We start from the raw sequence: 55,555 nt of genomic DNA on the forward strand, positions 1-55,555 counted from the left end.
ACCGCGTCCTCGCCGGTGCCGGGCGCCAGGTGTACCGCGAGGAGGACTGGGCGGGTGCCCCAACGCCCTCCGTCGCTCACCGAATTCTTCCGTGAGCACGGGCGGGCCGAGCCCGCCCGGTCCCGTCCGCTCCGCCGACACCGCCCTCAGCGGAGACGACGCCATGCCCATCTCACCGAACCAGGGATCGACCGGAGGTGGCACCACGGTGACCATCACCGGCAACAACCTCGCCGGCGCCACCGCTGTGCACTTCGGCACCAAGCTCGCCACCATCACCGGCAACACGCCCACCTCGGTCACCGTGACCTCCCCCTCCGGCAGCGGCGCGGTCGACGTGACCGTGACCACCCCGGGAGGAACCAGCAACCCGCTGCCGTTCTTCTATGTGGGGGCGCCCTTCAAGTCCTCCCTGAGCGCCAGTTCGGGTCCGCTCGCGGGCGGCAACACCATCACCGTCAACGGCACCGGCCTGTCCACCGCGACCGTCGTGCACTTCGGCGCCAACACGGCGACCCCCACCGTGGTCTCCGACAGCCTGATCACCGTCCCCGTACCGGCGGGCGCCGCGGCCGGGTCGGTCGGGGTGTCCCCGGGGTCGACGCTGCCGAGCCGGTCGATGGCTCCGGCGTCGAAGAGCAGCCGCTCGGTGAGGCCGGTCTTACTAACATCGACGTGGGCGAGCACGCCGATGTTCAGGGTCCGCGGGACCCGTGGGGTAGAGCTGGGCATGGATGCTGATGTCCTCGAGAACTGTCGTCCGGGGGGGCGTTGAGAAGTTCCGAGGAATCGGCGCATCGGCCGGGCTCCTGCTCGTCGGCTGCTCGTCGGCGTACGTAGGTCGCGGCCGTCCTGGGCAGGACGGCGGGCGGAAGCAACCGAATTACGGCGGCGCGGTCTCACGACGCGAGATGGCGGACGATCCGGCGCAGCTGCTCCGCGTAGTGCTCGCGGAACTCCGGTGAGTCCGGGTCGGCGCCGAAGAACCTGCGCACGGCATGCGGCATCGCGATCGGTGCCGTGACCAGGCTGACGAACAACAACATGGCGATGGCAGGGTCGATGTCTTCGGCGATCTCCCCTTCCGCCTGGCGGCGCCGCAGATCGGAGAGGTCCTCGGGGTCCTCGTCCGGCACGGCGTCGGCGAGGCCGCACCAGGCGTTGAGGCGGGTCCCCCGGGGATCGGCGAAGGCCTCCTCGAGGTAGCGGACGACGAGCTGATCGAGGGGGAGGGCGGGGTCGTTGAAGGCCGCCTCGCGCCGCAGCCACTGGCGGCCGAGCTCCTTGTAGAGGCCCTCCTTGCCGCCGAAGTAGTAGTTGATCAGCTGCTTGTTGAGGCCCGCTCGGTCCGCGATGTCCTGGACGCGGGCGCCCGCGTACCCCTTCTCGGCGAACTCGTCCATGGCGGCGTCCAGCAGCCGCCGCCGGGAGCGCTCCGGGTCCAGCTTGCGCTCCTCGGGCGCGGGGGCGCGACGGGGCTTCTTCGGCGTCCCCTGCATCGTCAACACTCTCCTCGTACTCGGTCCGGACCAGGCTAACGGGGGTTTTCCGCCATCGCCCACCTAAGTGTTTGACAAGTTCATCCGTCTGGTTGAACCTAACGGCAATGAGCTATGCGCGACACAACCTGTTAGGGGATACGGCATGTTCGTGGTGACCGGAGCCACCGGAAACGTCGGTGGACACGTGGTGAAGGAGCTGGTCGCGGCGGGCGCGGAGGTCTGCGCGCTCACCCGTGACCCCGAAACGGCGCGGCTGCCGGAGGGCGTCCGGGTCGCACGGACCGACGACCTTCCGCTCGAGGGGGCCACGGCCCTCTTCCTCAACCCCGCCGTGGTGTGGGAGATGGGCGAGGGGAAGGTGCTGGAGCGGGCCAAGAAGGCCGGTGTGCGGCGCATCGTGATGCTCTCGTCCTCCTCGGTCCTCGACGCGGGTCCGGGCAACCTCATCGGCGCTCGCCACCGTGACCTGGAGACCGCGATCGAGGGGACGGGGCTGGAGTGGACGTTCGTCCGCCCCGGTGCCTTCGCCGCGAACGCCCTGCAGTGGGTCGACCAGTTCAAGACCGGGGACGTGGTGTACGGGCCGTACGCCGAGGCCCATACGGCGCCGATCCACGAGGCGGACATGGGCGCCGTCGCGGCCCGTGCGCTGCTCGGTGACGACCTGGTGGGGCAGGCACCGGTGCTGACCGGACCGGAGTCGCTGACCTTCGCCGATCAGGTGCGGATCATCGGCGAGGCGATCGGGCGGCCACTGCGGTACGAGGAGATCCCCCGGGAGGCCGCGCGGGAGCGAATGACGAGCGGGTTCCTCACGCCGGAGGTGGCGGACTCGCTGCTGAACATATTCGCGGAGTTCGTCGGCAAGCCCGCAGAGATCTCCCAGGAGACCGAGCGCATCACCGGGCGCCCGGCGCGCACCTTCGAGCAGTGGGCACGAGAGCACGTGCATGTCTTCCGCTGACGGAATCCTCCGCTGACGGAATCCGCTGAGGGGGCCGGGCCGGCCGGGGGAGGGGTGCGTCAGGACGCGGTCCTGGAGGCGCGCTGGCCGGCCCGCTTCTTCGCGGTGGTCTCCTTCGCGGTGGTCTTCTTCGCGGTGCTCTTCTTGGCCGCGGTCTTCTTGGCGGTGGCCTTCTCCGTGCCCGTCTTCTTCGCCGTGGTCTTGCCGGCGGTCTCCTTCGCCGCCGCGGTCTTCTTGGCCGGGCCCGTCTTCTTCGCCGCCGCGGTCTTCTTGGCCGGGGCCTTCTGCGCGGCGGATTTCTTCGCGGGGGCCTTCTTCGCCGGGGCCTTCTTGCGGCCGCGCAGCTCGTGGACCGTCGCCTCCTCGGCCTCTTCCCCGGGCGCCTCGCCCCGGGCCTGCCGGGCGCTGCGGACACTGTCCCGCAGCGCGGCCATGAGGTCGACGACCTGTGCGCCCCTGGGCTCCTCGCCGGGCTCGGCGGCCGGCGCGGCCCCGGACACCTTCGCGGCCACCAGGACCTCCAGGGCCTCCTGGTACTCATCGCGCAGATCGTCCAGATCCACTTCGCCGAGCGTCTCCATCAGGGTGTCGGCGAGGTCGAGTTCGACCGGCTTCACGGTCACCTTCTCCTTCGGCGCCACGCCCGACGGCTCGCGCACCTCGTCCGGCCACAGCAGCCGGTGCAGGGCGAGGGTGTCGCCCACGACGCGGAGCATCCCCAGCCGTTCCCGGCCGCGCTGGACGTATTTGGCGATGCCGACCTTCTCGCTGCGCTTGAGCGCCTCGCGCAGCAGCGCGTACGGCTTGGCCGCGGCGGCGCCGTTGACGCCCAGGTAGTACGCGTCGTCGACTTGCAGGGGATCGACCTCCGAGGCGGGGATGAACGCCTCGATCTCCATGGAACGGGTGGTGGGCAGCGGAAGGGCCGCCAGGTCCTCGTCGGTGACCGGGATGAGCGCGCCGTCCGCGTCCTCGTACGCCCGCCCGATCTCGTCCGAGCTGACCGGCTCGTTCTCGAGCTCGCAGACCTTGCGGTAGCGGATGCGGCCGCCGTCGGCGGTATGGATCTGCCGGAATGAGACCGAGTGGTCCTCGGTCGCCGGATACATCTTGATCGGGATGCTCACCAGCCCGAAGGAAATGTTCCCATTCCAGATAGATCGCATGCTTGATCCCTTTCGTGAGATTCTTATCGTATGTCCCCGATCGCGGAGGTGGAGGGGCGGCGGATCGCGCTCAAGAACCTCGACAAGGTCATCCATCCGGCCACCGGCACCACCAAGGGCGAGCTGCTGCACTATCTGGCGTCGACCGCCGACCCCCTTCTCGCCCACCTCCGGGACCGCCCCCTCGCCTTTCTGCGCTACCCGGACGGCCCCGACGGTCAGAAGTTCTTCACCAAGAACCCCCCGCCGGGCACCCCCGACTGGGTGGCGACCGCCGAGGTCTCCCGCCGGCAGGCGGACAGCGCGCGGCAGGTCCTGATCCAGGACCTGCCCTCGCTGATGTGGGCGGCGAATCTGGTGGTGGAGTTCCACACCCCGATGTGGCGCGTCGACCTGGGCGAGGGCATCGCCGACCGCCTCGTCCTCGACCTCGACCCCGGCCCGCCCGCGACGATCGCCGACTGCTGCGCCGTCGCCGGATGGCTGCGCGAGCGGCTGCGCGCCGACGGTCTCACCGCGTACGCCAAGACCAGTGGCTCCAAGGGGCTGCATCTGCTGGTCCCGGTGGAGCCGACCCCTTCCGGCCAGACCACCGCCTATGCCAGACAGCTCGCCGTCGAGGCCGCCGTCGCCCTGCCCGAGCTGGTGGTCCGCAAGATGACCCGCTCGCTGCGGCCCGGGAAGGTGTACGTCGACTTCAGTCAGAACGCGGCCGCCAAGACCACAGCCGCCCCCTATACGCCCCGCGCCCGCCCCGAGCCCACCGTCTCCACCCCCGTCACCTGGGAGGAGATCGCGGATTGCGGCGAGAGCGGCGACCCCGGGCGTCTGCGGTTCCGGATCGACGACATCCCCGCCCGCCTTGAGCGCCACGGCGATCTGCTCGCCCCGCTCCTCGACCCCGGCCAGGCCCGTGCGCTGCCGGAGGGCACCAGCCGATGACCCCGCCCGTGGAGCCCCCGGTCGATGTGGCGCTCGCCCGCACCGTCCCGACCCTGCCCGAGGCCCCGCCCGGGCGGGGGCTGGCGTACGAACCCAAGTTCGACGGCCATCGGCTGTTGATCTTCCGGCTGGCGGACTCCGTCCGGATGCAGGCCCGCTCCGGCCGCATCGTCACCCGCGCCTTTCCCGATCTGGAGGCCGCCGCGCGGGAGCTCCCGGCCGGTACGGTCCTGGACGGGGAGGTCGTGGTGTGGACCGGCGGCCGTACGGACTTCGCCGCCGTCCAGAAGCGCGCCGCCGCGGCGGGCGCGACCCGCGCGGCCCGGCTCGCCCGTGAACTCCCCGCCTCCTACGCCGCCTTCGACCTGCTCGCGACCGGCGAGGAGGATCTGCGGCCCCTGCCGTACGAGCAGCGCCGCGCCCGGCTGACGGAGCTCCTGGAACCGTACGGCCCGCCCCTCCAGCCCGTGCCGATGACCACCGACCGGGAGACGGCCGCCACCTGGTACGAGGCGCTGACGGACATCGGCGTCGAGGGGCTGGTCATCAAGGCCCTCGACCAGCCCTACCGGCCGGGCCGCCACTGGCGGAAGCTACGCCATTCCGAGACGCGCGACGCGGTCGTCGTCGGCGTCGTCGGCCCCCGCCTCCGGCCGCGCTCCCTCGCGCTGGTGCTGCCGGGCGACGACACGCCCGTGATCTCCACCCCGCTCGCCCCGGCGGTCCGCTCCCAGCTCGGGGCGGCCCTGAGCGGACTGCCGGAGCCGGAGCCGTCCGGTCCGGAGCACGTGGGCACCGATACCGTCGGCGCGCAGATCGCCTACCGCCCCGTCGCACCGGAGCTGACGGTCGAGGTGCGGCAGGACAGCACCGCCCGCCACGCGGCGACCACGGTCGTACGCCTGCGAGGCCCCGACTGAAGCGGAAAAAGGCCCCGACTGAACCGGAAAAAAGACCCCGACTGAACCGGCAAAAACTAGTCGCCGACGGGATCCGGCGGGCCGGTGATCACGGCGGTGACCCGGGTGCCGTGCGGCAGCGCACCGCTCCCCGCCAGCTCGTACACGCACCACAGCATCTTGGCGACATAGCGCCGCTCCACTGCCACCCCGTGCCGGGTCTCGAACGCCGTCGCGAACGCCTCCAGCTCGGCCGGCACCCGGCCGTAGCCGCCCCAGTGGTGCGCATGGTCGATCCGCCAGTTGCCGAAGGACCGCCCCCAGCCGAGCCGATGCAGCCGCGCCACCTCGTCGTCCAGATATCCGGCGCCCTTGAGCACCGCGACACCCAGCGCACGGGCGCCGTCCGGCAGCCCGGCGGCGATCCCGGCCAGCGTGCCGCCCGTACCGAGCGCGCAGCACAGGATGTCGCCCGCCCCCAGGTCGGGTATCTCCGCCACGAGCTCGGCAGCGCCGCGCGCCGCGAGGACGTTCGTACCGCCCTCCGGCAGCACCCAGCAGCGCCCCCACCGCTCCTCCAGGGCGTGCACCGTGGCCGGATCGTCCAGGGTGCGCAGCGTCTGCCGGTAGCCGGCCCGGTCCATGAAGGCCAGCTCCATGCCGTGCCGCTCGGCCCGCGCCAGCGACCAGTTGCGCGGCGCGTCCGCCAGCTCGTCGCCCCGGATCACCCCGACCGTGGCCAGCCCGTGCGCGGCGCCCGCCGCGGCGACCGCGCGTATGTGGTTCGAGTACGCGCCCCCGAAGGTCAGCAGCCGGGTGTGCCCCTGCTCGACGGCCGCCCGCAGATTGGGGGTCAGCTTGCGCCACTTGTTGCCCGGCACCAGCGGATGAATGAGATCGTCCCGCTTCAGCCGCAGCTCCACGCCCGCGCGCTCCAGCACCGGATCGGCGAGGGGCGTCAGGGGGGAGGGGAGCGCTGCGGGGACCATCACGGGGAAATTATACGGTTGCCAACCGACCAAACGTTCGGTTGAATGCGGGCCATGGCGACGAGGCGCCCTGCGATGATCATCGGTTCGGGCATCGTCGGCGCGGCGGTGGCCGCGCGGCCCGGGGCCCGGGGCACGGGGCACGGGGCACGGGGCACGGAAAGGCTGTCAGGTCACCGCACTTGACCGGGCGCCGGCCGGCCGGCGCCCCGGATCGACGGGCCGCGCTCCCGGATTCGTCGGCCGGCTCGGCGACGCGGACATCCTCACCGAGCCGGCCCCCTCGCCCCCGGCCGGTTCGCCGGCCACCCCGAAGCCGACCTCCAGCGCCGCGCGCTCGCCCTCTACCGGGACATCTACGCCACGGCACGATCCCGGCCACCTCGGCTCGACGCGTCGGAAAAAGTTGACGCGTCGGGAATCTCCGACGTAATGTGCGGTCCGTGCCCACAGACGTCTTCAGCGCACTCGCCAACCCCGTGCGCCGCAAGCTCCTCGACTGCCTCCGGGACGGACCGCGTGCGGTCAACGACCTCGCCGGGGAGTTCGAGCTGAGCCGGCCGGCGGTCTCGGAGCATCTGCAGGTGCTCCGGCAGGCCCGTCTCGTACGGGAGGAGCCCAGAGGCCGGCAGCGGTATTACCACCTGGAGCCGGATCCTCTCGCCGAGGTGCAGCAGTGGCTGCACCCCTTTGAGCACTACTGGCGCGAACGACTCAGCGCGCTGCGCGACCTACTCGACGAGGAGAACCCATGACGACCGAGCCCGCCGTCATCCACTGCGACCAGTTCCTGCCCCACCCCGCGGCCGCGGTGTGGAAGGCCCTCACCGACCCCCGGCTGCACGCCCGGTGGTGGGCGGCGGGCGACGTCCGGGCGGAGGTCGGCCACCGCTTCACCCTGGACATGGGTCCCTTCGGGCAACAGCCCTGCGAGGTGATCGCCGTCGAGCCGGATCGGCTCCTCCGCTACAGCTTCGCCGCGACCTCCCTGGACACCACCATCACCTGGCGCCTCGAACCGGAGGGCAACGGCACCCGCCTCTTCCTTGAGCACGCCGGATTCGACCTCGACTCCCCGATGGGCAAGAAGGCCTTCGACGGGATGGGGCACGGCTGGCCGTCGGTCCTCACCCGCCTGGCGACCGTCCTCGCGGATCGCTGACCCCCACCCGCTGGTGCGCGGGACGGCAAACGCCCCGGACCGGTGCTGGTCCGGGGCGTTCGTGCCCGTCGAAGCGGTGCCGTAAGCGCGCGTTCAGCTCACGCTCAGGCCACCTCCCGCGGTACGGGGCCGATCGCGCGGCCCGCCCACTCGGGGGCAGCCTCGACCAGCCCGCTCAGCCGCTCACGGACGTCGTCGGGGAAGGGCGCCGAACGGCCCTCGTTCTGGTCGATGTGGACGGCCAGCAGCTCCGTGGTGGCCACGGGGGCGCCGTTCGGCTCGCCTACATGCATCTCGTGCGAGAACCGCACCTTCTTCTCGTCCACGCCGAGCACCCGCGTACGGATGGTGAGTTCGGCGCCCTCGTCGACCTCGCGCAGATACCGGATATGCGACTCGACGGTGTAGAGCGAGCAGCCGGTCTTCTCCCGGTAGCTCGAGTCGAGCCCGGTCTCGACCATCATCTCGTCCGTGCTGTGACCGAAGACGAGGACGTAGAACGCCTCGCTCATATGGCCGTTGTAGTCGATCCACGCGGGCCGGACGGTCTGCTGGTAATCGGGGAGCGGGGTGCTCACTGATCGTCTCCCTTGGTGCTGGTCGTGCTGGTCGTGCTGGTCGTGCTGGTCGTGCTGGTCGTGCCGGTGGTGCCGGTGGTGCCGGTCGTGGTGGTCGTGCCGGTGGTGCTGGTCGTGCCGGTGGTGCTGGTCGTGCTGGTGATGTCGGTCGTGCCGGTGGTGCCCTCGGTGGGCGCGGTCCGCTGCCGCGGCAGCCGCCCGGTCGCCCGGAGGACGTCGATCACGCCCTGGTCGCGCTCCGCCACGAGCTGGGCGATGGTACGGGTTCCGGCCGCCTCGTCGCAGCCCTCGACCATGGCCGTACGGAGCGCTTCGTCCAGCTCGGGGGCCTCAAGACGGGTCCACGGCGACTTCAGCGAGGGCCCGAAGTGGTCGAGCATATGGCCCATGCCGCCCTCGCCGCCCGCGAGGGCGAACGTCAGACAGGGGCCCATGAACGCCCACCGCAGCCCGGGCCCCTCGGTGATGGAGTCGTCGATCTCCTTCACCGTCGCCTCGCCCGCCGCGACCATGTGCAGCGCCTCACGCCACAGAGCCTCCTGAAGGCGGTTGGCGATGAAACCGGGCAGCTCGCGCTCCATGGTGATGACGGACTTGCCCGCCACCTTGTAGAAGCGCGACGCCCACTCGACCGCCGCCGGCTCCGTCTTCTCACCGCCCACGACCTCGACCAGCGGGATCAGATACGGGGGGTTGAAGGGGTGGCCGACCACAAGGCGGCCCGGGTCGGCGGCCTCGGTCTGCATGTCCGTCATCGGATAGCCGGAGGTGGAGGACGCGATGACGACGCCGGCCGGGGCCGCCGCGTCCAGCTGGGCCAGCAGCCCGCGCTTGAGCTCCAGCTTCTCGGGGGCGCTCTCCTGAACGAACTGCGCCTCGGCCACGGCCCCTTGGAGGGTCGCGGCGACGGTGAGCCGGTCGGGCGAGGCGCCCTCGGCGAGGCCTATCCGCTCAAGGGCGGGCCAAGCGGCGTCCACCAGACGGCGCAGCTTGTCCTCGGCGTCCGGGGCCGGGTCCCAGGCGGTGACGTCGTAGCCGCGCGCCAGGAAGTGGGCGACCCAGCCGCCGCCGATGACTCCGGCGCCGACGCACGCGATCCGCCGGACTTCGTCGGGGGCACAGGGGGGAAGGGGCATGGGGACTTGGTTCCTCACGGTGGGGGAGATGGGCGGGATGGCGGGGGGGAAAGTGGCGGCGGCGTACGGCGCGCGGCCTCAGATACGCTGCCTCACCCGCGCGGCTTCAAACCCAGCCGCTGCCGGGCCTCGTCCGGCGTCGCCACCTTCGCGCCGAGCAGCTCGGTGATCTGCACGGCGCGCTCGACGAGTTGGCCGTTGGTGGCCTTGACACCCCGGCTGAGGTAGAGGTTGTCCTCGAGCCCGACCCGTACGTTGCCGCCCAGCAGGATGGACTGCGCCACCCAGGGCATCTGCATCCGGCCGAGCGCGAAGCTTGCCCACTGCGCGCCCTCGGGCAGCAGGTCGACCATCGCCTTCAGCACACCAGGCTCGGCCGGGGCGCCCCACGGGATGCCCATGCACAGCTGGAAGACGGTCGGGTCGTCGAGCAGCCCCTCGGCCAGCAGCTGCTTGGCGAACCACAGCTGCCCGGTGTCGAAGATCTCCAGCTCGGGCCGCACCCCCAGCTCCTGGATGCGCTTGGCGCCGGCGCGCAGCATGTCGGGGGTGGAGACGTAAAGGTTGCTGCCGTCGCCGAAGTTGAGCGAACCGCAGTCGAGGGTGCAGATGTCGGGGAGCAGATCCTCGACATGGGGCAGCCGCTCGAGACCGCCCACCAGATCGGTGCCGGGAAGCTGCTTGAGCGGCTCCTCGGGGTCGATGACGAGGTCGCCGCCCATGCCCGCCGTGAGGTTGATGACGACGTCGGTGCCGGTCTCCTTCACCCGTTCCACGACCTCGCGGTACAGCCGCGGGTCGCGCGAGGGGGCGCCGGTCTCGGGGTCGCGGACGTGGATATGGACCACGGCGGCTCCCGCCTCCGCGGCCTCGACGGCGGAGCGGGCTATCTGCTCGGGCGTGACGGGCACATGGGGGCTGCGGCCCACGGTGTCGCCGGCGCCGGTGAGGGCGCAGGTGATGATGACGCTGTCGTTCACGGGCATGGGGATCCTCCTTGTACGGTGCGGACCTACGGTCCGGCTTCAGGGGGCCGCTGAGCGGACAATTCGGTGTCGACCAATGCGGCGTCGAGCAATTCGGTGTCGACGTACGCATCGCAGGCGATATGCATGTCCTCGGCGCTGGTACCGCCCTCCCCGGGCGCGGTGGCCAGCACCTGCGTGGCGAGCCCGTCCATCAGCGCGGTCAGCCGCAGCGCGCTGAACTCCGGGTCCACGGGGCGGAAGACGCCCTGCGCGATCCCGCGCCGGATCACCTCCGCGACGGTCTGCCGCCACTGCCGGTAGAAGTCGGCGTGCAGCCGTCCGACGGCCGTCGACCGCGCGGCCTCGGCCCACAGGTCCATCCACACCAGCCACTGCCGCCGCTGCTGCGCGGTGTACGGCACCTGCAACGCGATCAGCTGCCGCAGCTCCTCACGCGCGTCATCGGCCTCGGCGATCCGGGCCGCCCGGCGCGCGGTGTCCTCGTCCATGCACCAGCGCACGGCGGCTTCCAGCAGCTCGGCGCGGCCGGGGAAGTGGTAGTGGATGGCGGCGGTGCTGGTGTCACAGGCGGCGGCGATATCGGCGACGCGTACGGCGTGAAAGCCGTGCTCGGCGATCAGCCGCACCGTCTCCCGCACGATCTGCAACGGCCGCCCGCCCTCGGGAGCGACCGCCCGCGAAGGCGCCTGCGGTACGGCGGTGGCGGCGGGCCCTGGAACAGCGGGTGCAGGGGCGGCGGGTTCGGGCGAGGCGGTGGTCCCGAGGAGCCACCCGGCGTCCACGTTCCCCGCATCGGCGACCCGCGCGAGCTCGGCGACCGTGAAGCGCCGGCTCCCGCTCAGCGAACGCGACAGCTTGGACGGATCCATCACGATCCGCCGCGCGAACTCCCGCTGGCTGCATCCGACGTTCTCGATCACCTGGCGCACGCGTTCAGCCACCTGGATCTGTTGCCGCATGGCCGCAACCGTACGGATGCGTTGAGATAAGCGCAATGAATGGCAAGGGGTAATGCCCCGGTCTGGTGCGAAACTATCCGAAATTCACCCAGGATGACGCACGGACGACTGACTCATGGATCAGTCGAGATCAGGCGAAGCGGGCGATCGCGGTCATCGTCGGCCGCACACTCCGCACCACGGGCAGGCGCCGCAGCAGCGGCGCCAGCGCCCCGTAGTACAGCCCCCGCCCGCGCGGCGCAGCCCCTCGCCCCACCTCGGCGATGGCCGGGTGGGCCGTACGCACCTTGTCCAGCTCACCGGCGTTCATCCCCCACGGCATCGGCGGTGTGTGATACCCCTGCGCGGTACGCATCTCGCCGCGCATCGTGTGCGGGGTCGCCTCACTGCCAGAGTAGGCATGTGACCTACGACGAACTGATGAGCGCGCTGGCCGGGTTGCGGCGCGCGCAGATCGGCAATCGCCGTGCTCCGCACAAGCCGTTGCTGGTGCTCTGGCTGCTGGGGCGGTTCGCCGCGTCGGGGACCACCGCGGTCACGTATGACGAGGCGGAGGAGCCGGTCAGCCGTCTGATCAATGACTTCGGGCCCATCGTGACCAGCCGGTCGCGGGCCCGGGAGCGGGCGGCGATGCCGTTCGTCCATCTGGAGCGCGGACTGTGGGACCTGCGGGGCCGGGACGGGAGCGACGTCGGCCGGGACACCCCGGAGCGGGGCAGCCTGCTGCGGGCTCGGGGCGCCCACGGCCGTCTGCGCCCCGAGGCCGAGACGCTGTTGGCCGCCCCCGGCACGCTTGCCGCGGCCGTCCGTCTGCTGCTGGAACAGCACTTCACCCCAGCGCTGGAAACACCCATCTGCGAAGCCGTCGGCCTCGACCTGGCGGCGATGGACGAGCCGGACCTCATCCCGGCCGGGCGGAAGCGCCGTAGGCGACGCACGGGGTTCGCCGAGGAGGTGCTGCAGGCCTACGCGTACGTTTGCGCTTTCTGCGGCTTCGACGGAGCCCTCGGCCGCCATCCCGTGGGGCTCGAGGCGGCCCACGTACGGTGGCACAGCCAGGACGGCCCGGACGAGGTGCACAACGGGCTGGCCCTGTGTTCCCTTCACCACACCCTCTTCGACCTCGGGGTGCTGGGGCTCCTGCCCGGCCTCCGCATACAGGTCTCCCCGCTGTACGTGACCCGGAGCGCGGCGGGCAAGGCCGTCTACGCGCTCCACGGGGAGCCGGTGGCGACGCCCCGCCCCGGACAGCCCGTCGTCGACGCCGCATTCGTCCTCTGGCATGGGCGGCAGGTCTTCAAACGCCCCGGCGCGGTCACCACTGACGTGAGACTTGGCTGATGGACACCATAGGGACGTCCTGGAGCGCCCTCGCCGAAGCCGACCTGCCGGCCGCCGACCCATCGACCGCACGCTGAAGGTTTTCGCGCAGCACCGTCACCGGGATGTTCCGAACGGAGCAGCCGCCTCGCCCGCCCGTCGGCCGAAGACGGTGGCGGGCTTCATCGACCCGGGCCGCGTCGGCCGGGCCGACCCCCCGCCGACATCGCCCTGCTTCTCGCCACGGCCAGGGAGACGTGGACCGACGACCAACAGTCCCACTCAGCGGACGAGACGTTCGCCACCGGTACGGCATGCTCCTCGACCGTGACCGAGAGCGGTTCTCTCCGCACCTCGACCCGCTGACCTGGGGGTAAGCGCCTTGCTGGGCCGAGGGCCCCGAGCACTGCCGGCTCGGGACCCTCACCCCGCCGTAGGCGGAATCACCACCTGGACTGCCAGTACAGGGCATTGCTGGCCGCGCGCACCGGAGCTGCCCCGAACTGCGAGGTAACCCAACGACGCCCGTTGTTCGAGTAGTACAGCTTCTTCGTACCGTGGGCGAGTTCGCGCAGCTGGCTGTGACCGATGCCCTCCGACTTGGCGTAGCGCACCAGATGCTGCGCGCCATCGGTCCTCGGCGTGGCGCTGTCGCGTGACACCGTGTCGTCGGCGTTGGTCCCGATGAACGTCCAGTCGGTCCGCTGGGCGGACTGCGGGACCCGTGCGGAGTGCAGCCAGTTCAGGAAGGACGAGCCGGGGTTCATCTGCAGACACTGCCGCGTACGGGCCTGGTCCGGGCGGCAACGGGCGGACACCCCGTAGTGCGGGGCGCCGAGCGTCACCGCGTCCTCGACGTAGATGAACGGCGGCCAGTCCCCGCTGGGACGGTGGGTGACCCCGTGCACGGCGGCCCGCACGATCAGCCCGCCCATGGAGTGACCGACCAGGTCGACGCTCTTCCCGTAGCGGGAGTAATTCAGGTAGATGTTCCAGGCCAGCCGGCGGCCCAGCTCCTCCAGGGGGAGGTCGCGGGTGCCGTCGGTCCGGGCCAGGTTGATGTCGCAGTCATCGCCCGTGTAGAAGCCGACTTTGACGAACGTGCCCTTCCAGCCCCAGCTCTGCATCGCCTGCGTGAAGCGACCCCAGCGGTCCTGGCAGCTCACCCCATCGCTCAGGGGAATCGAGTTGAACCCTTTGACGAGATAGACCGTCTCGTCGGAGCTGTTGTTGCGCGGCGGCGGTGTCTGCCCGGGGTCAGCGGCCGCCCCCGTCACGCCGAAACCTGCCATCGCGGCGATGCACATCGCCGCGACGACCAAGGCGCGTAGCCGTCTTGCCATGGTGTCCCCCTCGTGGTGGTGATGGAGTACCTCGGCAGTGACGGTGGCAGGGGGGTGCGGTCGCAAGCCATGGTCGATGCCTGTCCCGGACAGTCCCGGACAGAGTCCCCGGTGCCCCGGACAAGGGGGACTCGACGCAGGCGCCAGACGAAGAAACCGATGGTGCGGGAATCGGCGCCACTGCTACGGTCGCCGACATGAAGCGCGCTGCTGTGACGACGACGCCGGAGAGTGTCCCGGCGCGCTGACAGATGTCTTGATCCGAAGCCCCGGGGCGAGTGCCCCGGGGCTTCGCCGTGCGGTCACTCGTCCGACGTCCATGAGGAGACCGCCATGCAGGACCCCATGCACGACCCAGTGCAGGACCCCATGCACGATCACCGCAAGCTCGGCCGCGACCTGGACCTGTTCGACACCGACCCGCTGATGGGCGCTGGACTGCCGTACTGGCTGCCCGACGGTGCGGCCGTACGGCACGCCCTGGAGGAGTACATCCGCGACGCCGAGCGGCGGGCGGGCTACCGGCATGTGTACTCGCCGGTGCTCGGCAAGCGTGAGCTGTACGAGGTCTCGGGCCACTGGGCCCACTACAGCGACGACATGTTCCCCCCGATGGACCTGGGCGGCGAGCAGGTCGTACTGCGGCCGAGTCTGTGCCCTCACCACGCGGTGATCTACCGTTCCCGCTCCCACAGCTACCGTGAACTCCCCCTCCGCATGGCTGAGTTGGGCGGCATGTACCGCTCCGAACTGTCGGGCGTACTCGGCGGGCTGACCCGCGTCCGGGCGATCCAGCTCAACGACGCGCACATCTTCTGCACCCTGGACCAGGTCGCCGACGAGGTACAGGCCGCCCTGGAGATGATCCGCCGGGCCTATGAGGCGCTCGGCATCCGTCCGGCCCGCTACCGTCTCTCCCTCCCGGGCCCCGGCGGAAAGTACGTGGCGGCCCCTGAGTTGTGGCGGCGGTCCACCGCCCTGCTGACCGATGTCCTCGACCGCTCCGGGCTGTCCTACGAGTCCGCCGAGGGAGAGGCCGCGTTCTACGGGCCCAAGATCGACGTCCAGATCGCCGACGGCGCCGGCCGGGAAGCCACCCTGTCCACCGTCCAGGTCGACTTCCACCAGCCCGAGCGGTTCGACCTGCACTACATCGGGCCCGACGGAGCGAAACACCGGCCGGTCATGGTCCACCGCAGCATCATCGGCAGCGTGGAACGAGCCGTCGCCCACCTCATCGAGTCCCACGCCGGCGCCTTCCCCGCCTGGCTGGCCCCCACCCAGCTGGTGGCCCTGCCGGTTTCCGACGCCGAGATGGATCACGCCGCCGCCTTCGTGGACCGATGCGTCGCCCAAGGGCTGCGCGCACGGATCGCCGGCCCGGAGCACGGCACCCTGGGCGCCCGCATCCGGGCCGCCCGGCTCGTGCCGTACCAGGCGGTGATCGGCCCCAAGGAGGTCGGTGACGACCAGGTCGCCCTGCGGCTGCGTGACGGACGGCGCCTGGCCGCCCTGCCCGCCACCGAGGCCCTGACCCGCATCAGCGCCCTCGTCAGCGCTCACCGGACCGACCTATGGGATGCCGATACCCGCGCGTAGAGCACAAGGCCCGGGCCCGGGAGGGGCGGGACGGAGCCCCGCCTAGCTCACTCGCCTCTCCCATCTCCCGCGCCTCCTCGGCCTCTGCGGCCATGCGTAGCCCAACTGCTCGGCGTACTCCCGCGAACCTCCGCAGACACGTGCCGTCACGCGAGGATCGGCTGCGGTGAGCCGTTCGACAAGGGCCCTGACCTGTGCCTCCAGCTCCTCTCCGTAACGGGCGCCTCCACTCCGTCGCGCATCCACCGTGCCTGTCACCCGTCTGGCGGGCACCGAGGAGCACATTCCCACCCTGACGCACAGACTTGACCACGCGATGTGTCTCCTCATGGAGGTCAACCACCATGCCGACGTTCATCACGCTGCTGAACTGGACAGATCAGGGAGTCCGGGCCTACAAGGACACCCCCAAGCGCTACGAGGGCTTCACCGCCGCACTGCAGAAGCTCGGATGCAAGCTGCTGAACATCTACTGGACCGTCGGCCCGTACGACCTCGTGGTCGTCCTGGAGGGCCCCGACGACGAGACGGCCACCGCCGCGCTCCTCCAGCTCTGCGGCCTGGGCAACGTCCGCTCCACGACCATGCGGGCCTTCGACCGACAGGAGATCGACGGCATCATCGCCAAGGCCACCGGCTGAGCCGACCCGGCCGCCCGGGTAAGTCCGATCAGCCATATGGCTGAGGCGGATACACCGGGCGGCTGATGCTGGCGAGCCTCGTTTGCGTGATTCTGGTCCCCTGAGTCGAGATGGGGGCTGACGTGGAGTTATGGGACCGGGCCGGTCGGATCGCGGCGTACGGGGCGGCTCTGGCCCTGACGCCGTACCTGCTGATCAAGGTGTCGTGGGTGGTCGGGTCGGTCCTGGGGCTGCTGCCGGTCGGCGCTGGTTTCAGTGAGACGGGGTGGGTGGTTCTCAACACCGCGACGATCGGTATGGCGGTGGTCGGGATCGCTGTGGCGCTGGCACTGGTGCGGCCGTGGGGGATGCGCATACCGGGTGCACCGCTGGCTTTCTGCGCCTGGGTGGGTACGGGGTTCCTCGTGCCGCTCCTGCCGTACGCCATGCTCAGCTCACTGCTGGGACCAGCAGACGACGATGGGGCACGTGGCAGTGACAACGACCCGTCGATGCCCGGCTGGGAAGCCGCGTTGGTCCAGGTCGGGTTCGTCGGCATGGGGCTGGGGCTCGCAGTCGCACTGCCCGCGTATCTACGGCGACGATGGCCGAGCGCGTTCGCCGGGCAGGTGGGGGACAGCGGCGGTGGCTCCTCCCGGGTCTCCTCATGGGCGCCCTTCGTCGGCGCCGCGATCGGCGTGGTATGGCTCTACTGGGCTGCCGGTGGCACGGCGGGTGTTGCCCGCCCGGCCGAGCGGGGGACCAGTTGGCGGCTGCTGGAGGGAGTCTTCGGCACGTGGGCGCTGCTGGCGTCGGCAGCCACCTGGGCGATTGCCCGTGGCCGCCCCGCACGAGTTCCCCGCTGGGCCGCGCTGTCGGTCGGCTGGCTTGGTTCGGGATCCCTGTTCGCCTGGAGCGGCTGGAAGCTGCCGTTCACGCTGTACGTAGCGCTCGCGAACCCGTCCGACGCGCTCTTGCCGGAAAACCTCGCGGTCGCGGCGGCCCTGCACATGACGGCGGTGGTGACGGGCGCGGTGATGTTGCGATCGCTGCTCCGCCCCCACGCGTCGGCCGCCCGGCCGAGCCGCGCACCATCCACCGCCCGCTCACCCGAGTCCCGGGAAGCGCCGGGCTCGGGGTGATCCGGCGGCACGGCGCCGGACACGGCCGCCGCCAGCTTCACCAGGAATCAATAGTCACCGCCACGACCAGCACCCCTGACACAACCCTCACCCGGAAACGGACATCACCGTACGAACCGTCCTCTCACGCGGACGGTGGCCTTGCGCGGACGTCAGCGGCTCTGCTCCAGCACCCGGACCAGTTTCTTGGCGAGGAGTTCGGAGGAGGCCGGGTTCTGTCCGGTGTGCAGGTTGCGATCGTCGACGACGTGACCAAGCCAGGGCGCCCCTTCGTCGAAATCCGCACCCTTCTCCACCAGGCGGTCCTGGAGCAGCCACTTCGCCTTGGAGGCCAGGCCCACAGCCTCCTCCTCAGCATTGGTGAACGCGGTCATCAGATAGCCCCGGAACGGCCAGTCGCCGTTGGGACGCTTGGCGGGGAGCAGCGCAGCGGGCGCGTGGCACAGCAGCGCGAGCAGGCGCCCCGAATCCAGTCGACGCGTCAGCAGGTCCCCGGACGTCTCGTTGACGGCCAAGTCCTCCATGGGGCCGTGGCCGCCGGGATAGAAGATCACGTCGTAGATGCTCTCGTCCGCCGCCACGTCCTCCAGACGGGCAGGGCTCTCAAGGGGAGCGCCGATCGAGGCGAGGTAGTCGGTCAGGGCGTCGACCTTGTCCTTGTCGCCGTCGTTGAATTCCAGCATCAGGCTTGCCCGGTCCACCGTCGGCGGAACGCCGCCCGGCGTCGAGATGGTGATGTCGTAGCCCGCATCACTGAGGATCCGGTGCGGTACGACCAGCTCCTCGGCCCAGAAGCCCGTCGGGTGCCTTGTGCCGTCCTTGAGTGTCCAGTAGGAGGCTGCGGAGACGACGAACAGGGCATAGGACGGTGGCTTGGCCATGGCGCGTCCCTTCGCTCTGGCTGCGGTCGGGCCGCCGCGGCGGCCCGCCTTTCCATTCATAGCAGCTCCCCCGCCGGCTCGCAGAAGCTGTTTCCGGAGCGCACCAGCTGCTCGGCGGAGGTGGAGTCTGCTCACCAGCGAGCAGAGCCTTGTACCCCGGTTTCCGCACCTCGGACCACGGCGGTAGACCGCGGCGGTCGCCCCCCGTAACCGGTGGGCCGTCCCACGGGCGGGTGCCGCGCCACCGGAGGCCACGGGACCGCCCGACAGGAACGGCACCGCTGTCACGAGCGGTACCACCACCGTCAGGGACCGGCCACCCTCGGCGATCTCTGTGGAATCCAGCCCGGTCAGTTCGGCGATGCGGTGGACGGGGATGCCGCCGGCCAGGGCCCGGCTGATGAGGCGTTCACGGTCGGCGTTGGTGTGCCGGAAGGCGCGCAACTGCACCTCGAGCTCGGCCGCGGGGGCAGGGGAGCAGGCGGCGCGTACGCGGGCGGCTGCGAGTACCGCATTCGTCGCGGGCCTGCCGCGCGCCGCGCCGGGCAGCGGCCTCAGCCTGCTGCCCCGGTCGGCGGTTCAGCCTGCTGCCCCGGTCGGCGGCTCAGCCTGCGGTCGGGACCGATGGTGGTTCCTCACCGAACCAGAGCCGGTACGACTTCGCATACTGGCCGTTGCGGCCTGCGTCAGCCAGCGCCGCGTTGATCTGCCGCAACAGCGCCGTATTGCCCTTCCGCACCGCGAACCGGGCCTGGTACGCCTTGCCGAACTCGGCGGTGACGTGCAGGTCCTGGTCCTTGTGCTCCGCCACGGCGTTCTTCGCCACCCCGTTGCCGATGACGACCGCGTCGACCTGCCCGGCGAGCAGCATGCTGACCACTGCCTCGGGGAACTCGATGCGCTTCACCACGATCTTCTTGCTGTGCTTGGTGTTGTAGGTGTCCAGATCGTCCGGAAGTCCGGACGAGGTCGTCGTGCCGACCTGCTTGCCGGCCAGCTGGTCGAGCGAGGTGTAGCGCTTGTCGCCCTTGACGAGGATCGCCGTCTTCTTCGTGAAGTAGGGGACACTGAACGACATCTGAGGAAACGCCGACGGCGAGTCCGGCGAGATGCCGCCGACCACGTCACACACCTTCCTGTTCAGCACGGTCCCGTCGAGCACCTGGTCGATCGGGAAGGTGCTGTCGAACTCGGGCGGGATGCTGATCCGGTCACCGATCCGCGAGAGCATCTCGACGTCGAAGCCCTTGATACGGCCGATCTCGCTGCCGCCGACGCTCTGCGAGGTGTCGGTGGTCTCAAGGAAGGGCGCCTGGGCCGGCCCCCTGCAGACCGTCAGCCGGCCCTTGTGAGCCAGCGCCAGCTCGGTGCCCGCCGGCATCTTCGCCATCGGGCGAGCGGGCGACGCCGAAACCGAGGGGGACGCCGTCGACGCGGCCGGGCTGTGGCTCTTCCCCGTGCCATCCCCGCCCGCAGAGCCTCCCGAGCCACCGTCCGAACCTCCTCCGCAGGCGCTGACGAGGAGCAAGGACCCCGCCGTCAGCACACTCCCCGCGATCGTCCGTGCTTTCATCTTCGTACCTCCAAGGCATTTGCGTGCACCGCCCCCGGGAACCTCCCGGAGCGGGTCAGGGGCCTGTCCGCACAGCACTGAATGACGGACCACGTGTCCGCCGCGGGCCGTCGTGTACGTGACCTTCGTATCGGCGCCCGTCTCCTTCAGGTCTTGATGACCTTCGAGGGAGCCACGGTGGGGGCCGTCGCCGTGCCGGGCCATCCGAGCGGCCGTGACCGCCTTGACCGGGGCCATGCCATTGCGCTCGCCACAGGGAATCTGGACGAGGCCGCCGGCCGGGTCGCAGGTGAGGCCGAGGTTGTGTTCCATGCCGAGCTCGGCGGCGTTCTCGACCTGTTCGGGGGAGCCGCCCAGGACCTCGGCGAGGCCGCCGGCGCCCATGGAGCGGGCGGAGCCGACCTCGCCCTGGCAGCCGGCCTCGGCACCGGAGATGGAAGCATTCTCCGTGACGAACATGCCGATCGCGCCCGCCGCGAGGAGGAACCGGACCACCCCTCCTCATCGGCAAGCGGACCACCACACTCCCGGCAATCGGTCCTCACATAGGAGCCCGAAACGAGAAGAGCGGCCCGCGCGGCTCCGGCCCGGCGCCCAGTCGACGCGGCCCGCGGCCCGTCAGCCCGTGATCGTGATCCGGGCCAGCTGCGCGGTCTGTTCCAGCGCGGCGCAGAACCGGGCCTGCTCCTCCACGTGGTCGTAGGCATCTATCACGGCCTTGTCGCCGGTGCGGGTCCTGACGTGGTAGCCCTTGAGGTTGTCGGCCTTCACATCGAGAAGCTTGACCTCCCGGCCCACCCGCCGCCTCGTGAGCGCGGCAATGTCCCCCCAGGGCAGTACCAGCAACTTGTCCCCCTTGTATCTCACCAAGCCGCCATCGAAGACGTACCAGCTCTGCGGCTGCCGGATCAGCGTCCTCACGCCCATCACCGGCGCGACGAGGCCGTAGGCCAGCACGGCCAGCGGGACGATGATGAGGAACGTCAGGCCGGTCGTCCCAACGACCCACATCAGCAATCCACTCAGGGGCAGGGCAGCCAGACCCGTGAGGATCAGCCCCCGCGCCATGGAGACGGGGCGCCCCGGGACCTCCCGGGCTGCGATCTCGCGGCCCAGCCCCCGTTCCTGCGCGGCGGCGGCCACTCGCGGCCGAGCCGGGTCTGTTGACATTGGGTCATTTCTCCTTGGAACACGGTCATTTGTCGTGCCACTGATGCGGCGTCGAAGGTCAGGCGATGGTCGGCCTGGCGACCACCCCCTGGGTCACAGGCATTGGGGGTGCTCCTCCGGGCTGACTCAATTTCTCGACGGCATCAGAGTTGTCGGTGCAGGGAACACCGTCACAGGGTGCAGCGGCGGTGCGGTGGCCCAGGGTCGCGGGCTTCCGGGCCACCGCAGCGTGCTTGCGTGCTGTTCCGATCTTGATCCCGGCCCTTGTCGCCACAGGTCCTCGCACAGATTTCGAGCGCGCGAACCACCCCGGGCCATGCTGCTGTCCACGGCTGCGAGACGCCTGCCCCGCTTCGCATGCCGTGGTGATCCTGACTCAGCGAGCATGTCGGGAACCTCAAGAGATGTCGTTGTCCGTCAGCGCCCTGCGGTTGACGATGGCCGCCGTCCCACTCGCCTTGTGCAGGTGCCGGTAATGGCTGGGAGCCATGCCGAAGGTGGCGAGGAATAGGCGGCTGAAATGGGCCTTGTCAGCAAAACCCCAGCCAGCGGCGATGGCCTGGATCGTGCGGTGGTTGTGGTGGGGGTCGGTCAGCTCTCGGCGGCAGTTCTCCAGCCGGCGTTGGCGTATCAAGCCGGCGACAGTCAGACCCTGGGTCTGGAAGAGGCGGTGCAGGTGACGGGTGGAGATGTTGTGGGCGGCGGCGACCATAGCCGGGGTGAGGCCGGGCTTGCCGAGGTGCTGTTCGATGAACGCTCGGATGCGCAAAAGCAGGACGTGGTGATGGGTCTCGGGCGGCAGATGTCGTTCCGTGTCGAGATGGTGAGCGCACACGGCGGCCAGCAGGTCGAGGGTGATGGTCGCCAACCGTGAGGTGTCCGCCACGGTGTACGAGGCTGCATCGGCGGCCATCTGCCTGAGGAAACCGGCCAGCAGCGCGCCCATGCCCTCGCGGCCGGACAACCGGACGGCGGTCAGGGAGCGGATCTTGCCCTGCGGCAACGGGAGGAGTTCCCGGGGAAACTGCACCATGATGCCCTCCACGCTGCCGGTCGCCGCTGTTGCCCAGCCGTGCCAGGGCCGCGAGGTGTCGTAGAGCAGCAGCTCGCCCGCAGAGGTTGTCGTGTCGAGGCCTGCCTGGATGAGCCGGTGGCCTCCGCGCAGGGTCAGCATGAGTTGGCAGACCTCGGGATCGGACCGCCGGATCAGCTTCGCGGGTCGGTGCGTCTCCAGCGGCGGATACCTCAGCGCGGAGATCTGCACCAAGCCGAGGTCCAGCAGCCTCAGCTCCGCCTCGAAATCCGAGGCGTGATCACTGCCCAGTGTATTGGGGATCAGCGTGTCGGCCGTCAGACCGCACCAGTGGTCGAATCGTTCCGCCGCAGGCAAGTGGCTCGTAGAGAACTCTGTGACCAGCACGTCGGCTCCTTCTCAGTCAGGATCCCGAACACCATTGTCGCCAGCATCGGATCCCGTCTCGTCCCTCAAGGCCGCCGTCGCCAACCTCACCCGTTCCATCGCCCCTGCCGGCACAATCCACTCGATGCCCTCGTCAAGGTTCCCCAGCAGACCGGGAACATCTCCGCGGCCGAGCCTGTCGTAGAGCGCCGCCACAACCTTGCTGTCGGGGAGATCTCCCGAGGCAAGGCGGTTCGTGTCATTGTCGATGGTCCGACCGGAAATCGCGAAAAAAGACCGTCAACGGGGCACCGATGCCCTTGGGGCGGGGACATACGGTCAGTGTCCTCCTGCTGTGGATGCCCTGACCTGCACCGCGCACATGCCCGCACCACGGAGACCGTCCCTCGCTGTGCTGGGCGTGACAAGCTGTGTCTTCCACCATCCGAATACAGGAGGTCACCATGACTGCCGAGTCTCAACCGCACGAGGGTTCGGAGCCGGCCGATGCCGAGAGCCCTTCCCTGGCGCCCGGCGATGACGGCCAGTACGACCTGAAGCGCAAGTTCCGGGAGGCTCTGGCGCGCAAGCGCGGCACGCAGACGGACGTCGCCGCAGGCGCCGCGAACACAACGTCGAAGGTCCACGGCGCTCACGGCCCGGCTGCGAGTCAGCGATCGTTCCGGCGCAAGAGCGGCGGCTGATTCCAGACTGACGGTCAGGTTGCACTCGGCCTGACTCGGTCCGGCCGTGGTGATTCGGACCGTTGCCCAGAACTACGACTTCACCGAGAAGAAGGCCAAGTACTTCACCGGCAGGCACGGCGTCTCCACGTTCGCCCTGACCAGCCAGGTGTTGCAGCACCAGGAGTGGGCGCCGGAACTGCTGCAGAAGCGGCAGCAGCGGCTCGTGGGGCTGCTGGCCGACGAGTGGGATCTGTAAGGAGTCAGGGACAGCAGCCCGCAGGGCTCATGCGCCTGCAGGCTGTCGCTCACCCGGTAAGCCCGGCTCAGGAGTTGTGGTCACCGAGGCGGCGCGGCTTCGAACGCGTCGCGAGCAGCAGGGGTTCTCCCGATGCCGCTCCTGGAGGAAGCGGTCAGGAAGCTGAACCGTCGAGGCCGAGGCGGATCACGGCGAGTGCCTCGGCGATCTCGGCGGTCATCTCGTCGTCGGGGCCGAACACCATGCACATGTCCTGGTGGAGCGGTTCGAGGACCTGCCGGGCTTCGGCGGCCCGCCCCTGGGCGAGCAGCAGCATCCCGATGTTGTGCCGTAGCTCCACGGCTTCCTCGCTCACGTCGCTGTCGACGGCCCGCACGACGTTCAGCACGCCCTGGAGCGCGGCGAGCGCGTCGGTGACCTGGCCGAGTTCGGCGCGGCACCGGGCCGCCTGGGCGCGGCAGGCGCGGGCCTGCTCGCCGGTGGGTCCGGCGATACGGGCGTACGCGTCGGCGAGGGCGTCGAACTCGGGCAGGGCGGCCCGGTAGTCGCCGCCGAGGAGACGGATCGCCGCTCTCTGGCGGCGCAGCGCCAGGACCTGCTTGCTCTCGGAGCCGAGGGCGAGGGCCGCGGGTTCGATGACCTCGCCGAGCACCTCGGCGGCCTGCGCGAACCGCTCCTCCTCCAGCAGGGCGTCGGAGTGGGCGTACGCCTCCTTGATGGCCTCGCGCAGCCGGGCGGGGACGGGCACCGGCTGGGCCCCCGGGAGGACGGCTGTCAATGTCGAACCACCGGGCTCCGGGGCCTGGGCGCGGGCGCGGGGCGCGAAGGGGTGACGGAACACGCCCGTGGGGTCGGGCGCGCCGGCCGGCCCGGCATCGGCCGTGCCGGGCTCCCGGCCTGGCGGCGGGAGGAACGGCAGCAGCCGCGCGTACACCTCCTGCGTGTCTGCGGGCCGCGCCTCGGGCGCCTTGCGCAGCAGGTGCAGGACCAGCTCCTCCAGCGCCTCGGGGACGTCGGGCCGCAGCCGTCGCAGCGGGGTGGGGGCGGCGTTCACGTGCTGGTACATCAGCAGGTACTCGCTCTCCGCCTCGAACGCGAGGCGCCCGCTGAGGAGTTCGTGCAGCACACAGCCCAGCGCGTACAGATCGGTCCGCGGGGTGATGCGTCCGCCGCGGACCTGCTCGGGCGACATGTACTGGTGGGTGCCGATGGGGCTGCCGGTGGCGGTCAGCTTGGTGACGTCGGTGCGCAGAATCGCCGCGATGCCGAAGTCGAGGACCTTCACAGTGCCGTCGCGGGCGACGAGGATGTTGCCCGGCTTGAGGTCCCGGTGGATCACCGGCACGTCGTGCGCGTACGACAGCACGGTCGCCACCTGCGCGGCGACGGCGGCCGCCCAGCTGACCGGCAGCGGCCGATCGGGGTCGAGGTAGGCGGACAGCGGTACGCCGTCGACGAGCTCCATCACCAGGAACAGCCGCTCGTACGACGCGTCGAGCACCGCGTCGTACACCTGCGGCACGCCGGGGTGCTGGATGCGCGCGGTGATGCGGGCCTCGCGGCGGAACCGCTTGGCGAATTTCTCTGCCAGCTGCGGGGAGGTGACCGACGCCTGCCGGATGAGCTTCACGGCGACGGGCCGGTCGAGCACGGCGTCGTAGCCGCGCCACACGTCGCCCATGCCGCCGTGGCTGAGCTCCTCCAGGAGTTCGTAACGGTCGGAGATCGCCTCCTGCGGCACCTTGCCCCCGGTGTGCGTGATGAGCAGTCACTGTCGGGGGGCAAGTTTGACATCCTCCCCTCCCTTCAGAGAGGGGATTCCTGGCTCAGGCTGCCTTCGGGAACAGCGCCCCCGAGGGTCTTACGCCCTCAACACCAGCCGGGATGAGACCAGCCCGGACCAGCATCACGCGCGCGGAGTTCTTGTCCCTGGGGGATACGACTCCGCACGCGGTGCAGGTGTAGGTACGTTCCGACAGAGGAAGTGCGTGCTTGGTTCTCGCTCCGCACGACGCGCAGTCCATGGTGGTGTGTGCGGGGTGCACGAGGCGGATGTCCCGCCCGTGCTTGCGGCCCATCTCGATCAGGGCCTGCTTGGTGGCGCCGATCGCCGCGTCGGCTGCTTTGCGGGCCATGGTGGTTTTGGCGAGGAACTTCGGCCGGAAATCCTCGACAGCGATGGCGTCGTGGTCGCGCACGACGCGCTTGGCCCACTTGCGGGCGGTGTCCTGCCGCTGCCGCGCAACCTTCTTGTGCAGCTTCGCGGCCTGCTGCTGCGCCTCGCGGTAGCCCTTGGACGCGGCCTGCCCGCGAGCGGGCTTACGGCGAGCCATCATCCGCTGATATTGGGCCAGCTTCTGTGCCGCAGCCTTTCCGCGCTGGGCATGCGGAAGGTCGTGGGTGTCGGAGGTGGTGGTGGCGGTCTCCATGACGCCCCAGTCCACGCCGAGGACGGCGCCCGTCTCGGGGAGCGGCTGCGTCTCGGTGGCGACGACGAACGATGCGTACCAGTGGCCGGTGCTGTCCCGGTACACGCGCACCGAGGAGGGCTCGGCGGGCAGCCCGCGGGACCACACCACGGTCAGCACGACGCCGCCCGCGAGGTGGAGGCGGCCGTCCTTCAGGCGAAACCCCCGGGTGGTGTAGTTCAGGCTGGGGTTAGCCTCGCGCTTCTTCTTGTGGCGCGGCATGCCCGCGCGCTGCTTCACCGGCAGCCGTTTCTCGATGTCCTTCAGGGCCTTGGAGCGGGACTTGGCGAAGTCCCGGATGATCTGCTGCTGCGGGACGCTCGCGCCTTCGCGGAGCCAAGGCAGTTCGGCGCGGGCCTCGGTCAGCATCTTGTCGAGCTGCGCCGGGCCGCACGTCAGGTTGTTGTCCGGGTGTGCGCGGTTGTGTGCGTGTAAGACGCGGGACTTGGCTACGCACTCGTTCCAGATCCAGCGGCAGCGGTCCCACTCGGCGAGCAGGGCGGTGTGGGCGGTCGACGACACGCGGAGCCGGTAGGTGTACCGGGCGTGCCCGGCCTTCTCCGAAGCCTTCTGTCGTGTCTTCATGGTGTCATTTTACCCATGGTTAGCTGCCAGAAAGACACTAGTCTAGGGTCATGGATGAAGAGAGGCGCATCACCCTCCGTTTGCCCGCGGACCTGCACGAGTGGCTGGCAGCTCAGGCCAAGTCCGCCCGCAGGTCCCTCAACTCCGAGATCGTCTACCGCCTGGAGGTCGAGCGCCACGCCGCCGAGGCCGACACCGAATCGTCCTGACGGCGATCCGGCTTTCCCTGCCCTGCTCCGCAGGAGTCCGATTCCTCCCCGGCCTGAAGGCCGGGGCATCCTCGGAGGTATCAAGTGACCGCTGCGTCGATCCGCCGTCCAGGGCTCGCGGTGCTACCTGGGCAAGGGCGCGGCGGTGGACGACCGGCAGGAGGGCGCGGCGGCCGGTCGGCCTGCCGCCGGCGGCAGGACGTACTCCGCCCAGACCGTCTTGCCGGGGCCGTCCCGGCGCGGGTGCCAGTCCCAGCGGTCGGCGAGGTGCTCCACCAGGAGCAGGCCGCGGCCGGTGTCGCGGAGGTCCGTGGGCGTCGCTACGACCGGCACGCCTTCGGTGCGGGTGTCGGTGACCTCGATCCGTACGGTCATGGCGTCGCAGGCCACCGCGAGGCGGAAGTCGCGGCCGGGGACCAGGCCGTGCCGGACGGCGTTGGCGGCGAGCTCGGCGACGATCAGCGTCAGCGCGTGGTGCGTTTCGCAGTCGTAGGGGATGCCCCACGCGTCGAGCCGCTGCCCGGCAAGGCGCCGGGCGAGCCGCGCGCCGCGCGGGGTGGAGCTGAAGCGCATCGTGAAGTGGCCTGTGGGGTTGGTGGGCCGGGGGAGGGGGTCGGAGGCAGCGGTCTCACTGTTCATGGCCTCAACGCTCCCGGCGGTGGCGTAGCGTGACCAGTGGTGACGCGCCGTCGCGTGCTGGTTGTACGCGACGGGGCGGGAGGTGTACGAGGCGCGCCGCGTGACCGGTTCGGGGTGGGCGCGTTGGGCCGGGGAACGGGGTCGGGGAGGCGGTGGAGCCGATGGAGTCGGTTGGCCTCGGGGTATCCAGCCCGGCGAACGCGTGGGGCCCACACCGCTGCGGTTGAGGACGCTCAGGCGCCGCGAGGCCGCGACCCGTGGACCTGCCCCTGCCCTGACCGGCCGATACGGTCACAACACGACCACATCCCCCACGTTCGACCTTCACGGGACGCATGATGCGCACCCGCACCATCACCACGACCGCAGCCCTGCTGCTCGCCCTCACCGCCTGCAACGACGGTGACAGCGCCACGCAGAGCAACGCCGACAAACCCAGCCAAGCCGCCAGCAGCAAGGCCCCCGACGAGCGCCGTCTGCCGATCGTCCTCCGGGCAATCCTCCGGCTCGCGGGCAACGACACCATCGCCGTCGGCACCCGCCTGCAACCCCGCCCACCGAGGACGGCACCCAGGCTGCGGCCCCATACGCTGCACGGTTGTTGAGATACCAGCAGCGATCAGCGATCGGAGACCCCCATGGCAGGCATCGAGTTCGAAGCGAAGGCCCTCGACATCGACCCCGTGAAAATGGCGCGGCTCATCACCGAGGCCGACGGCACCTGCACAACCGGTCCCCGCCTCATGCGGCGGTACGTGTACGACACCATCCCGGCTGTCCCCGGCCGCTGGGTGCGGCTACGCGACACGGGAACCGAGGTCACCCTGTGCGTGAAGCAGATCACCACGGACGCCGTCGACGGGACCCACGAGACCGAGGTGACCGTCGACAGCTTCGAGGAAGCCGCCGCGCTGCTGCAGCTCGCCGGCCTGACGCCTCGCGGCTACCAGGAGAACCGGCGCACCTCGTACACCCTCGGCGCAGTCCGCCTTGAGGTCGACGAGTGGCCGCGCATCCCGCCGTACCTGGAGATCGAGGCCGACGACGAAGCACAGGTGTGGGCGGCCGCCGCCGCGCTGGGCATCGGCCACGACCAGCTCACATCGATCAACACCACGAAGGTCTACGGCCTGTACGGCATCGACCTGGACTCCATCGCCGACCTGCGCTTCGAGTAGGCCGGCGCCTGCGAACCCGCCGGGGCACCGATCCCCGGCCGCCCGGAGAAGGGGGCACCATGCACGACCTGAGCGACGTGCCGGTGGAGGTGAAACCGGACCGCACCCTGCGTGTGAAGATCATCGACGCGTGCGGCCTCGCCTGCTCGTTCTGCCACAACGAGGGAACACCCGTCGCCGCGCCGGGCCGCACCGGACGCGTCTCCATCTACCTTCGCACCAACGGCGCCGACTTCCTGCCCGACCGGATCGCCGCAGACGCCGACTTCGCCCAGGCCCTCGCTGCTGTTCGCGGCAGCCTCCCCACGAACCAAGTGCACTTCACCGGCGGCGAGCCGACCCTGCACCCCGACCTGCCCGGCCTGATCACCATCGCCCGGCGCCTCGGACTCACCGTCGGGCTCACCTCGAACGGCGAGAACGGCGCCGCGGTCCTGCCCGCCGCCGCGGCAGCCGGACTCGACCGCATCAACCTGTCCGTGTTCGGCACCACCCCGGCCGAGCTCGCCGCCGTCCAGGCCCCGCGGCTTGCCTCGCCGAAGCTCGCCGAGCGCAAGTTGGCCGCCCTCGACGCGACGATCGAGACCGCGACCGCGCACGGCATCAAGGTCTCCGCCAACATCGTGATCCCCGACCGTGGCCACGTCGACCGCGTGCTCCGCATCATCGAGCGACACGGCCGCTCCGTCGTGGTCCGGATGCTTGTATCGCTGGAGGACGGGGGCGCCTCCCTGGACGCCATGCAGAACGTCGTCGACCACCTGGGTGCCGTGCCGGTCCGCCGCATCATCACGGCCGGGGCGTCCGATCAGCGGGTGCGGTACCGCCTGCCGAACGGGCGCACGCTGTACGCCAAGAGCATCCGGCCTGTACGCCTACCCGAAACCTGCGCCGACTGCCGGTTCAACAACCCCGACGACTGCCAGGAGGGGTACTACGGGGTCCGGCTGTACCGCGCCGTAGGCGGCCCGTTCATGGTCGGCGTGTGCATCCAGCGCATGGACCTGTGCCTGTCGCTCGGCGAGTTCGTGATGAGTCAGCGCTGCCGCGAGGTGGCGGCCTTCCGTGATGATGAGGTGGCGCGGCTGACCCGGCTGCACACCGTGCCAGCGGCAGCCAGCGAACCGCACCCCGGCTGACCGCCCATAGACGCCCGCCCGTCCTCTGCACCCCCGCCCTCGTGGCGAGAGGACGGGCGGGCTCATGCATTCCCCAGTACCCGGTACTGATCCGGGACTCGAAGGCCCGATCCGGACCGGTCCTGACGGTCACCCCCGAGGCGTGGGCCGGGCTCGTCCGGCTGGCCGCCGACCAGACCATATGAGCCGTACATTCGTAAGCCCCGTGGGTGCCCAGTCGCACAGGCGGCTGGGCACCCACGTCTTGCACGGTTGGCCGAGGCAGAAGAACGCCCTCGCTCCGCAGAGCCGGGGGCCGACCGCCGGATCAGATCGAGGTCACCGGGTCTCTTGCGAGGAGGCCCCGGCGTCCGGGGAGGAATCGCATTCTGTGGCGGCGACGCGGGGCGTCGCCGTATCCGGCTTGCCGGGCGCGTAGCGCCGCTGTCGTCTCCCCGGCGGAGCCGGGGGGGTGCGAACGCGTGTGTCCATGTTCGCCGGTTGGGGTGATCGTGATGAAGGGGGGAGTCGGTGTGCGGGTCTCGCACGTATGGTCGTTCGGCAGGGTCGGGTGGCCGGAACGTGGGCGGGGGTTATGACGTGGTGGCAGCGACGGCGACCCACGGAGTGGGGCATGCCCGGTACACCTTCCGGCTGCGCGTGTCGTCCACTGCCCGCACCGCATTGATGGCGGAGTGGAACCGGTGCCGGTGGGTGTGGAACGAGTGCGTGGCCAAGTCCCAGGCCGTGCACCTGCACAACAAGGCCGCCGGTGGGAAGCTGACGTGCGGCCCGGCACAGCTGGACAGGATGCTGACCGAGGCGCGCCGGACGAGCCCGTGGCTGCGGGAGGGCAGCTCGGTGCCGCAGCAGCAGATCATCCGGGACTTCGGCAAGTCCCGTGCCAGGGCGCAGCAGGACATCAAGGACCGGCTCGCCCTGGCACGCCGGGCCGGGATGCCGAAGTGGAAGAAGAAGCGTGAGGCGCTGCCCACCCTCAACTACACCCGGCGCGGTTTCCGGCTGACAGATGGAGCACTGCACCTGGCCGGTGGGATCGTCCTGAATGTGGTGTGGTCGCGGGAGTTGCCTGCCGACCCGTCCAGCGTCCGCATCTACCAGGACGGCATCGGCCACTGGTACGCCAGCTTCGTCGTGCCTGCCGCCGTCGAGCCGCTGCCAGAGACCGGTGCGGTGATCGGCATCGACTGGGGCGTGAAGGAGACCGCCACCACCACATCCGACACCCATGATCTCCCGCACGCCGGGCACGGCAAGAAGGCCGGGGAGAAGCTGACACGGTACGACCGGATGATGGCCCGCCGCAAGCCGAAGAAGGGGCAGGCCGGATCGAAGGGCTACCGCGAGGCGAAGCGGCTGCGGGCCAAGGCGCACAAGAAGGTCGCACGCCGGCGCCAGGACACCGGCCGCAAATGGGCCAAGAAGGTCGTCACCGACCATGACGTGCTGGCCGTCGAGGACTTCAAGCCGAAGTTCCTCGCCAGGACCACCATGGCCCGCAAGGCAGCGGACGCCGCCATCGGCGCCACCAAGCAGGCCCTGATCGAGATGGGCCGCAAGCACGGACGCACCGTGCACCTGGTCCACCCCGCGCACACCACGATGGACTGCGCGCACTGCGGAGCGAGAGCCAAGCACGCACTGCCGCTAGGGATGCGCACCTACACCTGCACCGCATGCGGAACCTCCTCTCCCAGAGACAAGAACTCCGCACGCGTGATGCTCGTCCGGGCTGGTCTCAACCCGGCTGGCGCCGAGGGCGTAAGACCATCTGGTGCGCTGCCCCAGACGGCTGCCTGAGCCAGGAATCCCCTTGCCTTCAGGGAGGGGAGGATTCAATCGGATACCGCCTGTGTCGCCACGTCCTCGACGGCACGCAGCTCGTCCATGGCGGATCGGAATGCGGGGTCGTCCTTGCTGGTCGTGCCGTGGATCGTGGCGAGAGCACGGCTACGGCGTGCGGAGAGATCGGGCCGACGCTCGATCTCCACCTGAGCGGCCCAGTGGGTCAGCCAGTGCTGAAGGTGCCCGATCTTGCTGGTCCGAATGGCGGCGGCGAGTGCTTCTTCCTTGTGCTTTTCCATCTCGTCCAGGCGGTGAGGAGCGATCCGGGCGAGCGCCACGCGGACGGCGTCGGGGGTACGTTTGGGGCGCGGGACCAGCTCCGTGCCGTGGTCCGGCTGTGTGCTCACGATGTCCTCCAAAGGGTCCCGAGCCAGCATATCCAGCCGGGGCGTACGCATCAGACGTCGTCGTCCAGGCCCTCCTCGCGGCGGATCATCCGCCAGGCGGCCTTGCGGGCGCTGCGGTCCGGGGCGAGCTCGGCGACGATCAGCGTCAGCGCGTGGTGCGCGTCGCAGTCGTAGGGGATGCCCCACGCGTCGAGCCGCTGCCCGGCAAGGCGCCGGGCGAGCCGCGCGCCGCGCGGGGTGGAGCTGAAGCGCATCGCGAGCACAGGCGGCTGGGCCTCACGGATTGCCCGGTCGGCTGCGGCAGAAAGACGCCCGCGCTACTTCACGTCTTTGGCCAGGACGGCGACGGCGACCCTGCCCACCACCCTCGTCAGGACGTAGTTGGTCGAGCCACTGAAAGCGACGCCTACGCCGGCGGGTATCGCCTTGGCCATCGCCTTCTGGGTGAAGGTGATGGACACCCGCTTGAACAACTGCTTGATCGTGACCAGGGCGGGCCCCCGCAGGTACTTCATGACCGCTGCCTTGCCGCCCTTCGCCGCCATCTGTTCTGCCGAACTTGCCAACGCGAGCACGAAGGCGAGCTGCTTCTTGTCCTCATCGCCCAGCTCGGTCTCGTACACCTCGACCAGGCACATGCACATGTCGACCTGGAGCTTGAGTGCTGCGGCAGCATCAGCGGCACCGCCGCCCAGGACTGCGACCGCCGTCCCGATCCCCGGAATCACGCTCGGAGCTGCGGTGGCCGCCCCAGTGGCCGCCGAGAGTTTGGCGTACCGGCCTATGATCTTGGCGGCGATCCGGCGCTTGTCCTCCAGGCTTTCGGGCTTCCGCTTGAACTTGGTCTCGAAAGTCGCACGGTAACCGTCTACGAGCTTGGCGGCCGCCTGCGGTGTGATGACGATCGTCTCGACGGCCTTCTGGAGCCGAGACTCCTCGAGCTCGCCCGCCGCGTGGTTCATTCTTTCCCCTCCAGATCCGTTGCACCTCACGCAGAGGACAACTTCAACGGGAACAGGGTTGTACTGGCTTTGTCCACCAGAACGGACAGCAGATATTCACCACTTCGGGAGGCACTGCGGTCAGCGGCGGCTCGATTTCTGTGACGCGACCGATACTTGGCCACCTCGATCGGCAGTTGGCCATCGCCCCGTTTCGACTGCCAAAGACAGGCCCAAGCGCTTGTCGGAGGCTCAGCCGCTCGTCTGAGTTCGGTGACCCGCGTCACACCCGGCTCCTGTCAGCAATCGGGAAGCGGTCTCGTTCAAGGGGCACGCGAACGAGACAGGAGCAACGCCATGAGACACCGCATCGTCGTACTCGGCGCCGGATACGCCGGGGCCTTCGCCGCCGGAAACCTGGCCCGCCGGCTTTCCCCCGCCGACACCGAGATCACCGTCGTCAACGCCGAGCCCGACTTCGTTGAGCGGATGAGGCTCCACCAGCTCGCGATCGGCCAGAACCTCACGTTCCGCGGGCTCGCCGACGTATTCGCGGGCACCGGGGTGCGGCTACGCCTGGCGCGCGTCACCGGCGTAGTCCCCGAGCGCAGGACCGTCGCCGTGACCGGCGAGGACGGCGACGGCGAGCTCGCGTACGACACGCTTCTCTACGCGCTCGGCAGCTCCGTAGCCCACCATGGCGTCCCCGGCGTGGCCGAGTACGCCTTCGATGTGACCGGCCGGCCCTCGGCGCTGCGTCTGCGCGAGCGCCTGGCCGGCCTCGGCGAGGGCGGCACCGTGCTGGTCGTCGGTGAGGGGCTGACCGGCATCGAGACCGCCACCGAGTTTGCCGAGTCCCGGCCCGACCTCCAGGTCGCGCTCGCCGCCCGCGGCGAGCTGGGCGCCTGGCTCTCCCCGAAGGCCCGCCGTCACCTGCGCCATGCCTTCGACCGTCTCGGCATCACCGTCCACGAGCACACCGGCATCGAAGCCGTCGAGCCGGCACGGGCGATCACCGCCGACAGTAGGCCCATCCCGGCCGACGTGACCGTGTGGGCGGCCGGGTTCGCCGTACACCCCCTCGCTGCCGCCAGCGGCCTGGAGGTCGCCGAGACCGGCCAAATCGTCGTCGACCGCACCATGCGCTCGGTCTCCCACCCGGATGTCTACGCCGCCGGTGACTGCGCCTACGCGATCGGCGAGAACGGCCGGCCGCTGCCGATGTCCTGCGCCTCGGCCGGCTACACCAACATGCAGGCGACCGCCGCGATCATCGCGCGCCTGACGGGCAGCGAGGTCCCGACCGTTGGGCTGAAGTACCACGGCAACCACATCAGCCTCGGGCGGCGGGACGCGATCTTCCAGATGGTGGACGGGGACGTCCGGTCGAAGTCCTGGTATCTGGGCGGCCGGATGGCCGCGCGACTCAAGTCGGGCGTGCTCAAGGGGGCCGGGTGGGGCATCGCCCACCCGACCTTCGGTCTGCCGAAGCGCAGGCGCCGCCTGGCCACCGCGCCTGACCGGGTCGGTGTGAGGGCCGCCGCATAGGCTGCTCCTCATGGACGCCGCAGCCGTCGATCGGTTCGAGGCCAGCCGGGGCCGGCTGGCCTCGCTCGCGTACCGTCTGCTCGGCTCGGCCACCGACGCCGAAGACGCTGTGCAGGACGCGTTCCTGCGCTGGCATGCCGCGGACCGCGAACGTGTCGAAGTGCCAGAGGCGTGGCTGACCAAGGTCGTCACCAATCTCTGCCTCGACCGGCTCCGCTCGGCGCAGGCGCGCCACGAGCGAACGGCCGGTGCCTGGCTGCCCGAGCCACTCCTGGAGGGCGACCCGATGCTCGGCCCGGCCGACACCTTCGAGCAGCGCGAATCGGTGTCCCTGGCCGTCCTGACCCTCATGGAGCGCCTCTCGCCCATCGAGCGGGCCGCCTACGTCCTGCGCGAGGCCTTCTCATACCCCCACTCCGAGATCGCCGGGATCCTCGACATCACCGAGTCCGCGAGCCAGCAGCATGTCCACCGGGCCCGATGCCGGATCGCCGCCGAGCGCCGCAGCGGCGGCGAGGTGGACCCCGCGTCCGCACGCCGGATCGTCGAGGAATTCCTCGCCGCCGCCACGTCGGGGCGAATCGAACGGCTGGTGGCGCTGCTCACCGACGACGCGACCGCGGTCTCGGACGGCGCCGGACTGGCCAGGCGGCTGCTGCGGTACAAGACGCGCAAGCGCGTCGCCTCCTATGTGCGGGCCGGCTTCAAGCCCACTCCGGCGAAGCGGCGGCTGGCCGGCGGCTCCCCCGCGTTCCACATTGCGCTGGTCAACGGCTCCCCGGCCGTCCTCGCCGTGGTCGACGACCGGGTCGTGGGCGCTGTGGCGTTCGAAGTCAGCGACGACAAAGTCGCGTCCCTGCGCGGCATCGCCGCCGCGCACCGGCTCGCGCGCCTCAATGACGCCTGGCGGCAGCACGAAATCGACGCACCGGCCATCAACGCATGGTGACCAGAGTCACCGGAATCCAGTGACCTGAGTCGGAGCGAGGACAGCACCCCTTCAACCCCCCCCCCCCCCCGCACTGCACAGCCAGCTACGTTCGATTCCGGTCGTTCCGACCACCGGCCTTCTTGGCTCGTCGCAATCGAGGGTGTTGCTGGGGACCAAATCCGTCAACCGGGCCCCATGGCTGACGGCCGCCGCTCATCAACCTTCCTCGTGGCGTTACTCGTTGTCCCCGAGCCAACGGAGCGCTCGCTCGGCAATCCCGCTGGAAAGCTTGCCCGTCGCCGATCTGGCCTGGCCGAGGGTCTCGCTACCGACGCGCCAGGCGGCATCGACGCCCTTTTCTCCTGCCTCGAGCACCTTGTCCCTCGCCTCCGCGGCCGCGTCCGTCCATCGTCTCTCCTCCGAGGACTGGCGTCCGGACTCGATGCCGAGCCGGACGTCAGTCGTCCAGGCCCTCCTCGCGGCGGATCATCCGCCACGCGGCCTTGCGGGCGCTGCGGTCCAGGCTGGACTTGAAGCCCTTGTCGGGGCCGAAGTACTGGCGGCCCATGCCCGCGATGGTGTCGATGTGGTCGGCCATCTTGTCCGCGAAGACGTTGTCGAAGACGAGGCCGAAGTTGTCCTCGTCGTTGACGACGGCCGCCGCCCGCACCTTCGGGTCGGCCTTGGCCTCCTCGAACGGGCGGATGACGTCCTGCTCGGTGAACTCGGTGCCGAAGCGTTCGTTGAACTTGTCGATCAGCTGCGAGAGCAGCGACTTCTCCGCTTCCTTCGCGCCGCCCGAGCCGTCGCCGAAGCACAGCAGCGCGCTCAGCGGCGCGCCGCTCCTCGCGCTCCGCAGGGTGGGAGTGCGCGGGGCCTTGGGGAGCGGGGCCGTCCCGCGTGCGGCGTCTGCCGCGTAGCCGCACGTCGCCTTGGCCAGGGCGCCACCCACCACCGCACCAGTATCACCAGCCGCGGGCCCCGCCGATCCGGCACGCAACCCGGACCTACGGCATCAAACCGGGACTATGCCGGAGTTGGCTGAGGTCGATCTCGACTAGCTCCACGCCGTCGTCCGCGCGGCGCGGCAGTCGGTTGAGGAAGTAGCGGCCGTAGAGCTGCAACCGCTCCAACTCGGAGACTCTCTGCCGATGTCAGAGGTTCCCATAATCGCGATTATGAGATAGGCGCCAACGACCTCTGAATGCCCGCCTTCGAGCGCCTTCGCCTCAGGGTCTCAACGCTGGCCGGACGCGAAAGCGGTCTGCCCGCCCGATCTGTCCGTAATGCGGCCGATGTGTCTGTGACGGAGCCACCTACTTTCATCGCCCTTGGGGTTAGTGTTGACCTTGTCGTCACTGCGGCCCGACGGGCTTCCGCCTCTGGACATGCCCCCACCCGCACGAGCTATTTCGTGCTGCCTGGGGGCATTACTTGCTGGTCCGCGAGTCCGCTGCCGCGGTCGCTGCACAGAGCCTGGCCGGTTCACTGGCCTTCCGACTGACCGATCAATTCGTGCACATACATGGCTACAAGCCAGGAGCCTCGGAGGTCCGCTCCTGGGAGCGGAGCATCCCAGTATTGGCCAACGCCCTGGTCGACGCGGGGCTCGGCGACGTCGAGATGCTGCTGGAGTACAGCCTGCCGCTGAACAGCAAGCGCGCCGATGTCGTCCTGGCCGGTCTGCACCCCAAAAGTCACGAGCCGTCGTACGTTGTCGTGGAGCTGAAGCAGTGGAGCAGCGCGGAGCCGGAGGATGATGAGCCGCTGTTGTGTCGCCTGGACGCGTACGCGAGGCCGGTACTGAACCCGATCGAGCAGGTGCGAAGCTACTGCGAGTACCTGGTGGCCTTCAATGGCGCGGTGTCCGAGCACCCGGAACGCGTTGCCGGGGCAGCGTACCTCCACAACGCCACTCGGTTCGGGGTGAGCGGGCTGTACGAGGTGGAGCAAAGCGAATTCGGGCGGCTCTTCACCGCCGATCAGCGTGGGGAGTTCCTGGGCTTTCTGCGGTCGAGGCTGGCGCCGGAGTCCGGCGCAGTCGCCGCCGACGAACTGCGGGACGGGAAGATCGGGCCGTCGAAGCAGCTGATGGCCGTGGCGGCCGACGAGGTGCGTGACCGGGAGCAGTTCGTATTGCTCGATGAACAGCGGGTGGCGTACGAGTTGGTGCTCAACGCCGTCCGGCGAGCGCAGCGTTCGAATCACAAGGAAGTGATCGTAGTCACCGGCGGTCCCGGGACAGGAAAGAGCGTCATCGCGCTTTCCCTCCTCGGCGAGCTGTACCGGAAGAAGATCACCGCGCTGCACGCGACCGGGTCCAGCTCCTTCACCACGACCATGCGGAAAGTGGCCGGGGCCCGCAAGCGGGAGGTTCAGGAACTGTTCAAGTATTTCAACAGCTTCATGACCGCCGAGCCCAACGGCCTGGACGTCCTGATTTGCGATGAGGCCCACCGCATCCGCGAGACCTCCGCAAACCGCTACACGAGGGCAGTCAACCGGACAGATAAGCCGCAGATCGCAGAGCTGATCGACGCGGCGCGGGTGCCGGTCTTCCTCCTGGACGAGCACCAGGTGGTGCGTCCCGGTGAGATGGGGACGGTCGAGGAGATCAAGGCGGCTGCAGCGGCCCAGGGGTTGCAGTGCCGGGTCGTGCCACTGGACAGCCAGTTCCGCTGCGGCGGCAGCGATGCGTACCTGCGATGGGTAGTGCGCCTGCTGGGACTGCAGGCCGGCGGACCGGTGGTGTGGGAGCCTGACGGCAAGATGCAGCTGGCGGTGGTGGACTCACCGCGGGAGCTGGAAGCGTTCCTGGAGGGCTGCCGCGCTCAGGGATACGGGGCTCGGATGTCGGCCGGGTACTGCTGGAAGTGGACGAAGAAGGTCGCGCCCGGCGAATCGCTCCCGCTCGATGTGCAGATCGGGGACTGGGCCCGCCCGTGGAACGTCTTCGGTGACCGCGCGGTGGCCGGCGCTCCCCCGAGTGCGCTCTGGGCCACTGACCCGGCCGGCTTCGGTCAAGTCGGCTGCGTCTATACAGCGCAGGGGTTCGAGTTCGACTGGAGCGGTGTAATCATCGGGCCCGATCTGGTATGGCGCGGCGACCGGTGGGTGACGGACCGCACGGCGTCCAAGGATCCGGTGTTCAAGAAGTCGACACCCGACGCCGACGTGGATCGGCTGATCCGGAACACGTACAAGGTGCTGCTGACACGAGGCATGGTTGGCACGGTCGTCTACTCGACGGACCTCGAGACCCGAGCGAAGTTGCGCGAGTTGGCGACAGGTGCATCGGATTCGCTGCTACCTGCGGGAGGTGCCGCACTGGGATAGCCGCAAGAGGTCCCGGCTTCCTTCCGAAGAGCACCGTCCGGGCGTGGGACGGCAGGGATCCAGTGTCGTCGTGTGCGGTGGGACGCGTGGGGTGTTTCAGGCGGAACGGCTGTCCGGGGTGTCCGGTGGCAGGAGTACGCCGGCGGTGAGGCCGGTGGTCAGGGTGGCCGCGGTGTCGGCGGCGAGGTCGGCGGTTCGGCGGACGGCCGCGCGCAGCTCGTACACGCGGCGGAAGGCCTCCCCGTAGCGCCGCTGTTCCTCCAGGGGCAGCAGCGGTACGCGCAGCCGGCCCGGTGTGACGTGCACGAGGGTGGAGCCGGTGGACGCGGAGGCGATGTTGTCCTCGGCGCCGAGGAACCCGGCAAGGAACCACGGGTCGAGGCGGGCCGGGTCGGGGCGCAGTAGGTGGACCTGCGGACCGAGCAGGGCTCCGGCGTCCCGGTCGTCCGCGACCCGGGTCATGGCGGCCGCGTCGGCGCCGCCCGCGACGGCGCGTACGAGGACGTCCCCGGCGGCGACGGGCTGCGCGGCGTCCGCGTGGAGGTCAACGGCCCCGGTGGACGGGGGGTTTGCGGCCGAGATGTCCTGGGCGGTGAGGACCGGCCGGTCCACGGTGGGGGCGGCGCTGCCCTTGGAGCCTCGTGTTCCGGGCGTCGCCGCCCGCAGCACGGTCAGGGCCCCGCCGCGTGCCAGGTCGGAGACGGTCGCCGTACGCCACTCGCGGGCCGAGGCCCCGGACGGCTGCCACCCGCCGGACGCGGAGGCGGCCGCCAGGGCGGCGACCTGCTCGGCCAGTCGGCCGTGCAGGTCGTGGACGCGGCGGGACAGGGCGGCCGGGTCGATGTCGGCCGCGGTCGCCCGGACATGGCGGGCCGGGGTGACGTCGACGACATCGTCGAGGAGGTCGACGAGCGGCACCGCGCGGGCGACGCCGGGCTCGTCGGCGTAGGTGTCGGGGGCGGTGGTGAACGCGGCCCACTGGCCGAGGACCCGATCGGTCAGCCCCGCCCAGTCGAAGGAGGAGGCAGAGGCGGAAGAGGCAGAGGCAGAGGAGGCGGCGGAAGAGGAGGAGCCGGATCGGCGGGGGCGTGAGCCGCCGCGGGTGCCGGCGCCGGCCGTGGCCGTGTCGGTGGCGGACGGCGTGCCCGCGGCGCCGTCCCGCTGTTCGCCCTCCCCGTCGACGAACAGCACCGTCGTACGGTCCGTGCCGCCCGGCTCGGGGCGTTGGAACACCCAGATCTGCAGGCCGATGTGGAGCGGATACGCGGCACGCGCCGGGAGTGAGACGACGGCGCGCAGGGCCCCGCTGCGGATGAGTTCCGCGCGGATGCGGCGGCCGGAGGAGCGGAAGGCGAGCGCGGGCGGCAGCAGCATGACCGCGTGGCCGCCGGGCTCCAGGTGCGCGAGAGCGTGTTGCACCCAGGCCAGTTCGGATTCGAAGCGGGGCGGGACCCCGTACGCCCACCTCGGGTCGTAGGCCAGCTCGTCATGACCCCAATCACGGTCGGCGAACGGCGGGTTGCACAGGACGGCGTCCACGGTGACGTCGGGGAAGGCGTCGGCGCGCAGGCTGTCGCCGACGCGGATCGCCGTCTCGGCCTCGGGTGCGGCGAGCAGCAGCCGGACCGCGGTGCGCCGGCCCTGGACGGGGAGCGAGTCCTGCCCGAACAGCTCCCGTGCGCCCTGCCGGGCGGCGGCGGCGAGGAGCGTGCCGCTGCCGCAGGCGGGGTCGAGGACGCGGGACGCGCCGGCGGGCAGGAGCCGTGCCATGAGCAGGGCCAGGCCCTCCGGGGTCTGGTAAACGCCGCTGGCGGCGCCCTCGTCCAGTTCGCGTTCGGCGAGGACGTCGACGGCGGCCTGTGCCCCCGCCTCACGGACGCAACCCAGCAGCGCGCGGACCGCGCCCGCGTCGTCCGGACCGTAGCGGACCGGCTCGGCCTCGGGCACGGCAGCCGGGAGCTCGCCCGCGGTCTTCTCCGCTTGGGCGATCAGCTGGTCGTCGGGCACGGCGGTGAGCTCGGCCAGCTCCTCCGGCGTGCGCCGGGACGCGGCGGCCACCAGTGGGAACAGTCGCGCGGCCACACCCGAGCCGGGTCCCAGTAGCCGTAGCGCCGTACGCAGTTCCTCGGTCGGCGAGGCGGTGGAGGTGTGCCCACGTCCCCGCAGCCATGCCTGGACGGCCGTCAGGTCGTAGAGCGGGCTGGCTTCCGTGCCTGCGCTGGGGGCCGGGAAGTCGTCGTGGCGGCGGCGCCAGTTGCTGACGGTGGCGCGCGTGACCCCTGCGATGCGGGAGATCTCGGCGGCCGTCACGTGCGCGGAGGGCGCCGGCTGGGCTGGTGGCTGCTGGGGCATGGCGTGGGGTTCCGCACCTCTCGGGCCAGTCGGGCAGTGGACGGTTAACAGACTACAACGACCGTCAAGTCCGTGAAGCTGATTGACGGCGCTTTCAGTAGCATGCTTATCTAGTCCTGCTTCCGAGTGGAAGCGGCGGCCCGGGTGCTCTGTTGTGTCCGTGCCGCGCATCGGATCTCTCCACTCACGGCCATCGCCCATCGCGCATCGCAACAGGAGGAACCCAGATGACCACCCAGCCCCCGCAGCAGCCGGGATACGCGCAGCAGCCGGGATACCCGCAGCCTCCCGTGCCGCCGAAGAAGCGGTCCAAGGCCAAGCTGGGCTGCCTCGGCGTCCTGGCCGTGATCGTGATCGGCGGTATCGCGTCCGCCGTGGGGTCCGGCTCGGACGACTCCTCGGCCGGCGCCGCGTCCTCCGCTGCGTCTACCGGGTCCTCCAAGGGCACCAGCTCCTCCAAGAGCCGTGGGTCCTCCAAGGCGACCGGCTCCTCCAAGACCGCCGCGCCCCAGCAGTCCACCGTCGACGCCTTCAAGGCGTACGTGAAGAAGCACGAGTCCGCGAAGACGCGGGAGGCCGCGGCGCACGTCACCAAGGTCCAGGGCGCCGACAAGAACAACGACATCATGGACACGGCCGACATCTACACGGACTACACCGGGGACCTGGTCAGCGCGGACGCCGGCAACGCCAAGCTGCTCGCCTCGGCCTTCGCGGACTTCCAGGCCGGCCGGGGGAAGGCCAGCAAGAACGGCCTTGTCACCGTCTACAACGCTGATGGCGACATCCTGAGCAACGGCAAGTACTGACGTGGTAGCCGGAGCCCGCTCCGTCCCGAACCCGCCTGTCGAACCCGGCAGTGCCTGATCCTGACCGACTCCACCGCCGACCTTCTGACGACTTGTCACAGTCGGCCTCTGACGGTTCTTTCACCGGTGTACGGGCGCATGCCCGGCGCAGCACCCTTCGGGGCACTGCGAGGGAGGGGATACACATGGGCACCACCACGCGCGACGAGATCATCGCCATCGAGCAGAAGGCGGTGGACCGCGCATACGACTGCTACGCCGCGCGGCTGGCCGAACTGACCGGGGGGTCGGTCGCCTCGGCCTCCGCAAGCGGCAAGGACAGCGTCGCCAACCGTCTCGCGGCCGAGGAGCGAGCCGCGGCGTACGGAGGTCTCGGCAACGCATCGCTGGTCATCAGCCGCGTAGACGTGCGGGACGGCCCCGGTGGGGAGCCCGAAACCTGGTACGTCGGCCGGCGTGCCGTTTCCGACGTCCGCACCCGCGATACCGTCGTCGTGGAGTGGACCAACGCGCTCGCGAAGAAGTGGCTCGACGCGCTGCCGGACGCTCCGGGGGAGGTGCTCCTGCGGCGGCGGCTGCACTGCACGCAGCGCGTCGTCGAAGGCTATGCCGACGACATCTCCGTCGCCGTCCCCGCCCCGCGGCCGGCCGCGGACGACGCCCGTCCGGAGTCAGCGGCGGCAGACTCCGCCACCGACGTACAGCGGCCGGAAAAGGCACAGCCGCCCGTCCTCACCCCCGCCGACATCGCCCGCCTCCATCGTCAAAAGCCCCAGCAGCCCGACGACTTCCTGCTGCGCGAGCTTCAGCGCTCTCGCAGCGGCAGCATGCGAGACATCGTCGAGACCATACGCCGTGACCAGATGGCTCTGGTCACCGGTTCGCCCTCCGACATCCTCGTCGTGCAGGGCGGCCCGGGTACCGGCAAGTCGGCGGTCGGTCTGCACCGCGTGACCTGGCTCGTCAACAACGGGCACTTCACAGCCCAGGACGTCCTCGTTGTCGGCCCCCATCAGCGGTTCCTGGACTACGTGAGCCAGGTGCTGCCCACGCTCGGCACCCGGAACGTCAACGCCGTGCAGGTGACCCGCTTGTGGGATGGCGAGATCCTCGGCATCGACACCCCCCAGGCGCGGGTGGTGAAGTCCGATGAGCGTATGGCGGCCGTCCTGCGGCGGCGCGTCGAGATCGAGTGCCGTCCCGAGGCCGTCGACGAGTTCACCACCACTCCCTCTTACGACGGGGCCAAGCCGGAGCTCACCGTCACCGTCGGCAGCACGACCCTGCGTGTCCTGCGCTCCGAGGTGCTCGCCCTCCTCGAGGACGTGCGCCAAGGCGATGGCTCCTACCGTGAGCGCCGCGACCGCTTCCGCGGCCTGCTCGTCGACCGCCTGCTGCGGGAACTCGTTGCCGTCGCCCCTCGCCGCAGCCGCGACGACACGATCCGCCGCGACCTGGAACGCAACCGTCAAGTCGAGCGCCTGATCGAACGTGTCTGGCCGTCGCCGGGCGCCAGGGAAGCCCTCCGCACCCTCTACGACTCGGAAGATCTCCTGCGTACCTGCTCCGAGGGCATTCTCGACGCCGCGGAGCAGGCCGCTGTGCACCGCCCTCGGGCTGATAAGGCCGACGCCGATCCCTGGACGCTCGACGACCACGTCTGCCTCGAAGAACTGCGGTATCTCATCACCGGGCAGACCCCGCAACGGTATGGGCACATCGTCGTCGACGAGGCACAGGACCTGACACCCATGCAGGCCCGCTCCCTGCGCCGGCGCTCCGCGGCGCACGGCTCCATGACCATCCTCGGCGACCTTGCCCAGGCCACCGGCCCCCACACCCACACCGACTGGGACCGCCTCGGCACCCTCCTGTCCGACCACGGCGACTGGCGGGTAGCCGAGCTGACCACCAGCTACCGCGTGCCCGCCGAAATCATGGGGTTCGTCGCCCCTCTGGCCCGTACCGTCGCCCCCACACTGCCGTACCCGCAGGCCGTGCGCGCGGTCGGCGAGGACGCCGTACGGACGGTCGCGACCGAGCCGTGGAAACTCCTCGACGACACCGTGGCCCAAGCCACCCGCCTCATCGGCACCAGCGATGGACACACCCTGCGCTCCGTGGCGGTCATCGTCCCCGACGACTCCGGCTGGCTCGACGAGATCAGCCGCCACCTGGACCTGGCCGACGGCATCACCGAGCAGGGACGCGAGGCGGTGTCCGTGCTGGCTGCCGCCCAGGCCAAGGGCATGGAGTACGACCACGTCCTCGTCGTCGAACCCGCCACCATCGCCGACCGCGGCCCGGCCGGCCTGCGCCAGCTGTACGTCGCGCTCACCCGCAGCACCCAGAGCCTGACCGTCCTGCACACCTCCCCGCTCCCGGAGGCCCTGACGAACACCGACGGCAGCAGTACCGAATCAGCACCCACCGAAGGCGAACCAGGCATGGCAGACGGTGACGTCCCCGAGATCGGTACGGACATCCGAGTCCGCGTGATCCGCCAGGCACCCGGCGGCCGGTACCGGGTCAAGGCCCTGTCTCCCGCGATTGATGTCCCTTTGGTCCTGACCGTCCGCCACGGCTCGGTGCCCCCGCGTCCCGGCGAGGAACTGGACTGCTGGGTGTTCGCCCACGAGACGAACCACTGCCTGCTCACCGCGGACCAGCGTGGTCGCCAGCCCATCTCGCCCAGAATGGCGGAACGCTACGTGGCGGCGCTCGGCGTTTTCGACGACCTGACGAACGGTGACGGAACCATTCCGGGGAACGCCCGTGATCGTCTGTCTGAGCTCAAGGGCATGGCCAACCGCGTCCTCCGCCGCGACCAGGCGGATTGGGTGGACGTGCGTCGTGTGCTCGGATGCCCGGACAAGCACCGCCTCAGCCTCCTGCGCGACCTCGCGGCGCACACCAACAGCATGCTCAAGGACAACAACCTGGACGTGAACCGACTCCAGGCGGACCTGGCACGCGCCGGCTGGGCCCAGGCCCTGGACGAAGCCCGGGAGGCGGTCCAGCACCGCCGGGCCGCCATGGGTGAGCCCGAAGCCGACAACGCACCCGCCTCCGCTGAACAGCAGTCCGAGCAGAAGGAAGCCGAGCCCGTGACCTCCGCCGAAGACATGCCCGCCACGCCGGCGCCCGCGAAGGGGCTTCTGCACTCGCTGGAGACCGCGGCGGCCGCCGACCGCACGTGCAAAAAGCACGAGGCGGTGCGCCATGCCCTCAAGGCGGCCCTGCTCTGGGCGGACCTGCAGCCGACCGACTCCCCGGTCATCGATGTCAGCCGCATCGCGGAAGACGGCCACTTCCTCTACGAGGTTCTCGGTGCCGGCCGCTCCGCCTACGCCGACCTCCGCTCAGGAGCCACCCGCCTCCTGGAGATCAACCACACCCTGCCCGCTCCTGCCGACCGCCTCTATCTGGTGCTCTCCGAACCGCCCGCCGAGGACTGGTCGGCCGACACCTTGTACGGCGTCTTCGGGGTTCACGTCCTGTGGCGCACCCCCGACAGCTGGGGCGGCCAGGACGCGGAAACCGCCCTGGGCTCCGGCCAGGCGTAACCCCTGCCGACAGGAGCGCGAGGCGCCCATGTTGGGTTTGGGGCGGTTTGGGGGTGTGTTGCGCTTGGTGGGGAAGTGTGTCAGTGGCGGGGCAGCGCCTCGGCCACGGCGGTCTGGGAGGGGTCGATGGTGGTCCGCCCGTCCTCGATGTCCCACAGCGTGTTCTGCAGCAGCCGGGCCAGGGTCCAGCCGGCCGCGCGCTGGCGGTCCAGCCCGAGTGTCTCGGTCAGCAGGTCGAAGCGGCGCCGCACCACCCGGGGCGCGCCCCCGGTGGCGTGGAGCTTCTCCCAGCCGGTGTCCAGCGCCGGCCACAGGTCGAAGCCCGGGTCGCCGACGAGGGGTTCGGGGTCGATGGCCAGCCACGGCTCGCGCTCGGCGGCGAGCACGTTGTCGTAGTGCAGGTCCCAGTGCAGCATCCGGTCGCCGGGCTCGCCGGCCAGCTCGGTGACTGCCGACGCCCAGCCGTGCAGCCGCCGCTGGTCCTCGGGGTCCGGCAGGGCGGCGACGGCCGCCGGCACGGACGCCAGCATGTCGCGCGCGACGTCACCGAGGCCGCGCAGGCCCTCGGGCGCCGGGACGGAGTGCAGCCGGGCCATAAGTCCGGCCAACGTGCTCATGGCCACGTCGTCGTCCTCGACGGAAGCCAGGGTGCATGAGCCGTCCAGGCGTTCCAGCAGCACGGCGCCGCTCTTCGGGTCGTGGTCGAGCAGCCGCACGATGCCGTCGCCGTTCCACGCCTGCAGTCCGATCAGCGCGGCGGTCGTCTGCTCGCGGGGCATCTGGAGTTTGAGCGCGGCGCGGGTGTCGTCCGTGCGGCGCACCGGCACCACCAGTGAGGCCTCGCCGGACCCGGTGCCGCCGTCCCGCTCCAGTTCCCATCGGTCGAGCAGCTCCGCCACCAGCGCGGGCAGCCGGGCGATCCAGGTGCGTTCCTCTTCACCACCGTTCCTCGTGTACGACGCGATCAGGGCGTCAGGGACTTCGATACCCTGCGGCGAACTCATGGGGGTTGTCCTTTGGAGGAGTGGGCTTCGCGCCGCGCCCACGGTTGAGGCGAGGCCGGCATCAAGATCGCGACCTGGATCACCGACTGGTACAACCCACACCGTCGGCACTCCGCCTGCGACTGGCTGCCACCCATCGCGCGACCCGCCATGGCGACTCCCGGCTCAAGACCGACCTGTTCCTGGCCGGCTCCACCGCCGCGCGCAGCAAGACCACCCACCTCGGCCCCGACCACTTCACCAACCGGCTCGGCGAGGAACGGCACACCCGCCGCATGATCGCCCAACTCGCCGCCCTGGCCTCGACGTCACCGTCACCCCGCGCGAAGAGGCCGGTTGATCTGCACCTACGCCGAAAGGCTCGGTCATTTTCAAGAGAGCCGATGGGCCGGTTGCTCCGTCAGGACGCGTGCGGTGCCGCCGAGTTCGACTCGCAGGTCCGGTCCCGCCGTGGCGGTGATGGTGGCGTGGCTGCCGAGGGCGTCGCCCATGTCGACGGCGATCCGGTGGACGCCCCGGCCAGCCAGGTGTGCGACGAGACAGGCCGTGCTGTTGGCGTTGGCGAGGTCCTCTGGAACGCCGATCGAAGGGGCGAACATCCGGGCCGCGAGCGCGCCCTCGGGCGAAGGTTCCGAGTGGACATACGCGCCGAGCAGGCCGAACCGGTCGCAGGCCGCCCTGAGGCGGTCGAGGTCCGGGCGTAGCGCGGCGAGCGCGGCCCGGGTGGGGACCGGCACCAGAATGCGTTCGCGGCCCACGCCGGCGATCCGGACGTCCGGCCCGGCCTCGTCCGGCGCAAGACCGAGGGCCGGAAGAACGAGGGCGCGTTCCTCTGCGGTGGGTTCGCGCAGGTCAACGGGGCCGGGGTCGAAGGCGGCGGTGATCAGCCCGCCGGCACGCTCGGCCCGCCCGGCGAAGACGCGCCCCCCGGCACGGAGGGTGGCCCGGTAGGGCCCGACACCGCCGTGCCGTGCCGCGAGGAGGGCGAGGGCGGCGACCGTGCCGTGACCGCAGGCGGGCAGTTCCCCTTCCGCGGTGAAGAAGCGCAGCTCGGTCGTGTCGCCGGCGTGACGTACGTACACAGCGTGCGAGGTGCCCCGTGCGACGGGGATCCGGCGCCGCTCGTCGTCGCCCGGCGGCGGGCCGTCCGCGTCGTCCTCCAGGACGACGGCCGTGGGGCTGCCGCCCGCGCCGCCCCGCAGGCAGGCGCGGACGACCGTCACGTTCGGCGTGCTCATGGGGCTGTCACTTCGTCTCCTCCAGCGTGGCGTACCCGGTGGTCGCCGCAGTCGCGGTCTTGTTGGCGCCCTCCTGGAGCTGGAAGAGCGAGCCGAAGGGGCGCTCCGCGAGCGGGAGGCGCCACGCCCCGGCTTCCACACGTGCCGTGTCCGACACGCTACCGCGCAGCAGCTTCACTCCGGGCTCGTTGTGGCCGGCGTGCGGGCCGAAGTGGATCGGGTAGGCGTCGGCCGCCCGGTAGGCCGGCAGGAAGGCGCGGCGGTACCGGTCGGAGCGGTTCGGGGAGGAGTAGTGCAGGAGCAGGCAGTGGATGAAGACCACGCTGCCAGCGGGCGCCTCGATGGGCACGGCGAGCGTTGGGTCGGGGGCGTCGGCACCCGTCACCTTGCCGCGGAAGTGGCCGTCGACGTAGTGGTCGGCGAGGCCGCGCCGGTGAGAGCCGGGGACGGCCTGGAGGGCGGAGTTCTCGGTGGTGGTGTCGTCGAGGTAGACGAGGGCCGTCACCAGGTCGGTGTTGGTGTGGGGGTAGTAGCCGAAGTCCTGGTGCCACTCCACGACACTGCCCACCTGCGGGGCCTTGAGGTGGAGCTTGCTGTAGTGGAACAGGATGTCGGGGCCGATGAGTGCCTCGACATGGTCGAGCAGTTTGGGGTGGGCGGCGGCCCGCTCGAACGCGGAGTGCTGTTTGGTGGGCGACCAGATCCGGCGGGCCATGCCGTTGTCGCCCGGCTCCACTTCGGCGACGGAGCCGATGTCGGGGACGTCCAGGATCTCCGTGATGGCGGTGTTGAGTTCGGCGACTTCGCTCGGATCGAAGAGACGCTCGGCGACCGCAAAGCCGTTCTCGCGGTACTCCTTGACGAGCGCGGCTGTGTCGGGTGCGGACATTCGCGGGGTTCCTCTCTGCTGGGCGGCGGGGGTGCGGTGGGGTGGGGTCCGTACGGGTCCGCCGGGCGACGACTGCCCGGCGGACCCGCGATGGCTCAGAGGCGCCACCGACCGGCATCGCAGCTGGGCCCCGCGCGGGCCGGGCAAGGCGGCCGGGAGCGTCCCTCGGCCAGGGCGCTCGCCAGGATCGCCGGCTGTGTCTCCGGCTTCGAGGCGGGGACGCGGAACGTCCCCGTGAAGCTCTCGATCGGTTCAACCCTCAGGCGCATGGGGTCTCCGGCGTGCTGATCCTGTCGTCGGCGTGGCCCGGGACGTGCGGGTCACACGGCGGCGGTCTGCGCGTGCTTGGCGACGGTGTCCTCGTAGATCTCCCGGAAGAACATCGCGAGGATCTCCTGGACGTCGTCGATGTACTTGAACACCTGCTGAAAGTCCTCCTCGCTGAAGATCAGCTGGTGGAGGATGTCCCACATCTCCTGGGAGTGGTCTTCGGTGCTGTCGACGTGGAGGTGGGCGGCCTGACCCTTGACGTTCTCCTTGCCGAGCCGCTCCTGGAGGTTTTCGACGATGGCCGGCTGGAGCTTGATCTGGGTGTACTCGACCAGGTAGTTGGAGACGACCGGGGCGAGGGCCGACTCGTGCTCCAGGGCGTAGTAGAAGAAGCCCTCGAAAAGGCGGGTGGAGAGGTAAGGCTCGGTGGCGAGGATCTCTTCCTCGGTGACGCCGGCGGCCGCGGCGTCGCTGATGTACAGCTTGTCGTGGAGCATCTCGTCGGCCTGGTACTGCGCGTAGTCGCGGGCGGCCCTGGGCGCGACCTGGGCGATCTTGTAGATGGCCTTGGTCTGGCTGACCCGGGAGAGGCGGATCCGCCACACGTGCTCGATGAGGGTGCGGCGGTAGTACGCCTGGTGGAGCTCAGGCTCGGTCAGGTGGGACGCGAAGGGGACGGTGGCCTTCCACTCCGCCATCTTCTTGTCCAAGTAGCGGTCGAGCTCGGCCTTCTTCAGACGGCTCTGCTCCTCGTTGTAGAACGGCTTCGGGTGGTTGATCCCGGTGTTCTGCACGCGGTTCATCGCGTTCTCCTTCACGAGAGGGTTGGCGGGTGGACGTCCACGGAAAAGTCAGAGTGTTTGCCGCCCGGCGCGGCGGCGGGGTCGCGGGCGATCCGCTCGGCGACCCGGGTGAACCCGGAGGTGTGGACCCGGGCGGACGAGGTTCTCGCAGCCGCACAGCGGGACGGTGGCCCGGATCTCCGGTTCGGCGCCCGCGTCCAGGCCGAGGATCGGGTCGTCGGGTCAGCGGTAGCGGACATGGAAATGCTCCGTCGCGTGCCGGTCGAGGAAGGCGGTCTCGGCGTCGAGGTCGTCGGCCGCCACGTCCCACAGGGCGTCCATCAGGCAGATCGCCCGGTCGGACACATCGAGTCGGGTTCCCTCCGCCACGTGGATGCGCAGGATCCGGGGCGGCCGGGTGGGCGGGTCGAAGCCGATCGCGTCGACGGTCCGCCCCTTCTCTCCGTACTTGCTGAGGAACACGGTCGCCTGGACGGGCGCGCCGGTGCGCAGGGCCTCCAACTGGGAGGCGCGGATGAGCCGGTCGTGGAAGGCGTCCCGTTCGCCGTTGGGCAGCCGCAGGGACTCGACCCACAGGTCGAGGAGGGAGTGCCCGGTGACGGTCTGGACGCTGGCGTCGATGAGACTGCCGCCGACCCGGGGGTTGATCTCGATGATCTCCCAGCGCTTCTTCGACTCCCAGTACTTGACCTCGATGTGGAAGGCGCCGGCGGTCAGCCCGTGCTCCGCCAGCGCGGCGAGGCAGCGGGTGACGTAGTCGGATCCCTCCAGGACGAGTTCACGGTCGATGCCGGCGGGCGGGCTGACCGACATCCCCTCCAGGGTGGTCCGCTCCAGGCGTTCCACGCGGGCCTTCTCGTGGACGCACAGGTGGTGGACCCGCCCGTCGAGGACGAAAGTCTCGAAGCTGAACTCCGGGCCCTCGACGTATTCCTCGACGAGGAAGTCGTACCGGTCCATGAAGATAGCCTTCATGCGCTGGTCGGCGCGCATCTGCTCCTGGATTGCGGGCAGGTCGGCCAGGTCGTCGGCGTCCTCCAGGACGAAGGTCGCGAAGGACGAGGCACCGCGCACCGGCTTGACGAACCAGCGTGCGGAGGGGTCGAGTTCGGGGGTCACGCCGGGGGTGAGCCGGCGGACCCGGACCTCGCTCAGTCCCTCGGCGAAGAGGTAGCGGCGCAGTTCGTACTTGTCGAGGCAGAGCCGCAGCGCGGGCTCGGCGGAGTCGCGCGCGCCGAGCCGCTCGTTGAGCTCGGCCATCAGGAGCCGGTAGCCCTCGAAGGTGGCGAGGGCGGCCTCGACCCGGTAGCCCCGGTCGGCGAGTTCGCGAACGGCCTTCTCGACGTCGCTGGAGCGCAGTTCGGGTTCCTCGGTGACCACGCAGTCCGCCACGTGGCGGCGGCTCGCGTCCAGGACCCCTGGCGTCTCCGGCCGGGAGCTGAGGGCGACCAGGGTCAGGCCGAGCCCGGCGGTGGCCGCGGCGACCTCCTCGGTGTACGACTTGCCTTGGTGCATGAGGAGCAGGACCGCTCTCTTCATCTGTGCACCTCCTTGGAGTTCCGGGTCCGCCCTCAACGCTGGCGGACCGGCAGCCGGTCCGCGGTCTCGCGCTGGTGGGCGCGCAGGATGTCCACGAGCTGGGCGGCGCCGCCCTCACGGACCGGGTCGACGACAGGCAGTCCGGTATCGGCCTCCAGCTTCTCGGCCTCACGGCGGTAGTCCTCCTCGGTGAAGCCGCTGCTGTTGACGCTGACGGCGGCGACCTTGGCGGGCCGTTCGAAGACGGTGAGCTCCTCGTTGATGCGGATGAGCTCGGGGATAGGGATGATGGGCGTCTCCCAGACCTTGGTGCGCTCGGCGCCGAGGCGGTGGCAGAAGACCAGGGCGTGCGGCAGGGCGCCGTGGAGGATGGCGAGGGCGACGCTGCTGAACCCGATGTGGTTGAGGGAACCCTGGCCCTCGACGACGACCCATTCGTTGTCGGCGGCGGCCTCCATGACGACCTGCTCGACGGCGCCGGCCATGAAGTCGCCGGGTACGCCGTCGACCGCGACGCCATGGCCGGAGATCATCATGCCGCTCTGGCCGGTGGCGGCGAAGCCGGTGGGGATGCCCCGGCGGTTGGCCTCGTTCCAGATCTCCAGGCCGGCGGTCTTCTTGCCGATGTTGGAGTCGCTGCCGCACGTGTGGATGACCCAGGTGTCCAGGTCCAGGACGCGGGCCTTGTTGAGCGGCACCTTCGGGGCGTCCTTGGTCTCCCAGACGGTAATGCCCTTCTCACGGACGGCGCGGGCGATGTCCGGGTCGCCGGTGAGGCGGAAGTGGATCGAGTTGATCAGGTGGAGGCCGTTCTGGACGGCCGCGAGGAGGTGCGGCTTCCAGCCGGAGGGCAGTTCGGCGGAGTGCAGGCCCTTGCCGATGACCAGGACCTCGGGGCGCAGGTGCAAAGCGTCCTCGACGCGGCCGACGATCGGGATCGGGCCGCCGTAGCCGAGCTCGTCCTGGACGGTCCGGCCGGCCTTGCGGCTGTCGATCACGGCGACGCAGCGGTCCCCGCGGTAGCGGATCAGTGAGGCGGCGATCTTGCTCGTAAAGAGTCCGAAGCACCCCTCGGCGAACACCACGAAGTTCTTGTCGACCAGCTCCGCATGGTTCAACTGACCCACGTCTTCCTCCACGGACTCGACGGTTCGATTGGCGACGGCACGAGATGGTTCGGGCGGTCTACGGGACGGGCTCCGTCGTCAGGCGGTACTGCGCACGCACCTGGCGCACGGCCTCCTCGATCTGCTCCTGGGTGCCGCCCCGGAAAAGGAAGCGGCCGCCTTGGAGCGTGGCGTACGAGCCGGGCCGGGAGACCAGAACCTCGCCCGCCCTCGGCACCAACTCCCGATATACGTAGGGAACTTCACCCAGGAGCGGGGTGGCGGCGGTGACCTTCTGGGGCAGCGGCTTGGGGCCTGGGATGATCAGCCAGCCGCCGCTCAGCTCCGGGTCGGGGACCGGCGGGTCCACCAGGCGGCCCAGCAGCACGTCGACCCACAGCCGGAACAGATTGACGCCGTGGACGTCGTGGATGACGTACGGCACGTCGGCGCCTGGCACCCGGGCTCCGACCTCCAGGAACACCAGCTCGTCGCCGGTGTCGAAGAGTTCGAGGTGGAAGGCGGAGCTCCGCAGGCCGAGCGCGGTCAGGCAGCGCACGGCGAAGTCCTCGCAGCGGGCGCGCACCGCGGGTTCCGTCTGGAAGACGGAGCCGAGCGGTTCGCCCAGGAGCTCGAAGTCCAGGCAGGTGGAGACGTAGCGCGAGGTACACAGGAACAGCGGTTTGCCCGCGGCGTCCAGGACGCCGTCGACGTGCAGGATCTCGCCCCGTACGAACTCCTCGATCTCGAGGTCGTGCAGGCTCCGTTCGGCGCACAAGGCCCGCAGCTCCTCGGCCGAGGCGATCTCGCGCACACCCTGGCTGGACGCCCCTCGCACCGGCTTGACGATCACGGGGTAGCCGAACTCCTCGGCGGCCGCGAGAATCTGGTCCTCGGTGCGGCAGGGCGCCCAACGCGGCACTCGGATGCCGGCCCGCGACACCGTCTCCTTCATGACGGTCTTGTCGCGGAGCCGGGAGGTCTCCTCGGGGCTGGAGCCCGGGATGCGGTACCGCTCGCGCAGGGTCGCCGCGAGATCGAGGAGCGTTTCGGAAAAGCAGATGACGTGGTCGAACGGGCCTTCGTCGCGAACGACGGCGTCGACGAGCCCCAGCACGCCGTCCAGGTTGCCGAAGTCAGGTACGACGTGAACCCGTTCGGCGTCGGCGGGCACTCCGCTGCGGCCGCCCTCGTCGCAAACGTACGTGACGCGGTCGGTCTCCGGGCGGAAGACGATTTCGGGAGCGGCGAGGCGGTTCTCCCAGCGCCGCTCGTCCTCGTACAAGGGCCAGCGGTTCAAAAACAGGATTGCGCCGGACATGGATGTCGTCCTCACGGTTCACAGGATGCATGGACGTGCCCGGCCGGGGAGGGCCGGTTGACGGCGGCGACGGCGGGCCTTTCGGAACCGAAGAATGAACCCGAACCTGAATCCCGGGAACGGCCCCCAACGCGTTGTTCGCGCTGCCTCAGCCTCGCATGGGACCGGCCTGGTCAGAATAGGACCTAGGTCCCAGCGCCCCCGGCGTTGCAGGTGCGCGAGCACGCGGGCACGTGCTGCCCGGCTTGCCTCAATACCGGGACTCTGACACGAAAAATTGGGTGAGTGCGCGGTTCAGGCCGCTGAGATGGGTTCAAAGCGGACGGTGAGTCCGAGGCGGTTGGCTTCCTTGGCCATGCGTCACATGGGCGTTCGGGGTCGCGGCGGGTGAAGTAGTCGGTGCCAAGGTCCTGGTAGCAGGTGCTGTGGCGGAGGATGTGCCAGATCGCGATGGCGAGTTTGTGCATCACCGCGACCAGTGTCCGCTGGCGGTCGCGACGGGCAGCGATCCGCCGGTAGTAGGCACTGAGGTAGCAGTCATTCTTCCGGGTCACCGACATCGCGGCGATGCCCGGCAGGCGTTTCGGATTGCTGTTGCCTGGGCGGGTGCGGCCGGACTTGGTGGCATCGGCGGATACGTTCATCCCCGGGCGGACCTCGATCCAGGAGGCGAGATGCCCGGGGGTGGCAAACCGGGCCATGTCGCCGCCGGTCTCGGCGATGATGATCTGAGCGGCCGCGGGTCCGATACCGGGAATCGTGTCGAGTTCTCGATGTCCGTGTCGCGCTCCAGCCGGGCCGGCAGCGCGGTGATCCGTGTGTCCAACTGGCCGACCGCGGCGGCGAGGTGGTCGAGCTCGTCCAGGTAATGCCGGCACATGAACGCGTGGTGCTCGGTGAAGGTTCCGTCCAGGGCTTCGATGAGGACCGGGATCTTGCTGCGGGCCCGGCGGATGGCCGGCTCGGCCAGGGTCTGCGGGGCACGTTCGCCGTTGATCAGTGCGTTGACGACGGCCCGGCCGCCGGCCCCGGTGATGGCGCTGAGCACCGACGACAGTGTCCGGGACAAACCTCGGCGGTAAAGAGGGTCCGGACCACCTTGTGCCGGAAACGCCATGGGCAGATGGACCTATTGCCCGTGCGCCGCACGGGCCACAGAATTCTTATCGCGCCCCCACCGCCGGAGGAGGGCTGTCGTGCGCGCCAGGAGGCTTTTCCCGAACTGCCGCCCCGACATCGAAGCGCCAAGCGGCGGGATGACATGTTCTCGCTCCGCGGATATCGCCGGCCCGGACGTCAAAGCGACATCGCTTGCAAAAGGTATCAGACGGCGAATGATGGGAAACGGGAGATACTAGGATGCTGCTGAGGGTTGATCCGGTCGATTCCTTTTCCGGAACGTTCCGCGTCCCTTCTTCGAAACCGGAGACGCAACGGGCGATTCTGACCGGCACACTGGCCGATGGCACGTCACGGGTTTTCAACGATCTCCGTTGCGACGAGACGGAGACCATGAAGAACGCCTGCCGTGCCTTCGGTGCCAAGATAACCGAGCACGACGGATTCCTGGAGATCCAGGGCATCGGAGGGGCGCTCCCGCACATCCGGAGCGTCATCCAGTCCCGCGGCTCGGGTCTGGTGTTCCGCGTCGTGACGGCGCTGGCGTCCGTACTGCCGTCGCCGGTCGTGGTGACGGGCGACGCGACCCTGTGCAACCGCGTGATGGAGCCCCTGCTGCAGGCGCTGCGCGAACTCGGCGCGGACATCGAGTCGATCGTCAGCGAGAACAAGGCCCCGGTCGTCAACTGGGGGCGCGGCCTGAAGGGCGGCACTTGCCGGCTGCCGGGCGACATCAGCTCGCAGTTCATCACCGCCATCCTGTTCGCCGCGCCGCTGGCCGACGGCCCGGTGGAGATCGAGGTGACGGGAGAGGTCTATTCCCAGTCATACATCCGGCAGACGCTGGCCAGCCTGGCTGACGCGGGTATCAAGGTCTCCGCGTCGGAGGACATGCGTCACTACCAGGTGGAGCCCTCCTCCTACCAGGCCCAGGACGTCACCACGCACGAGGACTACACCTCGGCCTCGTACCTGCTGGCCGCCGCCGCGCTCTTCCCGGGCCGGACTGTCCTGACCAACGTGTATGGCGACAGCATGCAGGGCGAGTTCGCGATCGTCCCGATCCTGGAGCAGCTCGGGGTGAGCGTCACCTTCGAC

The 55,555-nt window shown here is 70.1% G+C and carries 51 protein-coding genes and 6 pseudogenes (1 of these 57 only partly in view); 25 read left to right on the forward strand and 32 right to left on the reverse strand.

The genetic code is table 11. The features are described 5' to 3' along the window. Positions 1–163 precede the first annotated feature (163 nt). Positions 164–775, forward strand: a complete 612-nt coding sequence (locus ABZU99_RS15075; protein WP_356227839.1) for an IPT/TIG domain-containing protein — start codon at positions 164–166, stop codon at positions 773–775. A 124-nt stretch (positions 776–899) separates the two neighbouring features. On the opposite strand, the gene ABZU99_RS15080 is transcribed toward ABZU99_RS15075, so the two are convergent. Continuing rightward, entirely contained in the window at positions 900–1,499 is a 600-nt protein-coding gene (locus tag ABZU99_RS15080; RefSeq protein ID WP_355940617.1) for a TetR family transcriptional regulator, read from the reverse strand. A gap of 145 nt (positions 1,500–1,644) precedes the next feature. On the opposite strand from ABZU99_RS15080, the gene ABZU99_RS15085 reads away from it, so the two are divergent. Next, positions 1,645–2,466 carry an NAD(P)H-binding protein gene (locus ABZU99_RS15085; protein WP_356043186.1) on the forward strand — a complete coding sequence of 274 codons (822 nt, stop codon included), beginning with the start codon at positions 1,645–1,647 and terminating at the stop codon, positions 2,464–2,466. A gap of 59 nt (positions 2,467–2,525) precedes the next feature. On the opposite strand, the gene ABZU99_RS15090 is transcribed toward ABZU99_RS15085, so the two are convergent. Beyond that, positions 2,526–3,632, reverse strand: a complete 1,107-nt coding sequence (locus ABZU99_RS15090; RefSeq protein ID WP_355940623.1) for a Ku protein — start codon at positions 3,630–3,632, stop codon at positions 2,526–2,528. Positions 3,633–3,662: 30 nt separating this feature from the next. Here ABZU99_RS15090 and ligD point away from each other — a divergent pair, with 30 nt between their 5' ends. Further along, positions 3,663–4,574 (forward strand): non-homologous end-joining DNA ligase, encoded by a 912-nt coding sequence (ligD, locus tag ABZU99_RS15095; protein ID WP_355940625.1) that lies wholly within the window; start codon positions 3,663–3,665, stop codon positions 4,572–4,574. Next, complete coding sequence (locus ABZU99_RS15100) at positions 4,571–5,494, forward strand: ATP-dependent DNA ligase (protein ID WP_356043190.1); 924 nt, start codon at positions 4,571–4,573, stop codon at positions 5,492–5,494. Before ligD ends, ABZU99_RS15100 begins: the two co-directional genes overlap by 4 nt. Before the next feature lie 56 nt (positions 5,495–5,550). On the opposite strand, the gene ABZU99_RS15105 is transcribed toward ABZU99_RS15100, so the two are convergent. Next, the gene (locus tag ABZU99_RS15105) at positions 5,551–6,462 is read right to left on the reverse strand and encodes a pyridoxal-phosphate dependent enzyme (protein WP_356043368.1); all 912 of its coding nucleotides are present in this window, start codon (positions 6,460–6,462) and stop codon (positions 5,551–5,553) included. 443 nt (positions 6,463–6,905) lie between these two features. Between ABZU99_RS15105 and ABZU99_RS15110 the strand changes: the two genes are divergently transcribed. After that, on the forward strand, positions 6,906–7,217 hold the full coding sequence (locus ABZU99_RS15110) for a metalloregulator ArsR/SmtB family transcription factor (protein ID WP_355940631.1): 312 nt from the start codon (positions 6,906–6,908) through the stop codon (positions 7,215–7,217). Further along, on the forward strand, positions 7,214–7,624 hold the full coding sequence (locus tag ABZU99_RS15115; protein WP_356043193.1) for an SRPBCC domain-containing protein: 411 nt from the start codon (positions 7,214–7,216) through the stop codon (positions 7,622–7,624). Before ABZU99_RS15110 ends, ABZU99_RS15115 begins: the two co-directional genes overlap by 4 nt. 104 nt (positions 7,625–7,728) lie before the next feature. Here ABZU99_RS15115 and ABZU99_RS15120 read toward each other — a convergent pair whose 3' ends face one another. From ABZU99_RS15120 to ABZU99_RS15140, 5 genes and pseudogenes are all read right to left on the reverse strand, one after another. After that, the gene (locus tag ABZU99_RS15120; protein WP_356043196.1) at positions 7,729–8,202 is read right to left on the reverse strand and encodes a thioesterase family protein; all 474 of its coding nucleotides are present in this window, start codon (positions 8,200–8,202) and stop codon (positions 7,729–7,731) included. 179 nt (positions 8,203–8,381) lie between these two features. Next, a pseudogene (locus ABZU99_RS15125) lies at positions 8,382–9,338 on the reverse strand (3-hydroxyacyl-CoA dehydrogenase NAD-binding domain-containing protein); the annotation flags it as partial. 92 nt (positions 9,339–9,430) lie between these two features. Next, positions 9,431–10,324 carry a 3-keto-5-aminohexanoate cleavage protein gene (locus ABZU99_RS15130; RefSeq protein WP_356043199.1) on the reverse strand — a complete coding sequence of 298 codons (894 nt, stop codon included), beginning with the start codon at positions 10,322–10,324 and terminating at the stop codon, positions 9,431–9,433. A 26-nt stretch (positions 10,325–10,350) separates the two neighbouring features. Next, positions 10,351–11,286: a TetR/AcrR family transcriptional regulator gene (locus tag ABZU99_RS15135; RefSeq protein WP_356043202.1), complete on the reverse strand. Its 936-nt coding sequence runs from the start codon at positions 11,284–11,286 to the stop codon at positions 10,351–10,353. A gap of 130 nt (positions 11,287–11,416) precedes the next feature. Next, entirely contained in the window at positions 11,417–11,653 is a 237-nt protein-coding gene (locus ABZU99_RS15140; protein ID WP_356227841.1) for a hypothetical protein, read from the reverse strand. A gap of 35 nt (positions 11,654–11,688) precedes the next feature. Between ABZU99_RS15140 and ABZU99_RS15145 the strand changes: the two genes are divergently transcribed. Together ABZU99_RS15145 and ABZU99_RS15150 are read left to right on the forward strand one after the other, a co-directional pair. Continuing rightward, a complete protein-coding gene (locus tag ABZU99_RS15145; RefSeq protein WP_356043208.1) occupies positions 11,689–12,627 on the forward strand; it encodes a phosphorothioated DNA-binding restriction endonuclease in 939 nt (312 codons plus the stop codon). A gap of 142 nt (positions 12,628–12,769) precedes the next feature. Beyond that, a pseudogene (locus ABZU99_RS15150) lies at positions 12,770–12,983 on the forward strand (APH(3'') family aminoglycoside O-phosphotransferase); the annotation flags it as partial. Positions 12,984–13,049: 66 nt separating this feature from the next. Here ABZU99_RS15150 and ABZU99_RS15155 read toward each other — a convergent pair. Beyond that, positions 13,050–13,949 carry a hypothetical protein gene (locus ABZU99_RS15155; protein ID WP_356043211.1) on the reverse strand — a complete coding sequence of 300 codons (900 nt, stop codon included), beginning with the start codon at positions 13,947–13,949 and terminating at the stop codon, positions 13,050–13,052. A 369-nt stretch (positions 13,950–14,318) separates the two neighbouring features. Here ABZU99_RS15155 and thrS point away from each other — a divergent pair, with 369 nt between their 5' ends. The 3 genes from thrS to ABZU99_RS15170 all read left to right on the forward strand — a co-directional run bounded on the left by thrS (position 14,319) and on the right by ABZU99_RS15170 (position 17,310). Next, positions 14,319–15,548, forward strand: coding sequence for a threonine--tRNA ligase (gene thrS, locus ABZU99_RS15160; RefSeq protein ID WP_356043370.1), 1,230 nt, complete (start codon positions 14,319–14,321; stop codon positions 15,546–15,548). Between the two features lie 344 nt (positions 15,549–15,892). After that, a complete protein-coding gene (locus tag ABZU99_RS15165) occupies positions 15,893–16,189 on the forward strand; it encodes a GYD domain-containing protein (protein WP_356043214.1) in 297 nt (98 codons plus the stop codon). A 110-nt stretch (positions 16,190–16,299) separates the two neighbouring features. Continuing rightward, complete coding sequence (locus tag ABZU99_RS15170) at positions 16,300–17,310, forward strand: hypothetical protein (RefSeq protein WP_356043216.1); 1,011 nt, start codon at positions 16,300–16,302, stop codon at positions 17,308–17,310. Between the two features lie 152 nt (positions 17,311–17,462). Here ABZU99_RS15170 and ABZU99_RS15175 read toward each other — a convergent pair whose 3' ends face one another. From ABZU99_RS15175 to ABZU99_RS15200, 6 genes and pseudogenes are all read right to left on the reverse strand, one after another. After that, positions 17,463–18,191, reverse strand: a complete 729-nt coding sequence (locus ABZU99_RS15175) for a type 1 glutamine amidotransferase domain-containing protein (protein ID WP_356043219.1) — start codon at positions 18,189–18,191, stop codon at positions 17,463–17,465. Between the two features lie 333 nt (positions 18,192–18,524). After that, positions 18,525–18,749: pseudogene (locus ABZU99_RS15180) on the reverse strand (DUF6003 family protein); the annotation flags it as partial. 46 nt (positions 18,750–18,795) lie between these two features. After that, the gene (locus tag ABZU99_RS15185) at positions 18,796–19,764 is read right to left on the reverse strand and encodes a transporter substrate-binding domain-containing protein (protein WP_356043373.1); all 969 of its coding nucleotides are present in this window, start codon (positions 19,762–19,764) and stop codon (positions 18,796–18,798) included. 96 nt (positions 19,765–19,860) lie between these two features. Next, positions 19,861–20,262: pseudogene (locus ABZU99_RS15190) on the reverse strand (L-serine ammonia-lyase, iron-sulfur-dependent, subunit alpha); the annotation flags it as partial. A 120-nt stretch (positions 20,263–20,382) separates the two neighbouring features. Further along, positions 20,383–20,934 carry a hypothetical protein gene (locus ABZU99_RS15195; protein ID WP_356043222.1) on the reverse strand — a complete coding sequence of 184 codons (552 nt, stop codon included), beginning with the start codon at positions 20,932–20,934 and terminating at the stop codon, positions 20,383–20,385. 397 nt (positions 20,935–21,331) lie between these two features. After that, the gene (locus ABZU99_RS15200; protein WP_356043224.1) at positions 21,332–22,354 is read right to left on the reverse strand and encodes a helix-turn-helix domain-containing protein; all 1,023 of its coding nucleotides are present in this window, start codon (positions 22,352–22,354) and stop codon (positions 21,332–21,334) included. Positions 22,355–22,797: 443 nt separating this feature from the next. Here ABZU99_RS15200 and ABZU99_RS15205 point away from each other — a divergent pair, with 443 nt between their 5' ends. Both ABZU99_RS15205 and ABZU99_RS15210 read left to right on the forward strand, forming a co-directional pair. After that, positions 22,798–23,037, forward strand: coding sequence for a DUF5302 domain-containing protein (locus tag ABZU99_RS15205; RefSeq protein WP_014059838.1), 240 nt, complete (start codon positions 22,798–22,800; stop codon positions 23,035–23,037). Positions 23,038–23,083: 46 nt separating this feature from the next. Further along, positions 23,084–23,275, forward strand: coding sequence for a DUF1524 domain-containing protein (locus tag ABZU99_RS15210; protein WP_356043227.1), 192 nt, complete (start codon positions 23,084–23,086; stop codon positions 23,273–23,275). Positions 23,276–23,429: 154 nt separating this feature from the next. Here ABZU99_RS15210 and ABZU99_RS15215 read toward each other — a convergent pair whose 3' ends face one another. After that, complete coding sequence (locus ABZU99_RS15215) at positions 23,430–25,016, reverse strand: protein kinase (RefSeq protein WP_356043230.1); 1,587 nt, start codon at positions 25,014–25,016, stop codon at positions 23,430–23,432. An 85-nt stretch (positions 25,017–25,101) separates the two neighbouring features. Then, a complete protein-coding gene (locus ABZU99_RS15220; protein WP_356043232.1) occupies positions 25,102–26,328 on the reverse strand; it encodes a transposase in 1,227 nt (408 codons plus the stop codon). Between the two features lie 50 nt (positions 26,329–26,378). On the opposite strand from ABZU99_RS15220, the gene ABZU99_RS15225 reads away from it, so the two are divergent. Further along, the gene (locus tag ABZU99_RS15225; protein ID WP_356043235.1) at positions 26,379–26,537 is read left to right on the forward strand and encodes an Arc family DNA-binding protein; all 159 of its coding nucleotides are present in this window, start codon (positions 26,379–26,381) and stop codon (positions 26,535–26,537) included. A 123-nt stretch (positions 26,538–26,660) separates the two neighbouring features. Here the strand turns inward: ABZU99_RS15225 and ABZU99_RS15230 are convergent, their stop codons facing one another. Beyond that, a complete protein-coding gene (locus ABZU99_RS15230; protein WP_356043238.1) occupies positions 26,661–27,176 on the reverse strand; it encodes an ATP-binding protein in 516 nt (171 codons plus the stop codon). 335 nt (positions 27,177–27,511) lie between these two features. Here ABZU99_RS15230 and ABZU99_RS15235 point away from each other — a divergent pair, with 335 nt between their 5' ends. The 5 genes from ABZU99_RS15235 to ABZU99_RS15255 all read left to right on the forward strand — a co-directional run bounded on the left by ABZU99_RS15235 (position 27,512) and on the right by ABZU99_RS15255 (position 31,293). Then, positions 27,512–27,781, forward strand: coding sequence for a hypothetical protein (locus ABZU99_RS15235; RefSeq protein WP_356043241.1), 270 nt, complete (start codon positions 27,512–27,514; stop codon positions 27,779–27,781). Between the two features lie 33 nt (positions 27,782–27,814). Then, on the forward strand, positions 27,815–28,354 hold the full coding sequence (locus ABZU99_RS15240; protein WP_356043244.1) for a CYTH domain-containing protein: 540 nt from the start codon (positions 27,815–27,817) through the stop codon (positions 28,352–28,354). A 59-nt stretch (positions 28,355–28,413) separates the two neighbouring features. Then, a complete protein-coding gene (locus ABZU99_RS15245; protein ID WP_356043246.1) occupies positions 28,414–29,493 on the forward strand; it encodes a radical SAM protein in 1,080 nt (359 codons plus the stop codon). A gap of 41 nt (positions 29,494–29,534) precedes the next feature. After that, entirely contained in the window at positions 29,535–29,678 is a 144-nt protein-coding gene (locus ABZU99_RS15250) for a DUF397 domain-containing protein (protein WP_356043248.1), read from the forward strand. Between the two features lie 397 nt (positions 29,679–30,075). Further along, positions 30,076–31,293 (forward strand): transposase, encoded by a 1,218-nt coding sequence (locus ABZU99_RS15255; RefSeq protein ID WP_356043375.1) that lies wholly within the window; start codon positions 30,076–30,078, stop codon positions 31,291–31,293. 35 nt (positions 31,294–31,328) lie between these two features. Here ABZU99_RS15255 and ABZU99_RS15260 read toward each other — a convergent pair whose 3' ends face one another. The 3 genes and pseudogenes from ABZU99_RS15260 to ABZU99_RS15270 all read right to left on the reverse strand — a co-directional run bounded on the left by ABZU99_RS15260 (position 31,329) and on the right by ABZU99_RS15270 (position 32,647). Continuing rightward, positions 31,329–31,685, reverse strand: coding sequence for a hypothetical protein (locus ABZU99_RS15260; RefSeq protein WP_356043250.1), 357 nt, complete (start codon positions 31,683–31,685; stop codon positions 31,329–31,331). 125 nt (positions 31,686–31,810) lie between these two features. After that, positions 31,811–31,939 (reverse strand): annotated as a pseudogene (locus tag ABZU99_RS15265) (ATP-binding protein); the annotation flags it as partial. 63 nt (positions 31,940–32,002) lie between these two features. Next, positions 32,003–32,647, reverse strand: a complete 645-nt coding sequence (locus ABZU99_RS15270) for a hypothetical protein (RefSeq protein WP_356043252.1) — start codon at positions 32,645–32,647, stop codon at positions 32,003–32,005. 336 nt (positions 32,648–32,983) lie between these two features. On the opposite strand from ABZU99_RS15270, the gene ABZU99_RS15275 reads away from it, so the two are divergent. Together ABZU99_RS15275 and ABZU99_RS15280 are read left to right on the forward strand one after the other, a co-directional pair. Next, positions 32,984–34,174 carry an FAD-dependent oxidoreductase gene (locus ABZU99_RS15275; protein ID WP_356043254.1) on the forward strand — a complete coding sequence of 397 codons (1,191 nt, stop codon included), beginning with the start codon at positions 32,984–32,986 and terminating at the stop codon, positions 34,172–34,174. 10 nt (positions 34,175–34,184) lie between these two features. Next, complete coding sequence (locus ABZU99_RS15280; RefSeq protein WP_356043256.1) at positions 34,185–35,123, forward strand: sigma-70 family RNA polymerase sigma factor; 939 nt, start codon at positions 34,185–34,187, stop codon at positions 35,121–35,123. A 439-nt stretch (positions 35,124–35,562) separates the two neighbouring features. Here ABZU99_RS15280 and ABZU99_RS15285 read toward each other — a convergent pair. Beyond that, positions 35,563–35,919 (reverse strand): annotated as a pseudogene (locus tag ABZU99_RS15285) (type I restriction endonuclease subunit R); the annotation flags it as partial. A gap of 620 nt (positions 35,920–36,539) precedes the next feature. On the opposite strand from ABZU99_RS15285, the gene ABZU99_RS15290 reads away from it, so the two are divergent. Then, positions 36,540–38,441: a DUF2075 domain-containing protein gene (locus ABZU99_RS15290; RefSeq protein ID WP_356043259.1), complete on the forward strand. Its 1,902-nt coding sequence runs from the start codon at positions 36,540–36,542 to the stop codon at positions 38,439–38,441. Between the two features lie 96 nt (positions 38,442–38,537). Here the strand turns inward: ABZU99_RS15290 and ABZU99_RS15295 are convergent, their stop codons facing one another. Further along, entirely contained in the window at positions 38,538–40,751 is a 2,214-nt protein-coding gene (locus ABZU99_RS15295; protein ID WP_356043378.1) for an N-6 DNA methylase, read from the reverse strand. 269 nt (positions 40,752–41,020) lie between these two features. Here ABZU99_RS15295 and ABZU99_RS15300 point away from each other — a divergent pair, with 269 nt between their 5' ends. Then, on the forward strand, positions 41,021–41,602 hold the full coding sequence (locus tag ABZU99_RS15300; RefSeq protein WP_356043262.1) for a hypothetical protein: 582 nt from the start codon (positions 41,021–41,023) through the stop codon (positions 41,600–41,602). A 185-nt stretch (positions 41,603–41,787) separates the two neighbouring features. Next, positions 41,788–45,168 carry an AAA family ATPase gene (locus tag ABZU99_RS15305; RefSeq protein ID WP_356043264.1) on the forward strand — a complete coding sequence of 1,127 codons (3,381 nt, stop codon included), beginning with the start codon at positions 41,788–41,790 and terminating at the stop codon, positions 45,166–45,168. A gap of 80 nt (positions 45,169–45,248) precedes the next feature. On the opposite strand, the gene ABZU99_RS15310 is transcribed toward ABZU99_RS15305, so the two are convergent. From ABZU99_RS15310 to ABZU99_RS15350, 9 genes are all read right to left on the reverse strand, one after another. Next, a complete protein-coding gene (locus ABZU99_RS15310; protein ID WP_356043267.1) occupies positions 45,249–46,172 on the reverse strand; it encodes an aminoglycoside phosphotransferase family protein in 924 nt (307 codons plus the stop codon). Between the two features lie 371 nt (positions 46,173–46,543). Next, positions 46,544–47,410, reverse strand: a complete 867-nt coding sequence (locus ABZU99_RS15315; RefSeq protein ID WP_356043270.1) for a PhzF family phenazine biosynthesis protein — start codon at positions 47,408–47,410, stop codon at positions 46,544–46,546. Between the two features lie 7 nt (positions 47,411–47,417). Continuing rightward, the gene (locus tag ABZU99_RS15320; protein ID WP_356043272.1) at positions 47,418–48,299 is read right to left on the reverse strand and encodes a phytanoyl-CoA dioxygenase family protein; all 882 of its coding nucleotides are present in this window, start codon (positions 48,297–48,299) and stop codon (positions 47,418–47,420) included. A gap of 320 nt (positions 48,300–48,619) precedes the next feature. After that, complete coding sequence (locus ABZU99_RS15325) at positions 48,620–49,372, reverse strand: iron-containing redox enzyme family protein (protein ID WP_356043275.1); 753 nt, start codon at positions 49,370–49,372, stop codon at positions 48,620–48,622. Between the two features lie 222 nt (positions 49,373–49,594). Beyond that, on the reverse strand, positions 49,595–50,911 hold the full coding sequence (locus ABZU99_RS15330; RefSeq protein WP_356043277.1) for an ATP-grasp domain-containing protein: 1,317 nt from the start codon (positions 50,909–50,911) through the stop codon (positions 49,595–49,597). Positions 50,912–50,943: 32 nt separating this feature from the next. Further along, positions 50,944–52,038, reverse strand: a complete 1,095-nt coding sequence (locus ABZU99_RS15335) for a DUF1611 domain-containing protein (protein WP_356043280.1) — start codon at positions 52,036–52,038, stop codon at positions 50,944–50,946. Positions 52,039–52,096: 58 nt separating this feature from the next. Beyond that, a complete protein-coding gene (locus ABZU99_RS15340; RefSeq protein ID WP_356043282.1) occupies positions 52,097–53,338 on the reverse strand; it encodes an ATP-grasp domain-containing protein in 1,242 nt (413 codons plus the stop codon). Between the two features lie 185 nt (positions 53,339–53,523). Continuing rightward, the gene (locus ABZU99_RS15345; protein WP_356043381.1) at positions 53,524–54,096 is read right to left on the reverse strand and encodes a transposase; all 573 of its coding nucleotides are present in this window, start codon (positions 54,094–54,096) and stop codon (positions 53,524–53,526) included. Continuing rightward, positions 53,979–54,407, reverse strand: a complete 429-nt coding sequence (locus ABZU99_RS15350) for a hypothetical protein (protein ID WP_355945007.1) — start codon at positions 54,405–54,407, stop codon at positions 53,979–53,981. Before ABZU99_RS15350 ends, ABZU99_RS15345 begins: the two co-directional genes overlap by 118 nt. Before the next feature lie 290 nt (positions 54,408–54,697). Between ABZU99_RS15350 and aroA the strand changes: the two genes are divergently transcribed. Beyond that, positions 54,698–55,555, forward strand: partial view of a 3-phosphoshikimate 1-carboxyvinyltransferase gene (gene aroA, locus ABZU99_RS15355; RefSeq protein WP_356043285.1) — the 5' portion only. The gene runs 492 nt beyond the window's last position; the window shows 858 of its 1,350 coding nt (coding positions 1–858); the start codon lies at positions 54,698–54,700; its stop codon lies off the right edge, out of view.

Source organism: Streptomyces sp. NPDC005266 (assembly GCF_040607655.1).
Taxonomy (GTDB): domain Bacteria; phylum Actinomycetota; class Actinomycetes; order Streptomycetales; family Streptomycetaceae; genus Streptomyces.

What these genes read in the sequence shown, in the direction of transcription:
- ABZU99_RS15075 (WP_356227839.1), top strand. Translation starts at nt 164, where the DNA reads ATGCCCATCTCACCGAACCAGGGATCGACCGGAGGTGGCACCACGGTG.
- ABZU99_RS15080 (WP_355940617.1), bottom strand. Translation starts at nt 1,499, where the DNA reads ATGCAGGGGACGCCGAAGAAGCCCCGTCGCGCCCCCGCGCCCGAGGAG.
- ABZU99_RS15085 (WP_356043186.1), top strand. Translation starts at nt 1,645, where the DNA reads ATGTTCGTGGTGACCGGAGCCACCGGAAACGTCGGTGGACACGTGGTG.
- ABZU99_RS15090 (WP_355940623.1), bottom strand. Translation starts at nt 3,632, where the DNA reads ATGCGATCTATCTGGAATGGGAACATTTCCTTCGGGCTGGTGAGCATC.
- ligD (WP_355940625.1), top strand. Translation starts at nt 3,663, where the DNA reads ATGTCCCCGATCGCGGAGGTGGAGGGGCGGCGGATCGCGCTCAAGAAC.
- ABZU99_RS15100 (WP_356043190.1), top strand. Translation starts at nt 4,571, where the DNA reads ATGACCCCGCCCGTGGAGCCCCCGGTCGATGTGGCGCTCGCCCGCACC.
- ABZU99_RS15105 (WP_356043368.1), bottom strand. Translation starts at nt 6,462, where the DNA reads ATGGTCCCCGCAGCGCTCCCCTCCCCCCTGACGCCCCTCGCCGATCCG.
- ABZU99_RS15115 (WP_356043193.1), top strand. Translation starts at nt 7,214, where the DNA reads ATGACGACCGAGCCCGCCGTCATCCACTGCGACCAGTTCCTGCCCCAC.
- ABZU99_RS15130 (WP_356043199.1), bottom strand. Translation starts at nt 10,324, where the DNA reads ATGCCCGTGAACGACAGCGTCATCATCACCTGCGCCCTCACCGGCGCC.
- ABZU99_RS15135 (WP_356043202.1), bottom strand. Translation starts at nt 11,286, where the DNA reads ATGCGGCAACAGATCCAGGTGGCTGAACGCGTGCGCCAGGTGATCGAG.
- ABZU99_RS15140 (WP_356227841.1), bottom strand. Translation starts at nt 11,653, where the DNA reads ATGCGCGGCGAGATGCGTACCGCGCAGGGGTATCACACACCGCCGATG.
- ABZU99_RS15155 (WP_356043211.1), bottom strand. Translation starts at nt 13,949, where the DNA reads ATGGCAAGACGGCTACGCGCCTTGGTCGTCGCGGCGATGTGCATCGCC.
- thrS (WP_356043370.1), top strand. Translation starts at nt 14,319, where the DNA reads ATGCACGATCACCGCAAGCTCGGCCGCGACCTGGACCTGTTCGACACC.
- ABZU99_RS15165 (WP_356043214.1), top strand. Translation starts at nt 15,893, where the DNA reads ATGCCGACGTTCATCACGCTGCTGAACTGGACAGATCAGGGAGTCCGG.
- ABZU99_RS15170 (WP_356043216.1), top strand. Translation starts at nt 16,300, where the DNA reads ATGGGGGCTGACGTGGAGTTATGGGACCGGGCCGGTCGGATCGCGGCG.
- ABZU99_RS15175 (WP_356043219.1), bottom strand. Translation starts at nt 18,191, where the DNA reads ATGGCCAAGCCACCGTCCTATGCCCTGTTCGTCGTCTCCGCAGCCTCC.
- ABZU99_RS15185 (WP_356043373.1), bottom strand. Translation starts at nt 19,764, where the DNA reads ATGAAAGCACGGACGATCGCGGGGAGTGTGCTGACGGCGGGGTCCTTG.
- ABZU99_RS15195 (WP_356043222.1), bottom strand. Translation starts at nt 20,934, where the DNA reads ATGTCAACAGACCCGGCTCGGCCGCGAGTGGCCGCCGCCGCGCAGGAA.
- ABZU99_RS15205 (WP_014059838.1), top strand. Translation starts at nt 22,798, where the DNA reads ATGACTGCCGAGTCTCAACCGCACGAGGGTTCGGAGCCGGCCGATGCC.
- ABZU99_RS15220 (WP_356043232.1), bottom strand. Translation starts at nt 26,328, where the DNA reads ATGAAGACACGACAGAAGGCTTCGGAGAAGGCCGGGCACGCCCGGTAC.
- ABZU99_RS15225 (WP_356043235.1), top strand. Translation starts at nt 26,379, where the DNA reads ATGGATGAAGAGAGGCGCATCACCCTCCGTTTGCCCGCGGACCTGCAC.
- ABZU99_RS15230 (WP_356043238.1), bottom strand. Translation starts at nt 27,176, where the DNA reads ATGAACAGTGAGACCGCTGCCTCCGACCCCCTCCCCCGGCCCACCAAC.
- ABZU99_RS15235 (WP_356043241.1), top strand. Translation starts at nt 27,512, where the DNA reads ATGATGCGCACCCGCACCATCACCACGACCGCAGCCCTGCTGCTCGCC.
- ABZU99_RS15240 (WP_356043244.1), top strand. Translation starts at nt 27,815, where the DNA reads ATGGCAGGCATCGAGTTCGAAGCGAAGGCCCTCGACATCGACCCCGTG.
- ABZU99_RS15245 (WP_356043246.1), top strand. Translation starts at nt 28,414, where the DNA reads ATGCACGACCTGAGCGACGTGCCGGTGGAGGTGAAACCGGACCGCACC.
- ABZU99_RS15270 (WP_356043252.1), bottom strand. Translation starts at nt 32,647, where the DNA reads ATGAACCACGCGGCGGGCGAGCTCGAGGAGTCTCGGCTCCAGAAGGCC.
- ABZU99_RS15275 (WP_356043254.1), top strand. Translation starts at nt 32,984, where the DNA reads ATGAGACACCGCATCGTCGTACTCGGCGCCGGATACGCCGGGGCCTTC.
- ABZU99_RS15280 (WP_356043256.1), top strand. Translation starts at nt 34,185, where the DNA reads ATGGACGCCGCAGCCGTCGATCGGTTCGAGGCCAGCCGGGGCCGGCTG.
- ABZU99_RS15300 (WP_356043262.1), top strand. Translation starts at nt 41,021, where the DNA reads ATGACCACCCAGCCCCCGCAGCAGCCGGGATACGCGCAGCAGCCGGGA.
- ABZU99_RS15305 (WP_356043264.1), top strand. Translation starts at nt 41,788, where the DNA reads ATGGGCACCACCACGCGCGACGAGATCATCGCCATCGAGCAGAAGGCG.
- ABZU99_RS15310 (WP_356043267.1), bottom strand. Translation starts at nt 46,172, where the DNA reads ATGAGTTCGCCGCAGGGTATCGAAGTCCCTGACGCCCTGATCGCGTCG.
- ABZU99_RS15315 (WP_356043270.1), bottom strand. Translation starts at nt 47,410, where the DNA reads ATGAGCACGCCGAACGTGACGGTCGTCCGCGCCTGCCTGCGGGGCGGC.
- ABZU99_RS15320 (WP_356043272.1), bottom strand. Translation starts at nt 48,299, where the DNA reads ATGTCCGCACCCGACACAGCCGCGCTCGTCAAGGAGTACCGCGAGAAC.
- ABZU99_RS15325 (WP_356043275.1), bottom strand. Translation starts at nt 49,372, where the DNA reads ATGAACCGCGTGCAGAACACCGGGATCAACCACCCGAAGCCGTTCTAC.
- ABZU99_RS15330 (WP_356043277.1), bottom strand. Translation starts at nt 50,911, where the DNA reads ATGAAGAGAGCGGTCCTGCTCCTCATGCACCAAGGCAAGTCGTACACC.
- ABZU99_RS15340 (WP_356043282.1), bottom strand. Translation starts at nt 53,338, where the DNA reads ATGTCCGGCGCAATCCTGTTTTTGAACCGCTGGCCCTTGTACGAGGAC.